Annotated in this window: 59 protein-coding genes and 1 pseudogene (1 of these 60 cut by a window edge); 26 read left to right on the top strand and 34 right to left on the bottom strand. The window is 58.8% G+C overall.

The annotated features are described in order from the left end of the window. On the top strand, positions 1–419 hold the 3' portion of the coding sequence (locus BLS87_RS17960; RefSeq protein ID WP_074754072.1) for an AraC family transcriptional regulator. 427 nt of this gene lie to the left of the window's left edge; only the last 419 of its 846 coding nucleotides appear in the window; its start codon lies off the left edge, out of view; it ends in the stop codon at positions 417–419. Positions 420–463: 44 nt separating this feature from the next. Here BLS87_RS17960 and BLS87_RS17955 read toward each other — a convergent pair whose 3' ends face one another. Together BLS87_RS17955 and BLS87_RS17950 are read right to left on the bottom strand one after the other, a co-directional pair. Then, entirely contained in the window at positions 464–973 is a 510-nt protein-coding gene (locus BLS87_RS17955) for a YkgB family protein (protein ID WP_074754070.1), read from the bottom strand. Positions 974–1,285: 312 nt separating this feature from the next. After that, the gene (locus tag BLS87_RS17950; RefSeq protein WP_074754068.1) at positions 1,286–2,158 is read right to left on the bottom strand and encodes a LysR family transcriptional regulator; all 873 of its coding nucleotides are present in this window, start codon (positions 2,156–2,158) and stop codon (positions 1,286–1,288) included. A 127-nt stretch (positions 2,159–2,285) separates the two neighbouring features. Between BLS87_RS17950 and BLS87_RS17945 the strand changes: the two genes are divergently transcribed. Beyond that, on the top strand, positions 2,286–3,383 hold the full coding sequence (locus BLS87_RS17945) for an oxidoreductase (protein ID WP_074754066.1): 1,098 nt from the start codon (positions 2,286–2,288) through the stop codon (positions 3,381–3,383). Positions 3,384–3,517: 134 nt separating this feature from the next. On the opposite strand, the gene BLS87_RS17940 is transcribed toward BLS87_RS17945, so the two are convergent. Continuing rightward, the gene (locus BLS87_RS17940) at positions 3,518–4,237 is read right to left on the bottom strand and encodes an MFS transporter (protein ID WP_279616220.1); all 720 of its coding nucleotides are present in this window, start codon (positions 4,235–4,237) and stop codon (positions 3,518–3,520) included. Positions 4,238–4,490: 253 nt separating this feature from the next. Continuing rightward, positions 4,491–5,105: a TetR/AcrR family transcriptional regulator gene (locus BLS87_RS17935; protein ID WP_208605180.1), complete on the bottom strand. Its 615-nt coding sequence runs from the start codon at positions 5,103–5,105 to the stop codon at positions 4,491–4,493. Between the two features lie 111 nt (positions 5,106–5,216). On the opposite strand from BLS87_RS17935, the gene BLS87_RS17930 reads away from it, so the two are divergent. Next, a complete protein-coding gene (locus tag BLS87_RS17930) occupies positions 5,217–6,257 on the top strand; it encodes an NAD(P)-dependent oxidoreductase (RefSeq protein WP_074754064.1) in 1,041 nt (346 codons plus the stop codon). Here the strand turns inward: BLS87_RS17930 and BLS87_RS17925 are convergent. From BLS87_RS17925 to BLS87_RS17900, 6 genes are all read right to left on the bottom strand, one after another. After that, complete coding sequence (locus BLS87_RS17925; RefSeq protein WP_083370705.1) at positions 6,220–7,152, bottom strand: LysR substrate-binding domain-containing protein; 933 nt, start codon at positions 7,150–7,152, stop codon at positions 6,220–6,222. The two genes, BLS87_RS17930 and BLS87_RS17925, sit on opposite strands and share 38 nt — an antisense overlap. 97 nt (positions 7,153–7,249) lie before the next feature. Beyond that, positions 7,250–8,197: an HlyD family secretion protein gene (locus BLS87_RS17920; protein ID WP_074754060.1), complete on the bottom strand. Its 948-nt coding sequence runs from the start codon at positions 8,195–8,197 to the stop codon at positions 7,250–7,252. Then, on the bottom strand, positions 8,194–8,397 hold the full coding sequence (locus BLS87_RS17915; protein WP_074754058.1) for a DUF1656 domain-containing protein: 204 nt from the start codon (positions 8,395–8,397) through the stop codon (positions 8,194–8,196). The genes BLS87_RS17920 and BLS87_RS17915 overlap by 4 nt, the downstream gene beginning before the upstream one ends. Continuing rightward, positions 8,387–10,549 carry an FUSC family protein gene (locus tag BLS87_RS17910; protein WP_244165858.1) on the bottom strand — a complete coding sequence of 721 codons (2,163 nt, stop codon included), beginning with the start codon at positions 10,547–10,549 and terminating at the stop codon, positions 8,387–8,389. Before BLS87_RS17910 ends, BLS87_RS17915 begins: the two co-directional genes overlap by 11 nt. A gap of 4 nt (positions 10,550–10,553) precedes the next feature. Continuing rightward, entirely contained in the window at positions 10,554–11,453 is a 900-nt protein-coding gene (locus BLS87_RS17905) for a pirin family protein (protein WP_074754056.1), read from the bottom strand. 475 nt (positions 11,454–11,928) lie between these two features. Next, a complete protein-coding gene (locus BLS87_RS17900) occupies positions 11,929–12,558 on the bottom strand; it encodes a hydrolase (protein WP_074754054.1) in 630 nt (209 codons plus the stop codon). A gap of 228 nt (positions 12,559–12,786) precedes the next feature. On the opposite strand from BLS87_RS17900, the gene BLS87_RS17895 reads away from it, so the two are divergent. Further along, positions 12,787–13,683, top strand: coding sequence for a LysR family transcriptional regulator (locus BLS87_RS17895; protein ID WP_074754052.1), 897 nt, complete (start codon positions 12,787–12,789; stop codon positions 13,681–13,683). A gap of 37 nt (positions 13,684–13,720) precedes the next feature. Here the strand turns inward: BLS87_RS17895 and BLS87_RS35250 are convergent, their stop codons facing one another. The 7 genes and pseudogenes from BLS87_RS35250 to BLS87_RS17865 all read right to left on the bottom strand — a co-directional run bounded on the left by BLS87_RS35250 (position 13,721) and on the right by BLS87_RS17865 (position 19,716). Beyond that, a complete protein-coding gene (locus BLS87_RS35250; RefSeq protein WP_425262234.1) occupies positions 13,721–14,476 on the bottom strand; it encodes a methyl-accepting chemotaxis protein in 756 nt (251 codons plus the stop codon). A 102-nt stretch (positions 14,477–14,578) separates the two neighbouring features. Continuing rightward, positions 14,579–15,313: pseudogene (locus BLS87_RS35245) on the bottom strand (cache domain-containing protein); the annotation flags it as partial. 264 nt (positions 15,314–15,577) lie between these two features. Further along, on the bottom strand, positions 15,578–16,471 hold the full coding sequence (locus BLS87_RS17885) for a LysR family transcriptional regulator (protein WP_074754048.1): 894 nt from the start codon (positions 16,469–16,471) through the stop codon (positions 15,578–15,580). A 316-nt stretch (positions 16,472–16,787) separates the two neighbouring features. Beyond that, positions 16,788–17,528, bottom strand: coding sequence for an SDR family NAD(P)-dependent oxidoreductase (locus BLS87_RS17880; RefSeq protein ID WP_074754046.1), 741 nt, complete (start codon positions 17,526–17,528; stop codon positions 16,788–16,790). A 422-nt stretch (positions 17,529–17,950) separates the two neighbouring features. Then, the gene (locus BLS87_RS17875; RefSeq protein WP_074754044.1) at positions 17,951–18,265 is read right to left on the bottom strand and encodes an antibiotic biosynthesis monooxygenase family protein; all 315 of its coding nucleotides are present in this window, start codon (positions 18,263–18,265) and stop codon (positions 17,951–17,953) included. A 40-nt stretch (positions 18,266–18,305) separates the two neighbouring features. After that, the gene (locus tag BLS87_RS17870) at positions 18,306–19,268 is read right to left on the bottom strand and encodes a zinc-dependent alcohol dehydrogenase family protein (RefSeq protein ID WP_074754042.1); all 963 of its coding nucleotides are present in this window, start codon (positions 19,266–19,268) and stop codon (positions 18,306–18,308) included. Positions 19,269–19,413: 145 nt separating this feature from the next. Continuing rightward, complete coding sequence (locus BLS87_RS17865) at positions 19,414–19,716, bottom strand: ArsR/SmtB family transcription factor (protein WP_074754040.1); 303 nt, start codon at positions 19,714–19,716, stop codon at positions 19,414–19,416. A 1,125-nt stretch (positions 19,717–20,841) separates the two neighbouring features. On the opposite strand from BLS87_RS17865, the gene BLS87_RS17855 reads away from it, so the two are divergent. From BLS87_RS17855 to BLS87_RS17825, 6 genes are all read left to right on the top strand, one after another. Continuing rightward, on the top strand, positions 20,842–21,534 hold the full coding sequence (locus tag BLS87_RS17855; protein WP_074754036.1) for a hydrolase: 693 nt from the start codon (positions 20,842–20,844) through the stop codon (positions 21,532–21,534). A gap of 83 nt (positions 21,535–21,617) precedes the next feature. Then, on the top strand, positions 21,618–21,890 hold the full coding sequence (locus BLS87_RS17850) for a XapX domain-containing protein (RefSeq protein WP_074754034.1): 273 nt from the start codon (positions 21,618–21,620) through the stop codon (positions 21,888–21,890). A gap of 177 nt (positions 21,891–22,067) precedes the next feature. Then, positions 22,068–22,502 (top strand): hypothetical protein, encoded by a 435-nt coding sequence (locus BLS87_RS17845; protein ID WP_208605179.1) that lies wholly within the window; start codon positions 22,068–22,070, stop codon positions 22,500–22,502. Between the two features lie 11 nt (positions 22,503–22,513). After that, positions 22,514–22,957, top strand: coding sequence for a DoxX family protein (locus BLS87_RS17840; RefSeq protein ID WP_074754032.1), 444 nt, complete (start codon positions 22,514–22,516; stop codon positions 22,955–22,957). 246 nt (positions 22,958–23,203) lie between these two features. Further along, positions 23,204–24,922 carry a sigma-54-dependent Fis family transcriptional regulator gene (locus BLS87_RS17830; protein WP_074754028.1) on the top strand — a complete coding sequence of 573 codons (1,719 nt, stop codon included), beginning with the start codon at positions 23,204–23,206 and terminating at the stop codon, positions 24,920–24,922. 316 nt (positions 24,923–25,238) lie between these two features. Next, a complete protein-coding gene (locus BLS87_RS17825) occupies positions 25,239–25,817 on the top strand; it encodes a nuclear transport factor 2 family protein (protein WP_074754026.1) in 579 nt (192 codons plus the stop codon). Positions 25,818–25,840: 23 nt separating this feature from the next. Here BLS87_RS17825 and BLS87_RS17820 read toward each other — a convergent pair whose 3' ends face one another. Beyond that, on the bottom strand, positions 25,841–26,077 hold the full coding sequence (locus BLS87_RS17820; protein ID WP_074754024.1) for a hypothetical protein: 237 nt from the start codon (positions 26,075–26,077) through the stop codon (positions 25,841–25,843). Between BLS87_RS17820 and BLS87_RS17815 the strand changes: the two genes are divergently transcribed. The 3 genes from BLS87_RS17815 to BLS87_RS17805 all read left to right on the top strand — a co-directional run bounded on the left by BLS87_RS17815 (position 26,076) and on the right by BLS87_RS17805 (position 28,963). Further along, the gene (locus tag BLS87_RS17815; protein ID WP_074754022.1) at positions 26,076–27,560 is read left to right on the top strand and encodes an aldehyde dehydrogenase family protein; all 1,485 of its coding nucleotides are present in this window, start codon (positions 26,076–26,078) and stop codon (positions 27,558–27,560) included. The two genes, BLS87_RS17820 and BLS87_RS17815, sit on opposite strands and share 2 nt — an antisense overlap. A 78-nt stretch (positions 27,561–27,638) precedes the next feature. Next, complete coding sequence (wrbA, locus tag BLS87_RS17810) at positions 27,639–28,238, top strand: NAD(P)H:quinone oxidoreductase (protein WP_074754020.1); 600 nt, start codon at positions 27,639–27,641, stop codon at positions 28,236–28,238. A gap of 131 nt (positions 28,239–28,369) precedes the next feature. Further along, on the top strand, positions 28,370–28,963 hold the full coding sequence (locus BLS87_RS17805; protein WP_074754018.1) for an NADPH-dependent F420 reductase: 594 nt from the start codon (positions 28,370–28,372) through the stop codon (positions 28,961–28,963). Between the two features lie 128 nt (positions 28,964–29,091). Here the strand turns inward: BLS87_RS17805 and BLS87_RS34205 are convergent, their stop codons facing one another. Further along, positions 29,092–29,307, bottom strand: a complete 216-nt coding sequence (locus BLS87_RS34205; protein ID WP_167362079.1) for a hypothetical protein — start codon at positions 29,305–29,307, stop codon at positions 29,092–29,094. A 196-nt stretch (positions 29,308–29,503) separates the two neighbouring features. On the opposite strand from BLS87_RS34205, the gene BLS87_RS17795 reads away from it, so the two are divergent. Continuing rightward, positions 29,504–29,704 carry a hypothetical protein gene (locus BLS87_RS17795; protein ID WP_143024414.1) on the top strand — a complete coding sequence of 67 codons (201 nt, stop codon included), beginning with the start codon at positions 29,504–29,506 and terminating at the stop codon, positions 29,702–29,704. A gap of 150 nt (positions 29,705–29,854) precedes the next feature. Here the strand turns inward: BLS87_RS17795 and BLS87_RS17790 are convergent, their stop codons facing one another. Further along, positions 29,855–30,730 (bottom strand): alpha/beta fold hydrolase, encoded by an 876-nt coding sequence (locus tag BLS87_RS17790; protein ID WP_244165857.1) that lies wholly within the window; start codon positions 30,728–30,730, stop codon positions 29,855–29,857. Positions 30,731–31,078: 348 nt separating this feature from the next. Further along, entirely contained in the window at positions 31,079–31,861 is a 783-nt protein-coding gene (locus BLS87_RS17785; RefSeq protein WP_074754462.1) for an aldolase, read from the bottom strand. Between the two features lie 131 nt (positions 31,862–31,992). Between BLS87_RS17785 and BLS87_RS17780 the strand changes: the two genes are divergently transcribed. Further along, positions 31,993–32,532, top strand: coding sequence for a helix-turn-helix domain-containing protein (locus BLS87_RS17780; protein ID WP_074754010.1), 540 nt, complete (start codon positions 31,993–31,995; stop codon positions 32,530–32,532). Between the two features lie 56 nt (positions 32,533–32,588). On the opposite strand, the gene BLS87_RS17775 is transcribed toward BLS87_RS17780, so the two are convergent. Next, positions 32,589–33,431 (bottom strand): DMT family transporter, encoded by an 843-nt coding sequence (locus BLS87_RS17775; protein ID WP_074754460.1) that lies wholly within the window; start codon positions 33,429–33,431, stop codon positions 32,589–32,591. Positions 33,432–33,577: 146 nt separating this feature from the next. Between BLS87_RS17775 and gcvA the strand changes: the two genes are divergently transcribed. Further along, a complete protein-coding gene (gene gcvA, locus BLS87_RS17770) occupies positions 33,578–34,483 on the top strand; it encodes a transcriptional regulator GcvA (protein ID WP_074754008.1) in 906 nt (301 codons plus the stop codon). A 3-nt stretch (positions 34,484–34,486) separates the two neighbouring features. Here gcvA and BLS87_RS17765 read toward each other — a convergent pair whose 3' ends face one another. Further along, the gene (locus tag BLS87_RS17765) at positions 34,487–35,458 is read right to left on the bottom strand and encodes a LysR family transcriptional regulator (RefSeq protein WP_074754006.1); all 972 of its coding nucleotides are present in this window, start codon (positions 35,456–35,458) and stop codon (positions 34,487–34,489) included. Positions 35,459–35,585: 127 nt separating this feature from the next. Between BLS87_RS17765 and BLS87_RS17760 the strand changes: the two genes are divergently transcribed. The 5 genes from BLS87_RS17760 to BLS87_RS17740 all read left to right on the top strand — a co-directional run bounded on the left by BLS87_RS17760 (position 35,586) and on the right by BLS87_RS17740 (position 39,008). Further along, the gene (locus BLS87_RS17760; RefSeq protein WP_074754004.1) at positions 35,586–35,849 is read left to right on the top strand and encodes a DUF2798 domain-containing protein; all 264 of its coding nucleotides are present in this window, start codon (positions 35,586–35,588) and stop codon (positions 35,847–35,849) included. An 84-nt stretch (positions 35,850–35,933) separates the two neighbouring features. Beyond that, positions 35,934–36,236: a DUF1883 domain-containing protein gene (locus BLS87_RS17755; RefSeq protein WP_074754002.1), complete on the top strand. Its 303-nt coding sequence runs from the start codon at positions 35,934–35,936 to the stop codon at positions 36,234–36,236. Positions 36,237–36,377: 141 nt separating this feature from the next. Continuing rightward, positions 36,378–36,707, top strand: coding sequence for a hypothetical protein (locus BLS87_RS17750; protein WP_074754000.1), 330 nt, complete (start codon positions 36,378–36,380; stop codon positions 36,705–36,707). A gap of 114 nt (positions 36,708–36,821) precedes the next feature. After that, on the top strand, positions 36,822–37,595 hold the full coding sequence (locus BLS87_RS17745) for a ParA family protein (protein WP_074754458.1): 774 nt from the start codon (positions 36,822–36,824) through the stop codon (positions 37,593–37,595). A gap of 90 nt (positions 37,596–37,685) precedes the next feature. Continuing rightward, positions 37,686–39,008, top strand: a complete 1,323-nt coding sequence (locus BLS87_RS17740; protein WP_074753998.1) for a chloride channel protein — start codon at positions 37,686–37,688, stop codon at positions 39,006–39,008. Positions 39,009–39,042: 34 nt separating this feature from the next. On the opposite strand, the gene BLS87_RS17735 is transcribed toward BLS87_RS17740, so the two are convergent. Next, complete coding sequence (locus tag BLS87_RS17735) at positions 39,043–39,354, bottom strand: cupin domain-containing protein (RefSeq protein ID WP_074753997.1); 312 nt, start codon at positions 39,352–39,354, stop codon at positions 39,043–39,045. A 15-nt stretch (positions 39,355–39,369) separates the two neighbouring features. Next, the gene (locus tag BLS87_RS17730) at positions 39,370–40,140 is read right to left on the bottom strand and encodes a class I SAM-dependent methyltransferase (RefSeq protein WP_074753995.1); all 771 of its coding nucleotides are present in this window, start codon (positions 40,138–40,140) and stop codon (positions 39,370–39,372) included. 244 nt (positions 40,141–40,384) lie between these two features. Here BLS87_RS17730 and BLS87_RS17725 point away from each other — a divergent pair, with 244 nt between their 5' ends. Next, positions 40,385–40,657 carry a DUF2790 domain-containing protein gene (locus BLS87_RS17725; protein ID WP_074753993.1) on the top strand — a complete coding sequence of 91 codons (273 nt, stop codon included), beginning with the start codon at positions 40,385–40,387 and terminating at the stop codon, positions 40,655–40,657. A gap of 64 nt (positions 40,658–40,721) precedes the next feature. Here BLS87_RS17725 and BLS87_RS17720 read toward each other — a convergent pair whose 3' ends face one another. From BLS87_RS17720 to BLS87_RS17705, 4 genes are all read right to left on the bottom strand, one after another. Next, entirely contained in the window at positions 40,722–41,660 is a 939-nt protein-coding gene (locus tag BLS87_RS17720) for a LysR family transcriptional regulator (RefSeq protein ID WP_074753991.1), read from the bottom strand. A gap of 150 nt (positions 41,661–41,810) precedes the next feature. Then, positions 41,811–43,298: an efflux transporter outer membrane subunit gene (locus BLS87_RS17715; protein ID WP_074753989.1), complete on the bottom strand. Its 1,488-nt coding sequence runs from the start codon at positions 43,296–43,298 to the stop codon at positions 41,811–41,813. Between the two features lie 19 nt (positions 43,299–43,317). After that, entirely contained in the window at positions 43,318–44,817 is a 1,500-nt protein-coding gene (locus BLS87_RS17710; protein ID WP_074753987.1) for an MFS transporter, read from the bottom strand. Beyond that, positions 44,814–45,953 (bottom strand): HlyD family secretion protein, encoded by a 1,140-nt coding sequence (locus BLS87_RS17705; protein WP_074753985.1) that lies wholly within the window; start codon positions 45,951–45,953, stop codon positions 44,814–44,816. The genes BLS87_RS17710 and BLS87_RS17705 overlap by 4 nt, the downstream gene beginning before the upstream one ends. Positions 45,954–46,264: 311 nt before the next feature. On the opposite strand from BLS87_RS17705, the gene BLS87_RS17700 reads away from it, so the two are divergent. Next, a complete protein-coding gene (locus tag BLS87_RS17700) occupies positions 46,265–46,888 on the top strand; it encodes a TetR/AcrR family transcriptional regulator (RefSeq protein ID WP_074753983.1) in 624 nt (207 codons plus the stop codon). Between the two features lie 37 nt (positions 46,889–46,925). Next, positions 46,926–47,450, top strand: a complete 525-nt coding sequence (gene mug, locus BLS87_RS17695; protein ID WP_074753981.1) for a G/U mismatch-specific DNA glycosylase — start codon at positions 46,926–46,928, stop codon at positions 47,448–47,450. A 12-nt stretch (positions 47,451–47,462) separates the two neighbouring features. Here mug and BLS87_RS17690 read toward each other — a convergent pair whose 3' ends face one another. Continuing rightward, positions 47,463–48,353, bottom strand: a complete 891-nt coding sequence (locus BLS87_RS17690) for a phosphate/phosphite/phosphonate ABC transporter substrate-binding protein (RefSeq protein WP_074753979.1) — start codon at positions 48,351–48,353, stop codon at positions 47,463–47,465. Then, entirely contained in the window at positions 48,341–50,695 is a 2,355-nt protein-coding gene (locus BLS87_RS17685) for a bifunctional diguanylate cyclase/phosphodiesterase (protein WP_074753977.1), read from the bottom strand. The genes BLS87_RS17690 and BLS87_RS17685 overlap by 13 nt, the downstream gene beginning before the upstream one ends. A 220-nt stretch (positions 50,696–50,915) precedes the next feature. Between BLS87_RS17685 and tcuC the strand changes: the two genes are divergently transcribed. Then, complete coding sequence (tcuC, locus tag BLS87_RS17680) at positions 50,916–52,217, top strand: MFS transporter (RefSeq protein WP_074753975.1); 1,302 nt, start codon at positions 50,916–50,918, stop codon at positions 52,215–52,217. A 28-nt stretch (positions 52,218–52,245) separates the two neighbouring features. Further along, the gene (locus BLS87_RS17675; protein ID WP_074753973.1) at positions 52,246–53,022 is read left to right on the top strand and encodes a substrate-binding domain-containing protein; all 777 of its coding nucleotides are present in this window, start codon (positions 52,246–52,248) and stop codon (positions 53,020–53,022) included. Here BLS87_RS17675 and BLS87_RS17670 read toward each other — a convergent pair. The 3 genes from BLS87_RS17670 to BLS87_RS17660 are packed head-to-tail and all read right to left on the bottom strand — an operon-like array spanning position 53,008 to position 55,423. After that, positions 53,008–53,916 (bottom strand): LysR family transcriptional regulator, encoded by a 909-nt coding sequence (locus tag BLS87_RS17670; RefSeq protein WP_074753971.1) that lies wholly within the window; start codon positions 53,914–53,916, stop codon positions 53,008–53,010. The genes BLS87_RS17675 and BLS87_RS17670 overlap by 15 nt on opposite strands. Next, positions 53,913–54,713, bottom strand: a complete 801-nt coding sequence (locus BLS87_RS17665; RefSeq protein WP_074753969.1) for an ABC transporter permease — start codon at positions 54,711–54,713, stop codon at positions 53,913–53,915. Before BLS87_RS17665 ends, BLS87_RS17670 begins: the two co-directional genes overlap by 4 nt. Next, entirely contained in the window at positions 54,710–55,423 is a 714-nt protein-coding gene (locus BLS87_RS17660) for an ABC transporter ATP-binding protein (RefSeq protein WP_244165856.1), read from the bottom strand. The genes BLS87_RS17665 and BLS87_RS17660 overlap by 4 nt, the downstream gene beginning before the upstream one ends. Positions 55,424–55,687: the final 264 nt, after the last annotated feature.

Below are 55,687 nucleotides of genomic sequence, written 5' to 3'. Positions count from 1 at the left end.
TCGAGTTGCTGGTCATCCTGTTGTTTCGACATCTGCTCGATCACCACCAGTTGCATACCGGGGTCATGGCGGGTCTGGCCGATCCGAGGTTGTCACGCTCTCTTTTGCAGATTCACAACTCACCTCATCTGGCGTGGTCAATTGCGGGACTGGCGAGCGAATCGAACATGTCGCGCGCGGCCTACGCAGTGCACTTTCGGGCGGTCATCGGGCAAACGCCCGCCGATTATCTGTTGAGTTGGCGTATCAGCCTGGCGCAGAAGCGTCTTCGTGAAGGCCGATCGATTACTCTCATTGCCTCCGAAGTGGGTTATGAAAGTCCCTCGGCACTTGCACGCGCGTTTCGACGCAAGACTGGCTACAGCCCTCGGGACTGGATGAAGGACGTGGCAGGCGGAGAAGAGGGGGCAATGACCTGAAAGCGTTGAATCGCTTCAGGCCATTGCAGTGGCAAATCATCGGCTCATCGGCGTTCCAGGGCCATCAGCGAATGGCCGGCCACAAAGATCGAGGCGGCAAGCAGCCCGATATCTTTGAGTAGAAACTGGCCTGGAGCGACGGAAATAGCGGGAAAACCGAGGCCGGGCTCAATCACGCCGGGTGTCGAGAACATGAAGCTCAAGGTGGTGAAAAACAGTCCGGCAGACAGCACGCCACCTATCAAAGAAAGCTTCGGTGACAGCAAGCGACCAGCAATGAGTGTTCCGATCGACACTTCCAGCACACCGAGCAGGCTGGAGAAGGTATCGACGCTGAAAATATTATAAACCCAGCCCAGAAATGGACTGTTGCTCACCAGCGGAACAAGCCCGGCTGCCTCGTAGTGCGTGAACTTCATTCCGCCGAACCAGAAGTAAATGACGGCGAGCGCAAAATAGGCCCCATAGATGCCAAGCGCCATGATTTTGAACCCGAGCGTAGAAGGGGTTTGTGCGGTGTTGGTTTCGTCGTTTTCGAGTCTTAAGGTTTTCATGATCAATGCTTCCAAGAGTGTGATGAGGAACGCTGATTAACGACCCTGCGCCTTGCGCAATGGGAGTAGAAACAGTGTTGCCTTTGTGTGCACGCTCGTGGCGTTTGAACGTATTGCGTTCGGTGCAGATCGTCTTGACTCATCCAGATTGAAAACAATCGCCGTGTTGTAACGCGTCATCATTAAAACGGACTTGGCACGTTGAAAGCATGGCGGCATGCATCAATCGCCACCTGAGAGGACTATGGATTCCTTGCACATCCTCCCGGCGGCCAGCCGCCCCTTGAGTCAATACGCCGCTAAATCTCTTCTCTACTTCAGGGCCCGTTCAAGGTGTTCAAGAAGTACGCGCACGCGGTTGGGTACGTACTGACGAGTGGGAAGCACTGCCGCGATGGACAGTTGCTCAGGCACGACATCCTCCAGCTCGACGAGAGCCAGACTGCCATCCGCGAGCTCGTTGCGTACGTCCCAGTAAGTCAGCATGGCCAGGCCTAGTCCCAATTTGCTGGCCGCTCTGACGGACTCGACACTGTTGGCCGAGAACGATGCCTCAGCACGGATGGATACCGCCTTTCCCTGATGGACAAATGGCCAATAAGGCATGCCATGCAAGCCAATGCATTGATGATTCTTGAGGTCTTCAAGGTGGGTAGGCGTACCCTGCCTGGCGAGATAATCAGGACTTGCGCAGACGACGCGTGGGTTCGGAGCAAGCGCGCGGGCTACCAGCCCTGAATCGCTCAGCGTCGCTATGCGGATAGCGACGTCGATACCCAGGCCCACGATGTCGACGATGCGATCAGACAGTGTCAGGTCAACCTGCAGTGCCGGGTTTTCTGCGAGCAGCCGGGGAATCACCGGCATGATCAGTTCCTGGCCAAAAACAGTGGGGGCGGTGACTCTCAGTAAACCACTGGCCGTTCCGGCATTGGCTTTCAATGTGGCGCGCGCGGCCTCGTCAGCCTCCAGCATGCTTCTGGCGAACGGTAACAGCACTTCTCCCTCGGGCGTGAGGGACGCAGAGCGGGTTGTTCTTTGGACAAGCCGCACCCCTAACTCTTTTTCCAGAGAGGCAAGCCGTCGGGACACTGTCATGGCTGACAGCCCAAGTCGTCGCGCGGCCCCTGAAAGGCTGCTGGCGGTTGCCACGGCAGCGAACACTTCAACATCCGGAATCTGCATCGATTATATCTCTTTGCGTTACGCCGCCTTATCTCCCTGGTCGGCTTCTGCCTTCACCTGATTGGGGATATCGTCTACAACCATAAGGCCTTGGAAATGAATCTCTGGCCAACGAAGGCTCAATCAAATGAACACGTCCAGCAAGAAGATTCTAGCCACTTTCGATATTGGCGATCTGAAATTAAAGAACCGGCTCGCTGTTTCCCCCATGACACGCGTCAGCGCAACTGAACAGGGCAGCGCCTCGGAGAAGATGGGTCAATACTACGAACGCTTTGCCAAGGGCGGTTTTGGGCTGGTGATTACTGAAGGGATTTACACCGATCAAAAATTCGCCCAAGGCTATCCGTTTCAACCCGGGATCACGGATGCTGAACAAGCCCTGGCCTGGCGAGCCGTTACCCGGCGGGTACACGATCATCAAGGCGTCATGTTCGCGCAACTGATGCACGCAGGCGCTTTGAATCAGGGAAACCGTTTCCTGGGTGAAACGGCCGGCCCTTCCGCTGTACGCCCTAAAGGGGAGCAGATGAAGTTCTACTATGGCGAGGGCCAATACGCCATACCCAGGGTCATGACGGATGAAGACATCGCCGATGCAATTGAAGGGTTTGCCAATGCCGCAAAATTGGCAGTCGGGAGCGCAGGGTTCGATGGCGTGGAAATTCATGGCGCCAACGGTTATTTGCTCGACCAGTTCCTCACCGACTACACAAACCAGAGAACTGACCGCTGGGGGGGAAGCGTAGGGAATCGAATCGCCCTGACCCTGGAAGTCATCAAAGCCGTAAAGGCTGTCGTTGGGGGCGCTCCCGTTGGTGTTCGAATCTCGCAGGGCAAGGTCAACGATTACGCACACAAATGGGCTGAAGGCGAAGCTGCCGCTGAGACCATTTTTGGATCTCTGAAGGACGCAGGTATCCATTACATCCACGTCACAGAACACAAAGCCTGGACGCCCGCATTCAGCGAGAGCGGGCCCAGCCTGGTCAGCTTGGCGCGTCGTCATGCTCCTGGGGTCGCTATCGTCGCAAATGGCGGTCTGGACAACCCTCAGCATGCTGAACAGGTTCTCAACGACGGCGCTGACATCGTCGCACTGGGTAAAGGCGCGCTGGCTAATCCTGATTACCCGACCCGGCTGGTGATGAATCAGCCTTTGAAGGCGTTTGACTTCTCCCTGCTAGGGCCTATCGCGAACATCAAGGACAGTGAGCTGGTTTAAAGTTATCAGGGCGTTGAAGAACGCCCCAACAAAAGCAGTGACCTGATTGGCAAACTCGGGTATCGATGGCCAGGCCAGGCCAGGCCTGGCTGGGCTTAGCCCCTGACGCTCGAACACCGCGTATGCAGGAGGGTTCAGGCGGTTTTTGCGACCAAGGTTTGCGCAGCCAATTGCTCCACCCGAATCATCGGCTTCCTGGTCATGCTCAGGATCACAACGGCGCCAGTGACGAGCAATCCACCTGCAATGGCAAACGCCCAATTATAGCTCCCTGTTGCAGTGATGACGTACCCCGTCACAATCGGCGCCAACATCCCAAATATGTTCCCGCCGACCACGACGAACGCCATGGCGCGGCCTACGTCTCCCGAGCTTGGAAGCAGGTCGTTGAGCAGAGAGAAGTTGAGCGACGTAGTCGATGCGATACCTGCCAGGGTCAGCGAGAAAATCAGCACCAGCACTGCGATATCGTCAGCGAAGGGAATCAGCAGGATGCAGCTTGCAACCAGCATGGTCAGCGCGATGACGTTGCGACGTTTACCCGAGGCAGCACCACTGCCGTTCTTCAGATAATGGTCGCTCAACTTGCCGATTACAATGCACAACACCACAGCGGCGGCGTACGGAATGGCTGTGAACAGACCGCTCTTGGCAATGCTCAGGTGCCGTACTTCCTGCAGGTAGCTTGGCAACCAGGTAAGGAATAAGTACTGGGTGTAGACGTTGCAGCCTTGAGCGATGGCCAACCCCCACAGCGTTGGAGTCTTCAGCAGTTTTTTGAGGCCATACGCCGTCGTAGCAGCGCCACCAGCCGAGCTGCTGGTGCGTTTCGCGAGGTCGGCCTCAGGCGTCAGAGTACTTCAGGACAACTTCACTGAAATCCGACAGGCTATGGCTGTTCCGAAAGGGAGGGCGGCTGCGGCTGATTACGTTCAGAGCTTTATCAATCGCTCTATACGGAGCGGGTTTGTCGCCACAGCGCTGGATGCTAGCGGTGTACAAGACGCTCGTGTTGCGCAGCCTTCTGGCGCATAGGCGGGCTCAACAAGGATCGCTAGGTGATCGCTGCTGGACATACCCGCAGGGCCGTTGCCGGTGTGTTGCTGTTTAGTCGACACCCTTCAACGCGCCCCGGATCAGCGAAGCGAAAGCGTCTGTTGCCTCACCCACACTGTGCCGTCCCCGTACCGACGCGCCTGCAAGCGCTTCGCCGGCGCCGACGAGGCCGGTACAGCGGCGCTCTAGATCGGCTGTTGACAAGTCTGCGTGAGGTTCGAGCACGGAAACGAACATCTGCACGCAGTTATCCAGCAGCTCCTGAAAAACTGCCGCCTTTTCGTGACTGCCTGCCAGCGCCGCGCCTACGGCATGGAATTCATCTGTGTTGTCTGCCGCGCACTGAATGTAAGCGCTGGCGAGTACCAGGGCAGTCTCCTCCAGGGTGCGGTGGCCGCTGGACATTGCGTCAGTGAAAGCGCTGACCCGCTCGGTGTCGATCCATTTGTAGAGCTCGATCAACAACCCCGATCGAGTGCCGAAATGGTCATAGACTACCGGCTTTGATACGCCTGCACGCACGGCCAGATGCCCCAGTGTCAGCCGGTCCGCGTCTTCCTCGCGCACGATCAATAATGCCGTTTCGAGCAACTGACGTTTCCGGTCGGCGTTCGAAAGCCGACGCGCAGCTGCGGTATGGGTGGGGGGCTTGATGTCTTCTTCCATGTTGTTATTCCCAAAATAGTAAAACCTACCAATGGTAGGTTACGTTTCGCGACGCGCATGTTAGGGTTCCTACCAATAGTAGGTTGCACCCCAAAACGCAAGGAGAACGCAATGTCGGTTAATCCTGTTTTGTTCATGGGTGGTTCGGGCGCCATTGGCCACCACACTGCCCAAGCGCTGCGCGCCGCACATCCTGACGTTCCGCTGCTGATAGGTGGCCGTGACCTCGCCAAGGCTCAACAGGCCGCAGAGCGAATGGGTGGCGCACAGGGCGTGGTGATTGATCCGGCTGCTGAAGACTTGGGCCTTGGCGATCGCATGATCAGCGGCGTCGTGGTCTTTTACATGGACCACGCGCTTGCCGGGTTGCGTTACGCCCAGAAGCGCGGTGTGCCGCACCTCAGTATTTCGTCTGGCGTTTTCGAGATTGCACCGCAGATCGCCGCCTATATGCACCGGCCTGACGCGGCGCCCATCGTTCTGGGCTACGAATGGCTGGTAGGCGCGACGACGGTGTCGACGCTGCACATTGCCAAGGCTTTTGGCCGCGTAAACGAGATCAATATCAATGCGCTGGTGGATGAGCAAGATGCCGGGGGACCGACTGTCGCCTCCGATTTCGAACACCTGAACAGAATGCTGCCCGCCGCGCTGACCCGTCGCGAGGGAGTCTATGTCTGGCGCGAAGGAGAGGGTTCCAAGGTCAGCTTCCATGCGGTGGATGGTACGAAAGTCGAAGCTTCCGGCTTCTCGTCCATTGACGTCGTCGGCCTGGCCGCTGCAACGGGGGCGCCGGATGTGCAATTCAATCTGGGCGCCGGGGTTAGCTCAACCCGACGTTTGGGTGGGCCTATGTCGACCGAGATCATCATCGAACTCGCTGGCGAGGGCCTGCACGGTGAACCTCTGTGCACGCGTCACGCCGTTATCCATCCGGCGGGTGCGGCTCCGCTTACCGGGCTAAGCGTCGCAATGATCCTGGAGCGGCTGCTTGGGCTGGACGGCCAGCCCCCAACTGCGCCAGGTCTCTATTTCCCCTATCAAATACTGAACGCTTGCGCATACCTGCAACGCCTGGAAAAAGAGGGCGGCGAGTTGCGCGAGCTTGCGCTTCTCATGCCAGTGAAGAGCGATCAGTTGGGTTACCAATAGGGTCGGCAAGACGCAGACGGCTGTTATCACCAAAAAATTCACTGAAGCGCGATCGTAACCAGCGTTCGGCTGGGTCATTATCGGCGACAGCCCGCCAGACCAGCGATAACTCATAGGAACCCATTTTCAGTGGCACCGGTTCCGCCCGGATTCCAGAGCAGGCTGACATTGCTTTAGCTACGTAATCTGGCACGACTGCCAGCAGGTCACTGTCTGCCAGCAGGACCGCCAGTGCACTGAATTGTGGTACATCAAGAACCACCAGGCGGTTGCGAGACATTTTTTTAAAGGCTCGTTCGACATCGGTGACCAGCGTCCCCATGGAGGATATTGTCGCGTGAGGTCGGCGGCAGAACTCATCGAGACTTAGGCGCTTTGCTTCTGAATCCGCTCGTAGCACCATGGGGATGATCAAACGCAGGAACTTGCGCTTGGAGTTTGCTGGAAGGTCACAGGTATGACTGATACCCACTGATATGGCGCCATTGACCAACAGACCCGAAATCCGAGTGCAGTCCGTATGATGAATGACCAGCTTCACACTCGGCGCCTCGGCCCTCAGATGCCGCAGAAGCGGTGGTAATAATCCATATTCGACATCGTCAGATATCCCTACATGGAAGGTTCTAGAGCTGTTGGCAGGGTCGAAGTCAGAGACTTGGCTCAGCGTGATTGCAATGGTGTCGAGCATGGGCGTGAAACGTTCGAACAGGTCTTGGGCACGCGCGGTAGGCTCCATGTAACGCCCGTTGCGAACGAATAATGGGTCGGCAAACATCGCACGCAGGCGCGCCAGGGCACTGCTTACGGCGGGCTGACCGAGGAACAGTTTTTCGCCAACGCGGCTGACATTGCGCTCTTGCATCATGGCTTCGAAAATGACGAGAAGATTCATGTCAGCCCGACGCAGATCATTTCGACTCAGCAATTCAACCCCTTGGCGGTGCCTCGGAAAGAGATGGACGACGGTCTGAGTACCTTCTGTTTTGAGGTCACTCCAGTACCGTAACCGTGGCTGAAGTACCGGCACGCAGGCGAGCCCTATTGGCGTACTCGGGATCAATCAGGATCCTCACGGGGACCCGCTGCGCCAGTTTGACCCAGGTGTAGCTAGGGTTGATGTTGGCCAGCAATCGATTGCCCAAAGAGTTCTCACGGTCGGTAATGGCAAAGGCAATGCTTTGCACCGTTCCACCGAAGCTCTCGCCGCTCATCAACTGAATACGCACCCGATTACCTTCCTCAATCCGCGCAAGTTTGGTCTCCTCGAAGTAGCCGCTGACGTAAAACGAACTGCTGTCCACCAACGCCATCAATGCTGTACCGGGGCTTGCATAATCACCCTGACGGGTGAGCAGATTCGTCACGTAGCCGCTGACGGGGGCAACCACTCGCGTGCGCTGTAAATTGAGTTCGGCTTCTGCCAGACCCGCTTCTGCAAGTTGAACATTGGCCTGTGCCAGACCGAGATTGGCCTGGTCGCTTGACAACTTCGCGATGGCAATCGCGACATCCGTATCGGATTTTTCCCACTCCTCGCCAGAGATGGCGAAGCCTTCCTTGAGCGCGCGCCGCCTGCGTTCTTCACTCTGGCGTTGCCTGAGTTGAGCTGCACTGGCTTTGATCGCTGCTTGTGATTGGCCCACGGTTGCTTTGGCGACTTGTACCGAACGTTGAGCGTGCTGCACCGCGAGAACATAGCGCGCGGGGTCGACTTCCAGTAACAGGTCGCCCTTGGTCACGTGCTGGTTGTCCTGCACATACAGATTGACGATCAACCCGGAGATGTCAGCCGACAACGTCACCACGTCAACACGCACCCGGGCGTCACGGGTCCAGGGTGAGCGGGTGTAGTATCCCCAGGCAAGCCAGCCGAGTACGAACGCCAGCAAGAGAACCGCCAGAGTTATGAGTTGGGGCGCGAATTTTTTCAAGGTCATACGGTTCCCATCATCAGGATGACAACAGCGCAGACGCAGACATAGAGCGCTCCCTCAAACAGCGCCTCGTGCCAGACAAGCCGCAACACGCCAACTCGCCGCAGAGCCCAATCCAGCGACATGAAAATCGGCAGCGCGAGGATTAATCCTTGGGCAACTGGCGGCAGGTAGACGCCTGCAATTTCAAAATCAATCGGCAAAAGCAGTCACTCCGTCTTCCAGCGGATCGAATAATTCGTAGTAGCGCTCTATGAATGACGCGACGATCAGCAGGGCAACTCGAATACGGAATACCCTCCAGAGCTGCTCGGGCGCTGATGTCCATTCGCTGGCCTGCAGGTGGTCCAGGAAATCACCCAGGTTGCGAAGGTCGATGGTTAAAGCAAGCCTGTCGACGCCCGGGAGACCCTCTACATAACGACCGGTCTGGTTCAGGATGGACTGCAGCTGTGCCTGAGTTTCAGCCGTCAGCAGCGCACCAGACTTGCTTTGTTGCATGAGCTGGCTCACGGCTACACCTAACGCCATGCACGCGAGGCTGGCGTCGAATAATGCGGTGGATCGCTGATCGTCAGTGGCGGGCAGCAAGCCCAGCATCATGGTCAGTCGGTCCACCATCTGGCTTTCGAACACGAACCGTTGTTGATCCGGATTCGAGTGCTGGAGGAGCGAACAGACCGCCCCTCGGTTCTCTTCAAACAGGCGCTGGATGCGTCCAGCCGCGTTGAACGGGAACACCCAGGCGTATGCAGCCAACGATAGAGCGCATGCGCCGATGTAGGCTGCGGCGAACTCGAACCATTGACTGGCGATATCCTGCAAGGCCCCGGTGTTTTGCGGGCCTATCATCAGGAATGTTGAAAGCCCCAGGCCCATACCGATTCCGGCAGTCGTCGGGCTGGCCAGCCCAACCGCGATCACGTAAAGCAGAGGCACCAGAATCAAGGTCAGCAGTTCGACATTGCTGATGGCCGGGATGAGCAGGAATTGATAAACCGCTGATGCCCCCAGAGACAGAAGGAAGCCGCGGGCATAGTTCTGGCTTGCCGCAAGCGGGCGTGGAAATGTCGCCATCAATGAGCAGAGGATGCCGACCAAAATCATCCCGGCGCGGGCGCCGTCCCAAGCGGTTTCTATCCAGATCAGACCGCAGGCGGCCAGGGCGATGAACGCCCGCGCCGCATTCGTGCCGGCAAGGCGCCAATCAAGGTACAACGGATTTTCCTGCTCCTGATGGTGCCCACGACCTGCCTGAACACCGTCTTGAATCGCGTCGCTGATCTGCAGAATGTCTTCTAACTGCTGCAGCAAACGAGCCTGCTCCCAGCGTAACGTCCAGGCGAGTGCGCGCAGCGTGCCAGTAAGCGGGGAGTCGCGGTCCTCAGCCTCTTTTGCGTGCTGGGAAAACTGCTGCTGCAGTACCTGAAATTGCCTGCGCGCCGAGCTCGGCAATGACCGTCCGGCTACCGCTAATTTGTCGAGAAGCGCTAATTCATCGGCGCGCAGTCGGCGGATGTCCTCGGGAAACTCGCCCTTCCAGCGCTCGTCGATCAGCACGCGTTGACGACGCAAAATTGCAAGCCGAGAAATCATCAATACCCGTTGATTGGCCAGCCGTTGCACGAGTCCATCGGTACTGCGCAAACGCGGCGCATCAAAGTACAAGTGCCGGCGGAGGCCTTCCAGACTGCTGATTTCGTTCAGCAGACGCATTTGCCGATTGTGAAAGTCGGCCTCGCTTTCTTCAGTGCGGATGACGGCTGCGGCGTGCATCGCCATCAGCTTCAGCACCTGATCCATCTTGGCAAAATAGCTCCGTGCGACTGCTTCCGGGCGGGCCGTCAGCAGACTGACCAGGCACACGCAGGCGACCCCCAACAGCGTCTCGGTGAGCCGAGTGATCGCCAGCATCAAAACGTTGTCCTGCTCCGGCACCGCAAGCAGTGCCACGACCACCGAGGTAAATCCACTGAGCACGCAGGCGTGGGAGCGGGTGTAGCGCAGCAGCGTGCCACCCGCGGTACAGAGCGCCAGCCACAATGAAAGGCAGGCAATGAAGAGGAGCGGGGCTTGAGCAAAAAGGCCCATGATCATCACGGCGACGGCAGCGCCAATCAGGGTTCCTATCACCTGCGAGAAGCTGCGCTGCAGCGTCATGCCGCCCAACGGTTGGCTGACGATAATGACCGCCATTACTGACCATTTCGGTTGGTCGAGGTCAAAAATAAAGGCCAGGTACAACGTCATCAGGCCCGCCGCGACGGTGCGTACGGCAAACAGTAGTGCGCTGAGATCGGGTTTCAGCACCGCTTTGAGATAGCCCATCAAAGGCTGCAACAGATGCTTAAGCATCTGGCTACAGCGGTTCAGGGGCGATTAAACGATTGCCGTCGAAGCCCTCTACGTCGCCGAATCGACGCCGATCAAGGTTGTTCCAGGCTTGCAACGCTTCGTCGATCTCGGCCTTGTCATGGGCCACGAAATTCCACCACACATGAATGTCTTCGGAAAAAGGCACACCACCCAAAAGCAGTGAGTGCGAGGCGTCGAAGGCTTGTAATGCCACTTCGCTCAAACCTTTGCCGAGAAAGGCAAGTTCGTTGCTGGCAAAGATCTCACCGTTGACGCTCAGGTAGCCCTCCAGGGGCAAAATGCCGTATTCGTACTCCGGGTTCAGATTCAAGAGCGCGACCGCGGCTTCACAACATCGCAAGTCGATCCCTACCAGCGGTGAATAAAATCGGCCGGGCGCGGTTCGGCCGGCGAAACTGCCTGCCAGCAACGTAGCCCGCAAGCCGCCTTCGAGCCAGGTCGGAAGGTCAGGGTAGTGATCAAACGCCGGAGCGCGTTTCTGCTCTGCTTTGGGCAAAGCGATCCATAGCTGTACCGAGTGCAAATGACGGGCTTGATTCGCCGACTCCTCGGTGTGAGTGATGCCTCTACCCGCCGTCATCAAATTAACTTGTCCAGGGCGAATGATTTGAACATTACCAAGGCTGTCTCGGTGCAGAGCCTCGCCCTTGATCATCCAAGTGAACGTTTGTAAGCCAATGTGCGGATGAGGTCCAACGCGCAACCCTGAGGCGCTTTCGAAAAGGGTAGGGCCTGCGTGATCGAGAAAGCACCACGCACCTATCATTCGCCGTTGTTTGGCAGGCAACACTCGATGGACCGTTACACCCCCTCCAATTTCAGCAGTCCGTGCCGCAACCCGCTGGATAGGTGCCACACCCTTATTGCTCTCAGGAAGGTGCATTAGGTTCCCTTGTTCATTAGAAATGGTCATTGGAAAAAAGCACGTTCAGACCTGGTCGCCGGCACGGGCCGAGCCGGTCGCCAGCACGCTGAAAGAGCGGTATAGAACGGCGGGCGACATGCCAGCGGCAGCGTTGATTGATGACGATACTTTGCGGTTCCTGTACGCATTCCGGTAGTAGCGGCCAGTGGTTAGCTGTGTCGCAGAAATGGGTACCGTTGCACTGCATCTAGGGCCACCTCGTCAGGCCCAACGCCTGGGCTGGGAAGATCGACATACGTCAGGACACTGGCATCGCCCGGTATGCCGTAGACGGCTGCTTTCGCGATCTTTTCCTCCCATCGAAAGGCTTGTGAAACCGCCGCGAGCACTTGCGGCACCTGTGGTACGTGAGGATGAGCCAGCCATCCTCACGGGCGGCCGCCTTTTCGGGCGCCGTTATCATCAAGTACTAATCGTCAGCTTTCGCACTGACTCATTCGGCGGCCTTTTCGGGGTTGAAGCCGTCGGAGCTGTCGAAGACGCCCATGAAACCGGGAACGGTCGCTTCCCGTGACCAGTCGCGCTGAAGCTCGCAGTACATCTGCACGCGGCTGATGAGCTTCACACCCGCTTGCTCCATGCGGCGCAGCGCTGCTTCGTGTGCGGCGACTGACGTGCCGCCGACTGCGTCGACCGGCACATAGACTTCGTAGCCTTCCTGGATCGCATCCAGCGCAGGAAACGTCAGGCAGGCTTCGGTCCACAGTGCGGTCATGATGAGCTTGCGGCGGCCAAGTGCTTTGACTGCCTGCTTGAACTCGACGTCTTCCCAGCTGTTAATCGAGGTGCGGTCGTAGGTGGGCAGGTGGCCGATCACGTCCTGCAATTCCTGGATCGGCGGCTTGTTGCGACCGGTCTGTACGTTGACGGTGGAGTGAATAATGGGGAGGTTGTAGTTGAGCGCTGCCTTCGCAACGCTGGTGATGTTGAAGATCAGCTCTTGACGGGCCATCGAGCGGATCGAGGACACCTGGATGGGCTGGTAATCGATGATGATCAACGCCGAATTTTCGGGCGTTAACAGCTGATCGGTTTGAGTATTGCGGATGATTTCGCTCGCCATTGCGGGGTCCTTGTTGTGGTTGTTGATTCATGTCTGTGCCAGGGATGGATATGGCATCTCCTTGGGCAGCGGTCGCCAGGCAGCATGCTGCGAATGGAGGTGCCGACTTTAGAAAGGCATGCGTCAACAGCAACCTGCCAGAGAAGACAGCGGCATTCTGCTGTTCCTGTATCTGCTTCGGTAGTAGCATCAGATAAAGAACTGTGTTGCGGAAAGGGGAACGCCAGTTTGAATATTGAAGAGCTTCAGACGTTCGTTGAGGTTGCTGATGCGGGCGGCGTGTCGCCTGCCGCGGTTCGGCTTGGCGTGTCCAAGTCAATCGTCAGCCGCAGGCTGGCGCGGCTGGAAGAGGAGCTTGGCGTGCAGCTGCTAGCGCGGTCCACTCGCGGGGCTGCGCTGACGGAAGCCGGCGCCACATTCCGCGACTACGCAGCCAGGGTCTGCGCCGAGATGGACATCGCCAAGGAGGCAATCATGCCCACTGGGGCGCTGCGGGGCCGACTGCGCGTCGCTGCGCCGCTTTCCTTTGGCCCAACCCATTTCGCGCCGATACTCGCGGAAATGGCCCGACGCCATCCGGAGCTTTATGTCCAGGCGTGCTACAGCGATCGCTTTGTTGATGTCATTGCCGAAGGTTTCGACTGTGCGATACGGGTTGGTTATCTTCCGGACTCGAACCTGATCGCAAGATGCATCGGCCCGATCAACGCGAGTCTGCTCGCTAGTCCGGGTTACATCGAGGCGCATGGGTCGCCTCAGGAACCAGCGGAGATCATTGCCCACCAGGCCCTCATGACGGGGACTGAGGCCTGGCAATTCATGGATGGCGACAAGGTGGTCTCGGTGCGTCCGCGCGGGCGCTTCAGGGCCGACAACGGCATCGCGCTGGTGGCTGCCGCCGTAGCAGGACTGGGGATCGCCTATCTGCCTGATTGCCTCACCTACGACAACGTGGTTTCCGGCGCGCTCGTGCCGATCATGACGCGTTTTCCGGCGCCCCGTGCGGGTGCCTACGTGGTTCGCCCGTCAGGTCAGCATCCCGCTCAGAAGATTCGCGTGCTGACCGACCTGCTGATCGAGTATTTCGGACAGTCCCCTCACTTTGCTGGAGCCCCGCATCACTGAGATTGAACCTGGATTCGCTGCCGAACTCCCGGCCTATTCAAATTCTGAACTGCCTGACAGCCAAGCCCAGATCCGCGCTGAGCGCAGAAAGCTCTCGCACGGTGCGTGCGCCATGTTGGGTATCCTGTGCCACAGTGTCGATGGACGCCGCGATCTGTTGAACGCTGCGGTTGATTTCTTCGGAGACGGCTGTCTGCTCTTCCGCTGCACTGGCGATCTGCGCATTCATTGAGTTGATGGTTGAAATAAGCGCCGCGATTGCGTCCAGAGACATCATCGCGCTCACGGACTGTTCGCGTGTTCGGGTGCCTGCGCTGCTGGATTGCTCCATCGCAGCAACCGTATTGACGGTTCCTTCCTCAAGTCTGCCGATCATGCCGTGAATCTGTTTAGTGCTGTCCTGTGTGCGACTTGCCAATGCCCGGACCTCATCGGCGACGACCGCAAAGCCACGGCCCGCTTCGCCAGCACGAGCGGCTTCAATCGCAGCGTTGAGGGCTAGAAGGTTTGTCTGGTCTGCGATACTGCGAATCACTGCGAGGACGCCAGCAATAGAATCAACTTCCGCTTTAAGCTTCGTAAGCGACGAGCCACTGACCTGCAGATCGGCAACCAGCCCATGAATGCTTTCCACGCTCGCACTTACAATTTCGCCTGCCGAAGTCCCTTCATGTTGAGCCTGGTTAGCCGCCTGCGCAGCCTCTTGGGCGTTCTGCGCAACCTGCAGTGCCGCGGCGGACATCTCATTGATTGCCGCTGCGACCTGATCGGTCTCCTGACGCTGCAGATCCATAGCCCGCTCGGAACGTTGAGCCTGAAGGGTTACGTCAGTCACGAGCCTGTCCAGGTGATCTGTCATGCCTGCAACATTACCCACCAGATTGTGAATTTTTCCAACGAAACGGTTGAATGCCGCCGCCAGTTGGCCGAGCTCATCGTTTTCAGCTACTGGAAGCCGGTGCGTTAAATCACCATCGCCGGAAGCGATGTTTTCGAGTTGCAATCGAAGTTGCAGCAGAGGCGAGAACAACCGGTTCACCTGCCACTTCGCCAGGAGGGCCAACAGGATGGAAGCAACCGTGCTGAGCACGAATATCTGCAAAACCAAATCCGAGCGACGTGATCTCAGCTCATCGGCAAATTGGGCTACCTGTGCATCAATGTCGTCCAGATTCACGGCCGTACCGATCATCAGATGCCATTTATCCAGATAGACGGCATAGCCGATCTTGGGCACCACCTTCTCGCTGTCAGGGACGGGAAAACGGTACGTCTGATAGTGAGAACCGTCCCTGGCGACTCGCACCAGTTCGTTGATGACCGGCACACCATCGGGGTCTCGAAAGCTGCTGAAACTTTCCCCTATTTTCACGTCTTTATTCGCCCAAAACACACGGACACTGTTGGCGTCGTAGCCGAAGTAGTAGCCATCCATTCCATAGTGAAGCTGTTTGAGCAGGCCAATGGCTTTGTCTCGAGCGGCGAGGTCCCCTGGGGCTGACTCATCATAAATGGGCGCGATCGCACTCTGTGCGATCTGGACCGAATGCTCCAGCGCACTTTTACGGCCAGCGATGAGCGTGTCGCGTGTGTCTCTTATCTGGTCGTCGGCGGTTTTCTGCAGCAGCATTACAGAAAGACCCGAGATAAGAAAAGCGAGCAACAGGGCAGGGACGACGCACAGCAATACGACCTTGCTACGAATGGATAGGGTCATGTTCTAGTACCGGTAATTGTCATTGGGATCGGCGGCACGACTACGTGCTTATGAACGTCAGCATTCAATGATTCTGGTGCTCGCATTACCCGACAGGAATACGCCGAGTGAACAGGTGAGCGTCGTGTTTTTTTTCGCGGCGCTCAGCCCCCTGGTCAGGAGTAAACGCTGCACGGCTCATAACGACTCGTGCCCTGCATCCGGTGTTTTATCCAGGCACTCGACCAGCATTTCAGTGAGTACTCGAATCTTTCGCGTTGGATGTCGACTTCGTGGACGAACAACATGGATTCCCGCCAGCAGTGGCGGGTATCGAACCATCACCGGCACGAGAGCGCCGTTTTTGATGTGCTCTTCGGTGACGCTGTCAGAAAGATACCCCAGGCCAAGACCCGCCACCGCAGCCGCAACGAGGGCGATTGGATTGTCGGCCTTGAAACGTCCCTGTGGATTGACGGTGATGATTTTGTCGCCGTCCATGAATCGCCAGCTTTCAGTCCCTTGCATCAGCGATTGATGGTCGAGGAGCTCCGTCGGTGTCTCGGGTGCGCCATTCGCTTTCACGTATTCGGGGCTAGCCACAAGCTTGCCGTAGATGCTACCCACACGTTTCGCAATCAAGTTGGAGTTCTGTAGGTGACCCACCCGAATAGCGCAGTCGTAACCCTCACCGATCAAATCAACGGTTCGATCGCTGTAGTTCGTATGAATATTCAGAAGAGGGTGACGGCGCGCCATTTGCGCAAGCACCGGCGCGAGATGCGTTGGACCGAACGAGATCGGCGCTGCGATGCGGAAGCGTCCTTGAAGTTCTCCAGCGGGAAGAATGGCATCTCTGGCGGCCTCGATCTCGGCGACGATCCGGGCGGCATACTCCCGAAATGCAATCCCCGCATCAGTGAGTGCGGCTCCACGGGTCGTTCTGGCAAGTAGCTGTACACCGAGCTGAGTTTCCAGCCGCAGAAGCCTGCGGCTTATCACCGATTTCGTGACACCCAAACGCCTCGCAGCGGGCGAAACTCCGCCAGCATCAGCAACCTGAACAAAGGTTTGGAGCGCTTCAATGTCCAATACTTAACTCCTCGACATGTAACATCGATAAAATCCATTCCACCGCTTAAAGGTGGGGACAACCTTACGAAGCCAGATGTGTGGCTTTAGGTGGGTTATCTCGGGAGGGGTACGCCCCGCGTCAAAGGTTGACAGGGTGAGCGGCTGCCTTGACGTGGTAGAGATCGCAGACGGCCGGGAGGCGGTCGACAGAGGCGGCCTCGACAAGCACTGCGATACCTCGAAACTGGCTTGGGAGCAGCCGCGCTAACCATTGGCTAGCCAGCTGTTCGCGCAGATGTAACCACTGCTTGAACGCCGTTTCGGTGAGGATCGCTCAAGCGATCGCTCCTCCGTCCACAGCCAGGATGGCGCCAGTGATTACGCTTGCGGCGGGGCTGGCCAGATAGACGACTGCGCTCGCCACCTCATGCGGCTCTGCGAAACGTCCCAGCGACGACATGCTTCGCTGGATGTCGGCCGCTGGACCATTTGCCGGATTTGCCTCGGTGTCGGTCGAGCCAGGCAGGACCAGATTCACAGTGATCCCTCTGGGACCGAGTTCGCGCGAGAGGCCCCGGGTGAACGAGAGCAACGCTGACTTGGACATGGCATAGGCTGTCACCCCTGGAAATGGCACCCGCTCCGCCAGTCCTGATCCAATCGAGATGATGCGCCCGCCTGCGGCCAGATGCGGAATAACCGCCTTTGCAAACAGGACTGGCCCGCGTACGTTGATATCCATCAGCGCCTGGTATTCGTCCACATGAATGTCGGCAATCATTCCGTTGAGGCCGATGGCCGCGTTATTAACCAAAATATCAAGACCGCCAAGCGCCGAGACTGCTTCGGTGACCGAACGCGCAATGGCGTTTGGGTCGGCACTGTCTGCTTTGATTGCGATTGCGCGACGCCCGGTTCCTTTGATGGATGTGGCAACTGATTCAGCTTTGCTGATCGAATTTTGATAAGTGAAAGCGACATCAGCGCCGTTTTCTGCGAGGGCCAGTGCAATTGCAGCGCCGATCCCCCGCGAACCTCCCGTCACCAACGCACGTTTCCCGTTCAAATCAATCATTGACTCACCTTTCTCTGTGGCGATTATGTGGCCGCGCGTCACCGTCAATGGTGAAGTCAGCCACGCTGAGGACAGCGATAGTAGGAGCCCGATACGTTTGGTTGTAGCCCTGAGCAGCGCCAAACTGTGTCGTCCAAAGCGGAACGCAACAGCCTGTGCATGAGTTCGAACACGAGCGGGCAGCCATTGCCGTTTGCCTCAACGAAGGGGCGTCTACCCCGAGACTCGCCTGATCTTCGAACGTGACATTGCTCGTCCACGACAATCCGGCGAGCCAGCAAGACCGGAAAGGTCTTGAATCCGTGTGCCGTTCGGCAGTGTCCAGACTCGACATGGACGCGAGCGGTCATTTTTTACAAAGGCGTATCGGGCCCGCAGCGTAAACGTCAGTTGACCCGATAAGTCCTCGCAGTGTGAAAGCCTCAGAACGCAGTATTGCCTAAAGCAAAAACGGCTCCTTCAATGTGATAGACCTGCGGTTCTTCCGAGAAATATTGCTGCAAGCCCATCATGAACACCCGATGATCATCACTGGCTTCGAAGCCTGGAGTGTGGTCTTCGAGTGATTCCCAGCGCACGATCAGGTTGAATCGCTCCGGGTTTTCGATTCCTTGAGCCAGCATGTGTCCGCGGTAACCTTTGGCGCGGCAAAGCAAAGGAGCCACCTCGGCGAACGCATTTCTGAAGTGTTCAATGTCGTCTTTGTAAACGGGCAGTAGAGCGATTTCATAGATCATGGGATTCCCCTGAAGTGAGTTTAACGCTGGCGAGATCAGGCTAAGGCGTGACTGCAATCGCGATTTTTCCTTGAAGACCGTTGTTGGGGGTCTCCAGCAGCGCATGGGCGAGCGCAAGATCGGCGAGTGAATAGACCGCGCCGACATGCGGGCGCAGCTGACCGCGGTCTACCAGCGTGCTCAACTCATCCAGCTTGCCGCGGTTTTGTCGGGTGAAAACGAAGTGATAGCTCGCGTTCTTGCCCCAGGCCTGAACGAGGTTCTGCGGCTGGGCAATGTCGACGATGGTGACGACTCGGCCGAGCTGGGCGAGGGCGTCGGGGCTGCGGGATAATGCGTTGCCCCCGATGGTGTCGAACACGACATCTACGCCACGTCCATCCGTTTCCCGGATGATGGCGTCGACGTAATCCTCCTTTTCGTAGTCGATGATCACATCGGCGCCCATGCTTCGGGCGAAGTCGACGTTTGCTTCCCGCACGGTCGTGAAGACCCGCGCCCCGATGGCTTTTGCCAACTGGATCGCGACATGACCCACGCCTCCCGCACCGCCGTGTATCAGGATGCTTTCGCCCACTTTGAGCGCCGCTCGCACGGTGAGTGCTTCCCACGCAGTTCCGCCGACCAGGCTCAGACTTGCCGCCTCAAGATGGCTCAGCGAAACGGGCTTCTTACCGATGATGCTTTGAGCCGCGACGTGATACTCGGCATAACTTCCCGCACCGTCAAATATTTGCGGGGTGTACCAGACTTCGTCGCCGGGAGCGAAAGCGGTCACTCCCGGCCCGACTGCTTCGACGACACCCGATACGTCGTGACCGGTAATCGCCGGGAGTGGAACCAGGTCGGCGTAATCGCCGCGCCGTACCTGATAATCCAAAGGGTTGATGGAGGTGGCATGCACCCGGACGAGGACTTGTTCCGTACCCGGCATGGGTTTGGGTACGTCGAGAAATTGGAACGACTCCGGGCCCCCGAAGGACTTGAGTACCATTGCTTTCATCGTGAACCTCATTTCTGTAAAAAGGGATATCGGGAAATGCCGATTTAATGATGCGGAAAAAATCGCTGCCAATCTGCTAGGTCATCACGAGCCTCGTTTCGGCTAAAAGGGATATCGGGAATTGTCGATGTATAGAGTTAAATTTTTACAGCTTTGTTCCGATGATCTCGGCAAGGGCACTGATGGCAGCTTCGTTGCGCTTGTAGTACGTCCACTGGCCAATGCGCCTGACTTCAACCAGCCCGGCCCGCTGCAGCGTTGCCAGGTAATCGGACACCGTCGACTGCGACAGCCCGACGCCTTCTTGAATACTGCTGACGCAAACGCCAACCGTGTGCACGTCACCCTCATCCTGCGGAGGGAAGCTGTTCACCGGATCTTTCAACCCTTTCAGGATTTCAAGACGGGTTCGGTTTGACAGTGCTTTGAAGACTTCAAGTAATTCCATGGCGCCAAGATATCGGAATTTACCGATATGTCAATGCGCGATTTGCAGCTCTTTCTCGCGGCGCGTCGCGCTGCTGTAATTTCACCTCTGCCCAACGACCTGACAAACCGATTGACCTCGACGCTGTCGCCCGATCAGTCAAATCTAATTCGGGAGATCAAAGAACAAGAGAGGCTGACAGTGGTAAACCTTCGTCACGGGAACGCAGCAGCATCGCCGTCGCCACCTTTTGGGTATTGGCTGAGAACAACAAAACACTCAACGCGTCGGGAGCTGGGACGTTTTCTCTCGCATGGATCAATGGCTCTGTGTTCCATATTTGGCGACACAGTTAATCACTCTTCGCCACTAGCGGGTAAACGTAGTCGAACTGCATAGTGTGCTCGCCTAAGTTATCGACATAGCACATGTCCGGACTATGATCACGCCCAGTCCCGACGCAATAATAAGGAGGGCTGATGATTTTTCGTGACGGTCTTGCTTTGCATCTTCGCTCAGGAGACTCGGTACTCGCCCCTGTCGATCCTCAACTTTTCCAGCTTAGAAATCCGAGCATCCATGAACGGCGTAGCGCGGTGACAACGCGACGGTACTGCCGAGGCTGCCAAGGTATTCAACATCCCTACCATCCCCATAATCGCACTGTGCAAGCGCGGCGGCTGGGTCTTTCCGCCGATCAGAAACGTACTCACCGGCCCGCTCATCGGTCGCAACGCTGACTAAAAGTTAACAACACCCGAAAGTTCGGACGCGGTAATGCAACGTGCCGTAAGCAACTTTCAGATGAGCACCGCGTCGCTTGCAATGGCAGCGATGAGCCGTTCAATTGGACTTCTGCGCACCGAAGTTGCGCCAGTCATTCGACCACGTAGTGATGACGTAAAAGCCGGGCGATGTGACCGCTCTGATCGTTAGAGCGGCCAAAAAAATTACCGACTGAGCCAGAAACAGTTTGGGCTAGACGCCACTGATTGAATTTCACATTTGAAAACTCAGGGGGCTTCGCGGCGTCCCCTGACTTGGCCCCGACCATTGCCCTTGCGCGACCACAGGGACGGGCAATTGCTGCTCAGACGGCACCATAACGCCGCTTTCGAAGCCGTTTACTTAAAAGGGAAACTCGCCATGTCCAATAAGCTTTTAGAGGTCCTGACCCCGCAAAACAGCCAGGTCATTTTCATCGACCAACAGCCACAAATGGCGTTTGGTGTGCAGTCGATTGATCGCCAGGTGTTGAAGAACAACGTCGTGGGACTGGCCAAGGCCGCTAAGGCCTTTGGCATCCCAGCGACCATCACCACCGTAGAAACCGAAGGTTTCTCTGGCAATACCTACCCTGAGCTGCTGGCGGTGTATCCGGAAACCAAAATCCTTGAGCGCAGTTCGATGAACTCTTGGGATGACCAGAACGTTCGTGACGCATTGGCAAAGTCGGCAGGCACTGGCCGCAAGAAAATTGTCGTATCCGGCCTGTGGACCGAGGTCTGCAACACCACGTTCGCGCTGTCCTGCCTGCGTGACACGGACTACGAAATCTACATGGTTGCAGACGCCTCGGGCGGCACCTCGGTTGACGCGCACAACTACGCGATGGACCGCATGGTCCAGGCCGGTATCGTTCCGGTCACTTGGCAACAGGTGCTACTCGAATGGCAGCGCGATTGGGCGCGTAAAGAGACCTACGAAGCGGTGATGGCCATCGTGCAGGAGCATTCCGGTGCCTACGGGATGGGCGTGGATTATGCCTACACCATGGTGCACAAGGCTCCGGAGCGCGTGCAACACGGCGAACGCATCGGTCCTAATCCGGCTAAGTAAGCCTGCTGTGTGGGAGCTATCGCACACGTTCCAGGCGATAGCTCCACAGCGACGCCGTTACCGTCCGCAACAAGAGGTGAAGCATGAAGATGTATGCACTGTCCCTGGCCGCAGGCCTGCTTGTTGGTGTCGTCTACAGCCTACTGAGCGTGCGCTCGCCCGCGCCCCCGCTGGTGGCCTTGATCGGGCTGCTTGGAATCTTGGTTGGCGAGCAAGTTATCCCGATCGGCAAACACTTGCTGTGTGGAACGACCTTCAATGCCGCCTGCGACAAAACCCACGCAGTGGACCATGTTCTCGGACAACTGCCTGGTCGACCTGCGCAGCAACGTGACGAGGAATCCAGCCACACGTGAGCAATCAGGTCTGGCGCTGGCCCACCACTTAAAAGGCCCAAGGGGCGGGTTTGTACAGGTGAGCACCGCAAGCGCTGACATCCGTCGAACATTTCTTGGAGCCTCCGCGCTGGCGCTGGCTGGCACACCAAGGCGCAACCCTTTCTTCAAGTCGCTAAAAAACAGAAGGGTCCAAAATTGACTGATCCCATTCCCGACATCATTTACCGAAATGGCGAGTTCACTGCGCTTGATCGCACGAGCACGGTCGCCGGTGCCCTCGCAATCAAAGACGAGATTTCATTTCTGACCTGCGACCTTACCGTGGTGGGCGGGCGCGTTGTGTACGCTGCCGGCCTCTTTGCTCCGCTGGACGATAACCCGCTACCTCCGGCGATGCCGGACTGGTCGCCGACCCGCACATTCAAGGGGTACGGCGCCTGGGGAGACCCGGAAGGCACCGGCCGGTATTCGCTGGCGCCGTTGCGTGCTCAAGCGGCGGCTGCGTGCGGCTGCGCAAGCAACGGCGGTCTGCACGGTCATGACCATGCCGGTGCATGGGGCGCTAACGCTCACGTGTCGGATCCGCGAAGTTTCTTTGGCGCCCTGGGTTGTTCCTGCTGGGCAGTGTAGGAGAGTAAACGATGCAAACATTCAGCTCGTTTGAGCGAACGCTGACCGCTACCGTAAAACCGGTGCTGGGTTCAACCGCCGTCAGGCTGGTTGCCTATCTCGGTTTGTGTGGGGCCTATCTGCAAGGGGGGTTGTTCAAACTCCTGGATTTCCCGGGAGCGCTCGGCGAGATGGACCACTTTGGCTTATCACCCGCACCGGTATTTGCGGTGCTGGTGATTCTGATGGAACTGGGTGCCTCCCTGATGATTCTCACCGGTCGCCTGCGTTGGCTGGGAGCGCTGGGATTGGCAGGGTTCACCCTGATGGCCACGGGCATCACTCTGCGTTTTTGGGAGCTTCCAGCCGGACCCGAACGCTTCATGATCACTAACTCGTTTTACGAACATCTCGGGCTCGTGGGTGGATTTCTGCTCGTCGCTTTCGTTGACATGGAAGAGCAAAAACCGTCATGACCCACGCGTTCTCGAATTTTTTCGTCTGGCGTGAATTTCTCATCGCCATTCAGCGTCTGCTCGTAGGCGTAAGCATCTGCCTGATGTTGTTGTCACACGCTGGTCTGCAGCCGGTCCGCTCGCCGGTCACTCTGGCCGTTATGGGGTGCGTTGGCGCGGCGCTCACGGGACTGAGATGGCACGGGCCCTGTGTGATCGCAAGACAGGCATGGCACCTTCCAAAAACAACACAGTCGGACCTCTTGCATGCTTAACAGCTACTTGCCGGAGATAGAGTCCGAGTATTCCTGTAACCAGGACCTGAGCGAACAGATCCGCTTTCAAAGCACTGAAGGCAAAATCTGGTTTGGCGAGCAGCGCATGCTGCTGATGCAGGTGTCAGCGATGGCCAGTTTCCGCCGTGAACTCATCAATAGTCTCGGCATCGAGCGCGCCAAGGGGTTCTTCCTGCGCCTTGGCTACCAATCCGGCCTCAAGGACGCCGAAATGGCTCGCAAGCTAAGGCCAAACAGTTCCGAACTGGAGATGTTCCTGGTCGGACCTCAATTGCACGCCTTGAAGGGCATGGTCAATCCGAAGCCCATCCAGTTAGAACTGGATCAGGAGTCCGGGCACTTCTACTGCGAGCTTGAATGGATTGACTCCTTTGAAGTGGAGACCTGCCTGACCGAGGTGGGTCTTACAGCGGAGCCGGTTTGCTGGTCCTTGTTGGGCTACGCCTGTGCGTATAGCTCGTCGTTCATGAAGCGCGAAATCATCATTCAGGAAACGACGTGCCGCGGATGCGGCGATCAGCGGTGCATCATCATTGGCAAGCCTGCTGAGGAATGGGAAAACGCCGCGGATTTCAGACGGTACTTCCAGGCAGACCCGATCATCGAGGAGCTATATGAGCTGCAATCACAGATCAGCTCCCTGCGTACGACCCTGGATAAGCGGGAAGGTGAGTACTACGGTATAGGGCGCTCCGCCGCTTACCTGAAGGTATGCAAGACCATCGACAAGGCAGCCAAAGGCAAGATTTCGCTCCTGCTTCTCGGAGAAACTGGCGTCGGCAAGGAGGTCATCGCACGTAGCGTGCATCATCGCAGCGATCGCGCGGAGCAAGCGTTTGTCGCGGTCAACTGCGCAGCCATTCCGCCGGACCTCATTGAAGCGGAATTGTTCGGTGTTGAAAAAGGCGCTTATACCGGCGCCAGTCAGACCCGGTCAGGGCGCTTCGAGCGCGCCAGCGGGGGGACCATTTTCCTGGACGAGGTGGTAGAACTGACGCCCAGAGCGCAGGCGGCATTGCTGCGGGTGTTGCAAGAAGGTGAACTTGAGCGAGTGGGGGATTCACGGACCCGCAAAGTCGATGTGCGAATCATTGCTGCCACCAATGAAAGCCTCGCCGACGCCGTCGAGGCGGGCCGGTTTCGTTCTGATCTTTATTACCGCTTAAATGTGTTTCCGGTGCATATCCCGCCCCTTCGCGATCGGTTGGAAGACCTGCCGCTGCTGGTTGAGCATTTTCTATGCAAGTTTCACCTGCAATACCACAAGCGTACGCTTGGCTTATCAGACAAGGCGCTGGAACTGTGTCTGCAATATGCCTGGCCCGGAAATATCCGCGAGTTGGGGAATATGCTTGAACGCGGCGTCATCCTGACCGACAGCAATGAAACCATAGGACAGGAGGCGCTCTTTGCGGTCTTTCCAAAGACAGGCAATCTGCACGGTGATCGTCTCAACGCCGACGGCGCGCTGGTTCAGGCCGCAGACACGGAAAACGCAGCCGATTGGGTCACGCAGATCTTTGAAATGAGCGTCAGCCTGGACGCAGTGGAAGAGGAGCTGATGAGACGTGCGATGGAACTTGCTCAACAAAACGTTTCGCAAGCCGCTCGCCTGCTTGGCCTCAGCCGGCCTGCACTGGCCTATCGCCTTAAGAAAAGCGGCATCTTCAACAATGATGGCGCCGACTGACCCCATTAGCGGCCCTCTCAGGCGGCGCCCTTTAGTCTGCCTTTAACACGAATCTCTGTGGCATTGATCAAATGCGTGACGCGTCGCCACAGCTTGACCAAATGATCAATTCACTCCCTGCCGTTAATGCTGGATTCAATGTCAATAACAGTCGTTACGAATCTATGTGGTTGATACCTATGGTTTTTATAGGGATGTCGATGCATTGGCACGGCCTTTGCTCAGGTACTCACTGTGGACTTTGAACACATCAGTACTTAGCAGAATGCGTTGAGTTCGACGTACTTAAAACGGTAGTTACAAACGGAGAAAGTTGATGATCACCCCTAGATTCAAGTCGCTCGCTGGAGCAATTACGCTCATCGCTTGCATCTTGGCTGCAAACCCCGCTGCTGCGCAGGCCACTAGCGAAGCGCAGTCTGCTGCGTCACTCGCGGTTGTCATGGAGTTTCTGGCCAATACGGCGCCCGATAAAGTTGAAGCAGCAGCACAGAAACTGGCGGCGCCGGATGCAACCTACGTCTCGCTTAACTTCGACAACCCGGAACTCAAAAAAATAATGCCTTGGACGGGCACCAATAAGGGCCCCAAAGCTTTCAGCTCATTATTTTTGAAAGTGTCGGATTATTGGAAAATTGAAGACTTCACCATCATGACAAAAATTGCCTCAGGAGAGGATGTAGCGATTTTCGGTAAGTTCACCTACCGCTCCGTGGCGGCCAACCATGTAGTGACATCACCTTTTTCCATCCATGCCAAGGTTCGTAACGGAAAGATGACGTATTTCCAGTTCATGGAAGATACCTATGCTACTGCCGCTTCGTTCCGGCAGTCGGGTTCGTGGACACTGAGAACATCCACGAACGCTGCCCCTTTCAAGGTGGAGGCGGATTAACGACCTCGGTTGTAAGCACTGAGTCATTCACCGACATGCTCGATAGCGAAATCATTCTTCGCTTGCCGGCGGTTGGCGCCCGGATGGGAGAGCACTGATTGCAAACTTCTCTTCAGATGGGCGTCGTCGATGTGCTGATTTTCCTTACGTTCCTCAGTGCCAACCAACTCGATAACCGTCATGTTCGCCGAATGAATCGCTGCCCGGCAGGGAAAGCCCTGCCGACCATTCATACCAGACAGAACGCAGGTAGTACCCATGAATATTGATACCCCGCAAACGTCCAGACATGCCTTGAATTGGATCGGCGGGGAGTGGATGGGCTCGGATACGATTCGTGAGTCCATCAACCCTGCCACCTACGAGGTCATCGGTACCTATGCCGAAGGGGGCATAGAAACCGCTCAAGCGGCCATCGTCGCGGCGGAGCGCGCAATGAGCGATACCGCTTGGGTACACGACCGCACGCTACGCGCGCGCGTGCTCGACAAACTTGCAGACGCGTTCGAACGCAACCGGGACGAGCTCATCAAGATCCTCTACACCGAAAACGGCAAGGTCCAACGCGACGCCACTTTTGAAGTCGACCTCTGCGTGCCGTCGCTGCGTTACTTTGCCGGCATCGTGCGCACGGAAGCTGGGAGGGTCGTGGACTCAAAGCCGGGCAGAATCGCGATGATGGTGCGCCAGCCGATGGGCGTCGCCGGAATCATCGTGCCTTGGAATTCCCCGATTATCCTGACGATACGATCACTTGCGCCTGCCTTGGCAGCCGGCTGTGCGGTGGTCATCAAGCTGCCTGGAAAGAGCGCCCAGGTCGCCGCGACCCTTTCCAAGATCTTCGCAGAAATTACGGAACTGCCACGCGGCGTAATCAACGTGTTCACTGATGAGACCGGCGACGGAGCCAAACATATCGTCGCCTCTGCCAAGGTTCCGGTCATCAGCTTCACGGGTAGCACCGCGACCGGCAAGGCGATTGCGCTGAGCGCCGCACCACACTTCAAGCGCGTCGGTCTGGAGCTCGGCGGCAAAACGCCAATGATCGTGTTTGACGATACCGATCTTGATCTTGCGCTGCCCATCATCGAAATGTCAGTGACGATGTTTGCGGGACAGTTCTGCGTGACCGGCCAGCGGATGATCGTGCAGGAGGGGATCGCGGACGAGTTTTGCAAACGGTTTGCCGAACGCCTGGCTGCGGTAAAGGTTGGGCCTGCTGCGGACCTGTCAAGCGACATGGGCCCGTTGATCGACCGCGAAAGCGTCGACCGCGTCAATAAGGTGGTTGAGCGCGCCATTGCCCAAGGCGCCGAGGTCATTGTGCGAGGCGGGCCTGTCACCGATAGCCTGCTGTCGGAAGGCGCGTTCTTTCGTCCTGCGTTTCTGGAGGTAACTGATCCAGCGATGCCGATCGTTCAGGAGGAGACCTTCGGACCGGTTGTCACCCTGCAGAGGTTTGCCAAGGAGCAAGAGGCCGTCGCGTTGGCTAACGACAGCATCTATGGATTGGGCGCCAGCATCTGGACGCGTGATGTCTCCAAGGCGCTGCGGATCGCGCCCAGAATCCAGGCCGGTATGGTCTGGATCAATGAATGGGGTGCACTTGGCGAGGACACCGAGGAGGGCGGCTCAAAGCAGTCAGGTCTCGGTCGCCTGAATGGTATCGCCGCGGTCGACGACTTCACGGAGATCAGAACCATCACGCTCAACTCGGGACTGATGGACGCGCTTAAAGTTTAGAGGGACACAATCAAACAGATCTACGCCCGAATCTCGGGAACTCCAACCCGCCTACATTCATAGAATGAGGAACTCACGATGGCTAAAGTTTTAGTGCTCTATCACTCCATGTATGGACACGTCGAAACAATGGCGATGAAAATCGCTGAAGGTGCACGCGGCATTCCAGGTACAGAGGTTGTGGTGAAGCGGGTGCCCGAAACGATGAGTCCGCAAGCGTTCGCAGCCGCTGGCGGAAAATCCCATCAAAGTGCGCCAGAGGCACAAGTAGAGGAACTCGCCAATTTCGATGCCGTTATTTTCGGCACGCCGACTCGCTTCGGCAACATGTCCGGACAGATGCGCAACTTCCTCGACCGAACAGGCGGTCTATGGGCCAAGGGCGCTCTGGCTGGAAAGCTCGCCAGTGTATTTACCTCAACTGGAACGGGCGGTGGCCAGGAAATGACCATTGCCTCAACTTGGACAACACTCGCTCATCACGGAATGATCATCGTGCCCATCGGCTATACCAACGCAGCATTGTTTGATGTCTCAAAGGTCGGCGGAGGCACGCCTTATGGTGCGTCTACCATTGCAGGTGGCGATGGGGCTCGGCAGCCAGATGTCCGTGAACTTGAAATTGCACGCCACCAGGGCGAGCACGTAGCCCGGATCGCATCGAAGTTATTCCCCTAAAACCAAGTTCATTCTTTTTCTTTAGCGCTAAGCCACCTATCAAGGTTGAGACAGTCAATGCAGCGCTCTAAGAACGCGCGACAATTGGCGCTGGATTAAATCGACTTTCACTCTTCTTCAGGGTTTAAAAAATGAAATACGCCATTATTGGTTCCGGTAACGTGGGAACCGCCATTGCTCGCCAATTTGCACGCGTCGCGATTCCAGTGTCCATCGCGAACTCGCGAGGGCCGGAAACCATTCTTCCCCTCGCCGCAGAGTTGGGAGAGATGGTCACTGCCGCCTCTTTGGAAGAGGCGCTCTCTGCTGAGGTTCTGTTCTTGGCAATTCCATTTAACGCTGTGGAAGCGCTGGCCCGCAGTCGATCTGACTGGGCTGGCAAGATCATCATCGATCAGACCAACGCTTTCGGCGTATCACCACAAACGCTGGCGGGGCGGCTCTCTTCTGACATGGTCGCCCAGGCGCTATCAGGCGCCTTGATCGTCAAAGCGTTCAACCAGATTCCGGCTGCCGTACTCGCACGGGATCCCTCGCAAGATGGCGGAAGGCGTGTCGTCTTCGTATCCAGCAACGACGAAAACGCTGCCTCGACCGTAAAAGCCATAGCAGAGCAACTCGGGTTCTCGCCGATTGTTGTCGGACGGATCGACGAGGGAGGCCGCCTGCTTAACCTTCCTGGCCCACTGTTGTTCCACAACTTGACCGAGCATCCATCAGAATAAGGCGATGAGCGTTTAGCGCAACGAACCGATGTATGTTCGTGAGATGGCGCCTGTGTCGCCCCGGGTGGCTTGCTGGGCCCATCCAGTCCGGCAGGACCCGCCCGCGCGGCGAGTCCTGCCTTACCCCATCAAAGCTTCGGCAACTGCCCGATCCGACCCATCATCTCCGTCACGATCTGCAAGTCCATCAAGAACTGCCCCATTGTCTTGAGCTCCCCATCCGTGCCTTCTGCATTGCGCCGGGCAAACTTAGCTATGACAGCGCCGTACCCTGGTTCGGCAATCACCACCAGGTAGCTGCCGTCGAGTCGGATTGCGTTAGAAGTAGTAGGGAGCTGACGCACGGCCGGGTTCAGGACCACTGGCCAGAGTCAGGCAGGCACCTGATCTGGCCAGACATTACACCGCTGCGCGGTGCTTGGCCGCCGCTTGAATCGCTATTTGGAGCTCGAGCCCGCGCCAGCTGATGAGGAGTTGCCGGGGCTTGAATTGCCCCCGCTTCCTGCCTCACCACCGGAGCCAGGCAAGGCGGTGCCTTTGGTGTTGGCGCCATTTTCGCCGCTGGGTCTGGACGACTCACCCGAGCTTGAGGAATTGCTGCCGGAAGACGAGGACGGGCCGCTCATGCTGCTACCGCTCGAGCTGCTTGGCGAGGAAGAACCGGCCATCGAAGGCGCCGAGAGCACGCAGGTAAGACCGGCCACTGCCAGCGCGATGCTTAATTTCTTGTTCATTGGGTAATGCCTCTTCATCAAAAAAGTCAGAAGGTCACACAAGGTCCAAGGACGGGCGGTGTTGCCCGTCCTTGTAAGCGTGTGACTCTCCGAGGCATTGGAAAAGTTTGAATAAATCGCTAATCGGCGATGAACGGTGCTTGTTAGACGACGGTGTTCATTGGGCGCTTAGCGTTTTGTGCAGAAAACCGTCGATCAGGCTCGCGATTTCATCGGGCTTCTCATCAAGTGCGAAGTGGCCTGCCTCCAGCACGTGAATCTCAGCCTTGGGCAGATCGCGGCGATAGGCCTCGGCTTCAGCGACATCGAAAGAAGGGTCGTATTTGCCCCATACCACCAGTGTCGGCGGCTGGTGCTCGCGCATCCATGCCTGCCACTTCGGATAGCTGGCGACGTTGTTTCGGTAGTCGTAGAACAGGTCGCTCTGCAAGTCCGCCTGGCCTGGCTGGTTCAGGAAATTGAATTCGTCGACCCAAAGGTCAGGGTTGAAATGCTCGATGTTCGGGCTTGAGCCGATGTGCCGCTGGCGGGTGGTGGAAAACGAAAAGAAGCTGGCCCGCAACCCGGCCTCATTGGCCGCACGATTGGCCCAGAACTCGCGCCGTTTCTGCCACAACGGTCCCAGTCCATCCTCGTGTGACACCGCGTTCTGAACGATCAACGCCTGCAGCCTTTCCGGGTGAGCCACTGCCATGCGAAACCCGACAGGGCCGCCATAGTCCTGCACCAACAGCGAATAGTGTTGCAAGCCCAACGTCTGCGTGAAGTCCTGCATGACAGCGGCCAGATGGTCGAAGGTGTAGGCGAAAGTTTTCGGGTCTGGCGAATCACTGTGGCCAAAGCCCGGATAGTCCGGCGCCACCAGATGATAACGCTCAGCCAGCCGAGCAAAGAGCGGGTCGTACATGCGCGACGAACTCGGAAAACCGTGCAGCATCAGCAGCGTTGGAGCATCTGGACGACCGGCTTCGCGATAAAAAATATTCAAGCCGTCGACGGTGACGGTGCGATAGGCAACAGATGAGCGTTCCATTGAATGGCCTTCGGTTTCGGCTGCCTGAGCGGCCCCTACCATAAGGGCACTCAGCGCGCACATTAGTGTAACGGTGGAAAATAACTTGAGCATCGATAGCCTTCCAGTTCAGAGCGGTAATGGGCTGGGTCGATGGCGACGGCAGGCAATTTGGTCACCCGCCGACAGTCAGCTGATCGCGTTTTGCAACACGCAACGAACAGCTGGGCCATGTCGAGATGGCCGATTTAATCATGAGGCCGCCCTCGAAAAAGCGTGGGTTTGTATGCGTTTGTAGGGCGCGGTATCCGGGATACAGTCCTATACAAAAAGTGCTGTAAGCGTGGGGGACATTCACTGAAGTGGCCGTTAACCCAAGCAGTCGCCGTGTCCGCGCAGCGCCCGTCGCGCGTAGTAATTGAAGGCAGCGCCGTGGCGCTTGGGCGTTGAAATCCAGTCGTGGGCTTCTCTGCCCAACGTCTCCGGAATCGGTCGGATTTCACCCGCGCTCATGGCCAGCAACTGCATCTTGGCCGCTCGCTCGAAAAGCAGCGCCAGCACACAGGCCTCCTCGATGGAGCCCCCCGCGATTAGCAGTCCGTGATGAGCAAGTAGAATGGCGCGCTTGTCGCCGATCGCATTGGCGATGATTTCGCCTTCCTCGTTGCCCACGGGGATGCCGGGCCAGTCCTTCAGAAACGCGCAGTCCTCGAACAGTGGGCAGATGTCCATGTGCGACACCGCCAGCGGCACTTCGAGCATCGACAAGGTCGCGCTGTGCAGCGCGTGGGTGTGGATGATGCAGTTCACGTCGGGGCGGGCGCGGTAGAGCCAACTGTGAAAACGATTGGCAGGATTGGCCATACCCTGACCCTGAAGGACATTCAGGTCTTCGTCGACAACCAAAAGACTGGACGCCGTAATCTCGTCGAAACCCATGCCCAGGCGCTGCGTATAATACGTGCCCGGTGCTTGCGCACGGGCAGTGATCTGGCCCGCGAGGCCAGAGTCGTGGCCGCCGTCAAACAGGATGCGGCAGGTGAGCGCGAGCTTTTGCCTGGCGCTGTAATCGTTGTCGATCAGGGCGGTCATCATCTGTTGCTCGGCGAGCTTTACGAGCTGGTCTTTCGGGGCGTTCAGGGTCGTGGTCACGGTCAGCACCTGTTTGAGAGCCGTTCAAAATATTGGCGGGCGCTGCAACGCCCTCAAGACACAATGTGATCCTAATGACACATTGTGTCATTATCAAGCTGTGTGTCATGACCTTTGAGGAACAACGCGGGATGGCGGTACACCTGAGAATCTTGCGCAAGAAGATGGGCATCACGCTGGAGCAACTGGCCGGCCTGACCGGGTTGACCAAAAGTTACCTGTCCAAAGTGGAGCGGGGCGTGAGTTCCCCCTCGATTGCTGTCGCCCTGAAACTGGCCAAAGCCCTCAATGCCCAGGCCGAGGAGCTGTTCAGCACTGAGCCGTTGCCGCTGGAGGGCTATAGCCTTGTTCGGCGTCAGCCGCGCGGTGTATCCGATGGCGCATCTGCGCCTGCTCACGTGCCGTTGGCGCGTCATATCGGGCAAAGGGCGCTGTTGCCTTTTCTGGTGTATCCGCCGCGTTCATTCGGCCATTCGGCGTTCAAGGAGCACCTGGGCGAGGAGTTCATCTTCGTCGTGCGCGGACGCGTGGAGGTCGATTTCGGTGACGAGCGCCAGACGTTGGACGAAGGGGACGCGCTGCATTTCAACGCGCAGAAATCCCATCGGCTGCGCACCGTGTCCGACGAGCAGGCGGAGTTGCTGGTGGTTGTACACAGCACCGACGCGTGATTCGTGACAGCCGGAAACGCCGGAACGCAGTGACGTTCGAGGGCATCGTGTGCCGCTCAAAGCCCCAGGCACACGGCGCCAGCAGCGACGACAGCGCACACGGTCCAGCGTTTGGCGCTCATGTCTTCGCCCAGGAACACGCGCCCGATCAGCGCGGCGAACACCACGCTGGTTTCGCGCAGTGCCGACACGCCGCCCATGGCGCCCGATTGCATCGCCCAGATCACAATCCCATAGGCACCGATGGACACCAGTCCCCCGCCCAGCGATGAGCTTACCGAAAGCGGGTGGGTGCGGATCGGGTTCAACAGCGCGGCCCACCCGCGCTTGGCGATGAAGAGCAGTGGCATCGACCAATAGAACATGAACATCCAGGCGGTGTAAGCAAACGCCTGGCCGTTGGACTGACGCACACCAATGCCATCGATCACCGTGTACAGCGCGATGATCACACCTGTGCTGAGTGCCGCGAGCACATCGGCGCGGGACACGCGGCGGTCAAGCAACGCCAGCGCAAGAATACCGCCCGATATCATGACGATCCCGAGCACGTGCAGAGGGCTGACCGCCTCCTGAGCGAACAGCGCCGCGCCGAGGGTCACGAGCAAGGGCGATGACCCTCGCGCAATGGCATAGGCCACTGAGAGGTCGCTGCGGCCGTATGAACGAATGAGGCTGATGTTGTAGACGATGTGGACCAAGCCAGAGGCAACGATATACGGCCACGCCCCGGCGGCCGGCAGCGGCAGGTTCAGGGCGACCAGCGTGGAGACAATGGCGATGACGATGCTCATCCAGGCCATGGACAGGTGTCGGTCGCGGTTGCCATGCAGCAGGGCGTTCCAGCTGGCATGAAGGACGGCGGCAAGCAGGACAAAACCGCCAGTGACGCTGAGCATGGTGTTGTTTTCCAAAATTAGGGCAGAGGGGAGTGCTTCAAAATAGACATCGTCGGCCGACGCTGGCGTGATCAGCAAAATATCTATCTTGGTGGCCCCTGACAAACCAGATAAATTGGCGTTTCACATCAGACAGGCTATTGCGAATGAATCGGGTGTTGCCTCCCCTCAATGCGTTGCGTGCCTTCGAGGCGGCTGGCCGGTTGGGCAGCTTCAAGGACGCAGCGGCGGAACTGCATGTCACGCAAGGGGCGGTCAGCCAAAGCGTTCGTCTGCTTGAAGACTGGCTCGGCGCCGCGTTATTCGAACGGCACAACCGGCGAGTGGTGCTGACGCCTGCGGCCAGCGCGTATCTGGCGGATGTCGGGCCGCTGTTCGAGCAGTTGTCGCAGGCGACTGCGAGGTTCGGCTTCCCGGTCTCTGCGACGCGTACGCTGTCCGTGAATGCGTCCGCGACGTTCACACTGCGCTGGCTGGTGCCACGACTGGAAGGACTGCGTGCCCGGTATCCCGGCATTGAAGTTCAGGTAGAGACCTCCAACAGACCGGTGGAAAGTTTGCGGACGGCTTATGACGTCGTCATTCGCGGCGGACCGGACACGCTTTACGGTTATTCCACCCACGTGTTCCTGCGCGAGGAACGGGTGCCGGTGTGCAGCCCTGCGCTGTTGCAGCGTCTGCCGCTGCAAACACCCGAAGACCTGCGCCAACACACGTTGCTGCACACCTCAAGCCTTCCACGGCTCTGGTCGGACTGGCTGGCGAGCGCCCGGATTCCCACCTTGAAACCCGCTGCGGCCGTGGTCTTCGATCATTTCTACCTGACCTTGCAGGCGGCCATTGACGGCGTGGGTATCGCAATAGGGCCGGTTGCGCTGGTGTCCAGCGATCTGGAGGCCGGCCGGCTGGTCATTCCGTTTGCCCAGCCGCGGCTCAAATCCCGCAGTTATTGCGCTTACGTTCCGGCCGACAAAGCCGCAGACGAAACCATCTCGCTGTTTTGTGCATGGCTGCGGGAGGAGGGCAGCCTCAGCGGTCCGACACTGCGCTAGCGCTCACACTATGTGGATTGGGCGGGTGATGCCCGGTGAAGCGGCGTTCTGCTGCCGCGCACGCCTATCGGCCTGCATCGCCGCCTCAATGAACTCGATGAACGCGCGCACCTTGGCGTTCAATGCCGAGCGCTCGCTGACACAGGCGTAGATCTCCATGGGTTCAGGCTCCGCGCCAGCAGTACCGGCAGGGTCTGACTCGAACAGTGGCAACAGCCTGCCGCTGTCAATCAGCGGCTGAGCGATGAAGCTTGCCAGGCGCGCGATTCCGCCGCCGTTCAAGGCGATCTGCGCGAGGGTGTCGATGTCGTCGCAGATGAAGCCCGGCTGGAGTTTCGCTTCGAAGCGTTTGCCGTTGAGCCGAAAGCTCCACGGCAGGAAGCGTCCATCGGTGGGGTAGCGAAACACCAGGCACGCGTGGTGTTGAAGGTCTTCGGGCGTGAGGGGGATCCCTGCGCGCTCAAGGTACGACGGTGAGGCACAGAACACGAACGGGATCGAGGCAATGCGCCGGGCAATCAGTTGATCGTTCAGTTGTGCCTCGATGCGCAGGCTGACGTCGACACCTTCAAGCCTGTGGTCGACGCGCCGGTCAGTGCTGATCAACTCGATATCGATGCGTGGGTACAGTGCTTTGAACGCGGGCATCAGCGGCGCCAGCACGTAACGTCCGAAGGCGGAGGTGGTAGCGATGCACAGCGAACCTTGCGGGGCGGTCGCAACGGCCGCTGCCTGCGAGGCAAGGTCGATGTCGTGGGGGATGTGGCGCACCTTGTCGAAGTAACGCGCGCCGCTTTCAGTGAGCGCCATGCGGCGGGTCGTGCGCGACAGCAGACGTGCGCCCAGATGGGTTTCGAGCCGGGTGATGCTCTGGCTGACCGCGGCAGGGCTCATGCCCTTGGCACGTGCCGCTGAGGCAATACTGCCGTTCTCCACCACGCTGATGAACGTCTTGATCAATCCCAGTATGTCCATCGGCTCCTCCTGATCGATTCGTCGATTTTACTTAAGAGTCAATCAAGCGCAACCCGCCTACCAAGCGGGCGGGCAGCTTGTTAGGTTAGCCGCTCACGTTCTTTCACCCACCAGCAAGGACTTCACGATGGACGCCAGAACCCTGCGCGGTACCGCAAAATTTCGCTTCCCAAAAGCAATGGCCGCGTACGTCTTCGCGCTCTATATGGCCACGATCATGGCCTTTCTGATGTGCCTCGTCATCACGCTGACGGAGTTCGGCTTTGATGACCATTACATGAGAAACGTGATGAGTGCCTACCGCGTGGCGATGCCGTCAGCGTTCGTGTGCGTGCTTCTCGTGCGCCCGATCGTTGCCCGGCTTGTGGCGTGGACCGTGCGTTGTGAATGAAAGCGTAGGGCGAGGTGCGGTCAGCGAGGGACGCCTGCGCCGTGATATTCTTCGCGCCTTGCCAATCTTTCCAGTGGAACCACCGTGAAATTCATTCACCAGCGCGAACACCTCAACGAAGACGACATTGTGGTGATCGAAGCCTCCGGCATCTGCAACATTCGTCTGATGAGCGACGCCAATTTTCGCAGTTTCAAGAACGGTGGACGTCACACCTATCACGGCGGCGCGTTTGATACGTTTCCGGCGAAAATCGTGGTGCCGAGCAGCGGCTTCTGGAACATCACAATCGATACCGTGACCAAGCGGGCCATCAGCGTGACCCGAAAGCCTGACGTCAAACACTCGATCAAGATCGTCCGCCGGTCCAGCTCGTCCTTGCGCTGAGCGCCCGGACGCATCGCTATCCATCGTCGGCGTCGATAGTCAGCATCATGTCTTTCAAGTTCAGTTCTGGTGCCGGAACTGGACAATGGCCTGTATTGAAGCGCCTGCCAGCAGGGCAGCATTTTTTACAGGAGACCGCCGATGCGTCGTTTATTTTTTTCCGCTGTATTGATGATGTCCGGCTCGCTCTTGGCGGGCTGTGCGTCCGCGCCCAACGAGCCGACGCTGACCCTGGTCACCCAAAAGTCCCCCGAGCAGTTCACCGCCTGCGTGATGCCAAAACTGCAAGACAATGCACTGAGCCCCAGCCTGTCTCAGACCCAGCGGCATTATCGGATTGTGGTCTCAAGTTCCGTCGCCGCCGATAACGTCATCGAAGCCTACAAGGCCTCGAACGGCGGCAAGGTGTTTGTGTATGAACGCAGTCTGCTGAGTTCCGGGTTTGGGCGGGCGGCGAAAGACTGCGTTTGAGATCTGAGTGGGCTTTTGTCACACAGCTGTCACGTAACTGTCTGTGACCTGCCACATAAAACGAAAACATTCACTGGTATGATCGATGACTTTTTTTCACGGGTCATCTGTCTCATGCGTCGCGCAGTATTCAATCAAAAGGGAGGGGTGGGCAAATCCAGCATCGCCTGTAATCTGGCCGCTGTGAGCGCCGCCGAAGGGTATCGGACGCTGTTGATCGACCTCGATGCACAAGCCAACTCAACCCATTACCTGACCGGTCTCACGGGCGATGACATGCCCGTCGGCATCGCCGATTTTTTCAAGCAGACCCTGTCGTCGTCCTCTTCGGGCAAGAAGAACCGGGCCGAGATCAGCGAGACCCGCTACGACAACCTGTTTCTGATCGCCGCCAGCGCGGAGCTTTCCGATCTGCAGCCCAAGCTTGAATCCAAGTTCAAGATCAACAAGCTGCGTCGTTTGCTGGTTGAGCTGTCGGGGGATTACGAGCGGATCTATATCGACACGCCGCCCGCGCTGAATTTCTATTCCTACAGCGCCCTGATTGCCGCCGACCGGGTGCTGATCCCGTTCGATTGCGACAGCTTTTCCCGCCAGGCGCTGTACAACGTCATTGCGCAGGTCGCCGAGCTGCAGGCCGATCACAACGAATCCCTGACCGTCGAAGGCATTGTGGTCAATCAGTTCGTCAGCCGCGCCAGCCTGCATCAGAGCCTCATCGACGAATTGATCGCAGAAGGCCTGCCCGTGCTGTCGACCTACCTGAACAGTTCAGTGAAGATGCGCGAGTCCCATGAGGCGTCGGTGCCGCTGATTCACCTCGATGCACGGCACAAATTGACGTTGCAGTTCGTGGCGTTGCTGACCGAGCTGGAGCGGGCCGCCTGATCCTCGGCACTCGAAGTCATTTGGCGATCACCGGTTCTTTGGTTAGTCTGCCTGCATCTTCGTGTCGTCTTTCAACGGGAATTGCTTCGGGTGATCAAACCGGTAACGCTGCTTCGCCGTCGTTTTGCCTCCATGCGCTGGCGCACCCGCGTCACGCTTTGGGTAGCCGCCACGCTGGCCGGGCTGCTTGTCGTGATGTTTGCGCGGCTTGCCGACCTGGCGCTGGCGCAATTCGCCCAACAGACCAGCGAGCGGCCTTGGCTGCCGTTCATCTACACCCCGTTGGTCGGGATGCTGGTGGTGTGGCTGACCACCCGTTTCTTTGCCGGTGCGCAGGGCAGCGGGATCCCGCAGGTGATCGCGGCGACGCGGCTGGTCCATCAAGGGAAGCCGGTTAACACCTTGGTGTCACTGCGTATCGCCTTCGCCAAGATCAGCCTGGGAACGCTGGCACTCACTGGCGGTTTCTCCGCGGGACGCGAAGGGCCGTCGGTTCAGGTCGCGGCGTCGATCATGCATTTCTTTCATCGGTTTTTGCCGAATGCGCGAATCGTTCGTGTCGAGGACCTTATCCTCGCCGGTGGCGCTGCGGGCATTGCTGCGGCTTTCAATACGCCGCTGGCGGGCATCGCCTTCGCGGTAGAGGAACTGGGGCGCAAGCTGGAAACCCGCACCAGCGGCGTGCTGCTCAGCACCATCATTCTGTCCGGCATGGTGGCGATTGCCCTGCAGGGCAATTACAACTATTTCGGCCATTTCGGCGTTCAGGACATCAGCGTCGACATCGTCGTCCCCGCGTTGGCGATCGGCATCGGCTGCGGGTTATTGGGCGGGCTGTTCAGCCGGATGCTGTTGTGGCCGCAACGGCACCGACACTTTGTTTTATGGGAGTGGCGCCGCATGCATCCAGTCTGGTTCGCCGGCGCATGCGGGCTGATCGTTGCGATACTGGGTTGGGTCAGCGGCGGAATGTCGTTCGGCAGTGGCTACGGCATCACCTCGCAGGTCATCGCGTCTGAAGTCGGGCTGCCATGGCATGCGCCCGTGACCCGATTCCTCGCCACGGTCGTGACGTATTTCTCAGGCATTCCCGGCGGTATCTTCGCCCCGTCCCTGGCGGTGGGTGCCGCCGTCGGCAGCAATGCCGCCGAGCTGTTCCATCTTGCGCTTCAACCGACCATTGCCTTATGCATGGTCGGCTTTCTGGCGGCGGTCACTCAGTCGCCGATCACGTCAGCCATCATTGTGATGGAGATGATCGACAGCCACGGCATGGTGATCAGCCTCATGGCCGTTGCTTTGATTGCCAAGGCGGTGAGCTCGCGCATGGGGCCGGAGTTGTACCAGCAATTGGCGCGCGGGTTTCTGCAGGCGGCGCACACCGACACTGCACCACGCAAGACCGAGGGATGACCCGGTCGGGCGATGCAGTGCGCAGCGGGCCCGCTTAGACGCTGCCTTCGCTTTCCACCACCAGAATGCGCGCGACGCCCAGCGGGTGAGCGACGTGCGCGGTGCCGACCGATGCATAAAAGACATCACCGGTTTCAAGGATCGTCGACTGCTCGACACCGTTGTCCTTGAAGTGCATTTCCACACGGCCGTCCAGCACCGCAAAGACTTCCTGACCGTCGTTCACGTGCCACTTGTACGGTTGGTCGGTCCAGTGCAGCCGGGTAGTGATGCCGTTCATGTTGGCGATGTCGAGCGCAGCCCAGGCACGTTCGCCGGTGAAGGATTTACTGCGGATGATCTTCACGTTTCTACCTTCTCTTCAGTCGAGTCGACGGCACAGATAGGCCTGTGTCTGGTACGGAAAGGCGATGGTCTCTTGCCCGCGCAGCGCCGGATGCGTGCTGATCAGCTCGCGCAATTGGTCGGTGACGATGGCTTTGTCGGCGGGGGGCAGGGCAGCGATGAAGCTCACCGACAGAAACCGGTTCATGATCACGGTCTCGGCGCTGCCGGTGTGGGTGTACGGAAAGCAGGTCATCTCGGGCTGAGAAAACGAGGCCCCGTTGAAGGGTCGCCGCCAGTCACCGGTGTGAAAGCGCGGCGTGTCGCCTTCGTAGGGGGTGATGATGCGGGTGATTTCCGCGACCCAGTCGACTGATTCGTCCCGCACGTTCCAGATCAGCCCCAGACGACCACCGGGTTTGAGTACCCGGTGTATTTCCGAGAGCGCCGCCTCGTGGGCGAACCAGTGAAAGGCCTGAGCGCACACCAGAACATCGGCTTCGCCGTCGGCCAACGGCATGGACTGCGCGGTGCCTGGCAAAATCGTCGTGTCGGGCAGATGGGTGGAAAACTCCTGCCGCATGGCGTCGACCGGCTCGATGGCGATCAGGCGTTCGGAAAGAGGTTTGAGTAAACGGGTGAACTTGCCGGTTCCAGCGCCCAGATCAACGACCGTGGACGTGGACGTGATGCCGAGAGTGTCGCGTAACCACGAGCTGATTTCATTCGGGTAATCCGGCCGGCCTTGGGTGTACGTGCCCGCCTGCGTTGAAAACCCCACCTGAGCCGCTTTGTGAACAACTGTCATCGTCAGCCTTCCTCTGATTGGAAAATGGCCGGCGCATTATGCGCCAGATTCCAGCAGCCAGGCGCTCAATTTCAAACCTTCATTTGTGCCGGATTTGTCCACAGTCTTTGTCCCGTCGATGGCTATTTGGGACATGGCTTAACACTTAGCATTTGTTCTAACCGCAGAGCAAAAGAAACAAGCCAGTGGCTCACACGGGAACTGGAACGCGCTGTGTTACTTCCTCGACGACAAGGTGAATGAAATGAGTTTTTCAAAAATTGCGATGTATATAGTCATGGGCAGTGTGTGGGCGCCTGCGTTTGCAGACGACCATCAACCCGCTGAAACGGCCGGTAATATGGCGGTTGAAACCTACACTTACTCGACGCCTCTCGACATCCAGAAAGTGATTTCGGTAACCGATGTTTCCGACAAGTGCGGTGCAACGCCGGTGCGCATGACCTATCAGGATTCTCACGGTCAGCAGCACGTCATTGAGTACCAGGGCGTCGGTATTGCCTGCACCAACGGTTGATGGTCATGCGGGCGATGGAGGGTCGACACTCCATACTGTCGCTGACTGACCGACGCCCTGATCATCACCTTTTTCTTGCAGAACCCGCGACTTTCTCATCCGACGCCAGCAAAGCCGGAATGGCACTTTTAAGAAATTCCACCCAGGTCTTTATCTTTGCGTCCACGAACTTTCTCGACGGATAGATCGCAAACAGATTCAACTCCTCCAGATGATAATCCGGCAACACGCGCACCAACGTCCCCGCTCTAAGTCCCTCGACCGCCGACGCAATTGGCTGTATCCCGATACCCATTCCGTTCTTGATCGCGACCGTCATGCCATCGGCTGTATTGAGGTGGAGCGGAGAGGTGGGCACGTTGACCGTTTCCACCCCTTCAGGTCCATCGAATGTCCAGCTTTGCGCCGGCATGACCGTGTTTACGATCCGCAGGCAATCATGGTCGTGCAAGTCGTTGGGCGATTGCGGAATGCCGCGTTTACTCACGTAGGCCGGTGACGCGCACACGATGCTGTAGGTGATGCCCAGCCGTTGCGCCACGAATCCTGAGTCGGGCAGGTCCCGCGCCAGTACGATGGACATGTCGTAGCCTTCCTCGATCAGGTCGGGCACGCGGTTAGTCAGGTTCAAATCGAACCTGACCGACGGATGAATCTCTCTGTATCGGGCAATCGCACCGATGACGTAATGGTTGCCGATGGCCGACATGGCGTGAATTTTCAAACGCCCCGACGGCTTGACGTGTGCGGTTGCGGCTTCTTCGTCAGCGTCGCGCACTTCATCGAGGATCTTTTCGCAACGCTGCAGATAACGTGCGCCAGCTTCGGTCAACGCCAGACGACGCGTGGTGCGATTGATCAAGCGGGTCTGCAGTCTGGCCTCCAGACCCGAGACGGCCTTGGACACATTGGTGGTGGTCGTGTTGTGCAGGGCGGCGGCTGCGGTGAAGCTGCCACTTTGAGCGACGGCGATGAAAAAACGCATGGTCTGAAAGGTGTCCATCGTTTTTACCTTAAGGGAATGACAGGAAAGTCAGGAGCGCAGGAAGCGTTCGATGGCAAATCAAAGGTGCAAGGTTAGCTGCTGACGGGGCGCATCGATCGCGCTGAAGGGCACGTTTCCGGTCTGGGAAACGTGCCCGGTCACACGCGTTCAGTTCGCAGCGGTTGCCGTTTCGCGACGGTCAGCGCGTGGGTCGAAGACTCCCACTGAATTTCCACCCAGGGCGACGAACAGCCGCACGGTGTCGAGGTATTGCGCTGTCTTCACGCGGATCTGACCCAGTAACGCCTGTTCGTAGGCACGCTCGGCTTCGAGCACCTGCAGGAGGCTGTTTTCGCCTTGCGCATAAGCCTGCTGGTTGAGTTGCAAGCTGGTTTGTGCGGAACGCAACGCGTCGTTCTGAGCCTGGAATTGTTCGGCGTCATGGTTGATCGCCTGCAAGGTGTCGGCGACCTGGCCAAACGAGGTGATGACGGTCTGCTGATAACCGGCCAGCGTGGCTTTGTAGCCATCAACGGCCGCCTGACGCTCGGCTTGCAGTGTGCCGCCATTGAAGATCGGTGCCGTCAAGCCCGCCGCCAGACCCCAAAGGGCAGCACCGCCATTGCCCGAAGCCGACTGTGTCAGTGCGGCGGACAGTTCGACATGGGGGTACAGATTGGCGGTGGCGATACCGACTTCGGCGCTTGCCATGTGCAACTCGGATTCTGCCTGCCGTACATCAGGGCGATTGCGCGCGGTTTCCGAAGGCAGACTGACAGGGACGCTGGCGGGCAAGACGAACTCGGCAAACTCGAACGCTGGAGGCGTCCAGTCACCCGGGCCTTTGCCGGTCAGGATCGCCAATGCATGACGGGCGGCGTCACGTTGCTGGGCCAGTGGCGGCAGCAAGGTCTTGTCTTGAGCCAGCCGCGTTTCAGCGAGCGACACGTCGATCTGCGTGGTACTGCCGCTGGCGTGCGCCAAGCGCACGAGCTTCAGGTTCTTCTCGTCGTTGGCGAGCAGGTTCTGAACGGCGGTCATCTGGGCATTGGCAGAGGCGATCAGGATCGCCTGACTGGTCACGTCGCCGGTCAGTGTCAGGTACGCCGCTTCGTAACGATGCTTCTGCAGTTCGGCGAAAGCGGCCTGTTGTTCGACGCGACGCTTGTTACCGCCAAAGGCGTCCAGGTCGAAGCTGACCCGAGGGCCGATGGCATACGCGTTATCGACCGACGTTTGCGGGGCGTTGTGGGTCTTTTGACGGCCGCCTGACGCGGCGAAGTCCACTTGCGGATACAGCGCGCCTTCAGCCGCCGCGACAGACGAGGCCGCCTGGCGAATCGTGGCGTCGGCGGCGACCAGCTCAAGGTTGCCGTCGATGGCGCGGCGCACGACCTGATCGAGCGTCGGCGACTTGAAGGCCGTCCACCAGTTGCCGTTGACGGCCTGGCCCAGCTCGATGCGTTGTTCACCGACGGTGTCGCCGTTCTTGCCCAGGCGTTGTTCGGCTTGTTGATCGTAGTGTTGCGAGGTGGCAGGCGCGGGTGACTGGAAGTCAGGGCCGACGGTGCAGGCGCAGAGCAACATGAAGACGGACAGGGCACCGATCTTGAGGGTGAAAGGTGGTCTGTTGGCAGCAAAGGCAGTGAGGATCATTGGGCAGACTCCACGAACATTAGTTGGCCGGACCGGGCTTGCGAAGAAACACAACCAGCGGAATCACCACGACCATCGCCAGCATCAAAATCTTGAACTGGTCGACCACCGCGATGAAGGCCGCCTGGCCCGTGATCATTTCGTTGAGCGCCCCAACAGCTTGCAGGGGTGTCGACGCCGTCACGGAATGTACGGCGCTGCGATAGGGCGTCAGGTGACTGGCGAGCGCCAGGTGCATCGCTTGGGTGTTGTTGTAGAAACAGGCTTGCACGATCGCAATGCCGAGCGTGCTCCCGTACACCCGGGCCAGGTTGAACAACCCCGTGCCTTCCGGGCGAAATGTCGGGCTGAGCGTGCTGAACGCCATTTTGGTAATCGACGGCATCAACATGCCCATGCCGACGCCCTGCACGAACCCGGCGACGGCGACCGGCGTCCAGTCCATCAGCGGCGAGTAGCCCAACATCAGCCAGTTGGCATAGATCACCACGGCCACGCCGCTGGCGATGACCAGGCGGTTGTCGATGAGCGGGGGCATCCGCGTCATCAACAGGAACGTGCCGACCAGTCCGACACCGCGTGGAATGGTCATGCCGCCGGTGGTGATCGGTGGGTAGCCGAGGATCTCATCGAGCATGGGCGATGTCAGTGCCAGCGTCGGCAACAGCACGAAGCCGAAGGCGAAAAACAGGATCGTCGAGAGTACGTAGTTGCGGTCCTTGAACAGGTGCTTGCCCAGGAAATGCGTTTTGGCGGTCAGCACATGCGTGAAGAACAGATAAAAGGCCAGCGTCGAGGTCATGGCTTCGATCCAGATCTCGCGGGACTCGAACCACTCCATGCGCTCGCCGCGGTCAAGCAGCACCTGAAGCATGATCATCCCGACGGTGAAGGTGCCGTAGCCGAAAAAATCGAACGGAGGGGTCGTCGGCGCCTTCTTTCTTTCCAGCGAACACTGCGCCACCCCAACGATCACGGCGGCCACCGGGATGCTGCTATAGAACACCGTGTGCCAGCCGTGGTACTCCGCGATAAGCCCGCCGATGGCCGGCCCGCTGACGATGCCCAGTAACACCGCCGCGCCATATGGCACGCCGAACGTGGGTCGCTGCGCGGGCGGCAAGGTGTCCAGCGCGATGCTTAACGACAGTGGCGCGATGATCCCGGCTGCAACGCCCTGAATGATGCGCGCACCCATGAATTCCAGTGGCGTGGTGGTGCAGGTGGCGATCCACAGCCCGACGATGAACAGGATCAGCGCGGCCTGATACATCGTTTTCACCCCGAAACGCGCGGCCAGCCACGACGCCACCGGCATGGAGATCGCCGAGGCGGCCAGATACGACGTGAAGATCCAGCCAGCCTGATCGTCCGCCATCGAGGTGCTCGCCTGAATGAAGCGCAACACCGCATTGGGGATCGAAACGTTGACCGATTGAACGTAGGTCGCGAGCAGCGCTGCGTACCTCAAGGTGCGCAAGGCGCCTGCCGCAGGTGTTCCTGCAGCACCCGCGTTCATGAGTGGTTACCCGCGGTCAACAAGGTTTTGAATGGCATCCACCATGGGCTGCTGACACCGGTGTCGACGTTGACCGTGGCGCTGATGCCTGAATACAACGGGTGCTGATGGTCGATCTCGTCGAGCTCGAGGCGAACCGGAACCCGCTGAACCACCTTGACCCAGTTGCCGGTTGCGTTTTCCGGCGGCAGAAGGGCGAAGTCCGACCCCGCACCCGGACTCATGCTGATCACGTGGGCCTTGAAGACTTTGCCCGGGTAGGTGTCGATACGGACGTCGGCTGCCTGACCGGGCCGCATGTGGGTCACTTCGGTTTCGCGGAAGTTGGCTTCGATCCAGACGTGTTTGTCGGACAGCAAAGCGAACGCCGGCGTGCCGTTGCTGACGAAGTTGCCGACCTGCAGGTCGTCCACCTTGGCCACGATGCCGTCTTCCGGCGCATAGACCGTGGCGTAAGAGAGGTAGAGTTTCGCCTCGTCGAGTTGCGTCCTGGCTTCACGAACGCTCGGATGGCTGTCGATATCCACGTTTGGATTGCCGTTCAACGCAACGACGGTGTTGGCGATCTGTTGCTCGATGGACGCGATGCGTTGGCGGGATACCTTCAGATCGGTGTCCGCACGCTCAAAGATGGCGCGCGAGACAAACTCGGTCGCGACCAGGGCCTTTTTGCGGGCAAATTCCTTCTGGTCGAAATCCGCCTGCTCTTTGGCCGATTGCAGCTCGGCCTGTTGCTGACGGTAGCTGGCCTTGAGGCTGTCGATGCGCAAGCGCGCAACGCTCAGTTGGGCGTCTGCACGATCCACGGCGATCTGGAACGGCTCTGGGTTGATGCGATAGAGCATCTGGCCCTTGCGAACCCACTGGTTGTCTTCAACCGAGATTTCCACGACCTGTCCGGAAACCCGGGCGTTGATCGCGGTCTTGGCGATGCGGGCGTAGGCGTTGTCGGTCGAAACGAACGGCGCGCGGGCGGTGTAGTGAGCGATGCCGGCAACGGCCACGATCAGCGGGACGCCGATCATGAGCCACGGTCGCGCTTTTTCTCTGAAGGGCTTGCGCGCAGGTTTTGCGATTGCGCCGGGGCCTGGGTGTTCGGAAGATTGCATCGCTGAGTTATCGAACGGTTGAGTCATGATCGAATTCACCTGTTAACCGGGAAGTCGGACGGCAGCGCTGTTGCTGGCGGCCCTGTTGTCATTGATTGCTGTGAGGACTCACACCCGGTGGCACTGGCAAAGACGCGATTCCAGCCAACCTCTCTCACAACAAAGCCATAAGCGCGTGCGGTAGGGAGGGTTGCTCCACCGCACCTGTTTCGTCGCCGCAACGCTGGGTTCGGGTTGGGCCAAACAAACTCTGGACTCAGAAATTTATGGTTTCTGAATTTTGTGCGATGATGTAAGAATATAGCCACATCCGATGAGACTCAAGGATTTTATACGACATGGCACAAAATAAAGATGGAGGAGGAAAAGGCCGCGGCCGTCCTCGTGCGTATGACCCCGACGTGGCCCTGCAACAGGCGCTTGGGGTGTTCTGGAACACGGGCTATTCGGGATCCTCGCTGGACAGCATCGCCTCGGCGGCGGGCATGAACCGCCCGAGCCTGTACGCGGCGTTCGGCGACAAGCATGCGCTGTACATCAAGGCGCTGGAGCAATACTGGGACTTCGCTGCGGCCGACATGCACGAGGCGCTGACCCACCCGGACTTGACGTTGCCCGAAGCGTTGATGCGTTTTTACGAAGGGCAGTTGTCAATCTATTACTCAGGCGATGGCTTGCCCCGTGGGTGCTTCGCGATTGGCACGGCCACCGCTGAGGCGGTCGAAGATGCCGCGATTCGCGAGGTGCTGGCCGACCGCCTTGGCAGGCTCGATGCTGAGCTCGAAGTGCGACTGCGCACCGCTGTCGACGCGGGCGAATTGAGCCCGGATGTTGATCCCGCCGCACTGGCGGTACTGGCCTCGGCGATGCTGCACAGCATTTCAATTCGCGCCAGGGCCGGGAAGTCCCGGGATGACCTCACCGCACTGGCGCGTAATGCGGTCAACGTGATCTGTGGATGAGCGATTGCGGTGCGTCGGCCAGGTTAGGGAGGTTCGCGTGGCTGAATCACTGGAAGACATTGTCGCGAAAGACCTCGCCGTGATTTTCTGCGGCATCAATCCAGGCCTGCTCGCAGCGGCTCAAGGGCATCACTTTGCGGGCAGAGGCAACCGGTTCTGGCGCACGCTTCACCTGGCCGGTTTCACGCCGGGGGAAGTGCGTCCGGAAGACGATCGAACGATTCTGGATTACCGGTGCGGCTTGACCGCCGTGGTGGATCGGCCCACCGCGCGTGCCGATCAGTTATCACTGCTTGAGTTCGAGGCAGCCGCCGCTACGTTCGAAGAAAAAATTGCGCGCTCTGCGCCACGGTTTGTCGCCTTCCTCGGAAAAACCGCTTACGCGGCGCTGTCTGGCCAAAAGCACGTGAATTGGGGCCGGCAGGCGAGGCGCTTTGGTGATGCAGCGGTGTGGGTGCTGCCCAACCCGAGTGGCAGGAACCTTGCGTTTTCCCTCGAGCAATTGGTGCACGCTTACCGTGAGTTGCGGCTGGCCGCCGAACTGGGCGACCACGATTGCTGATGTCTGCCGTGATCAGTTCAACGCGGGCGTCGCCTGCATCGAGCGCAGCAAAGGTGCGTACTCGGCGTGGCTGACGGGGACGATGCCTGTCGCCTCCTGCGATTCGAGGAAGGTCGCCAGTCCAGCCTGATCGCTCAGCATCGCCGTGCGAATACGTTCTTTCAGCGCGCCGCAGAGTGTGCCGCTGAAGACGAAGGGGTCGTAGTAGATCGGCGAGGAGCGCCAGAGGACATTGAAGGTGTTGCGGTCGATCAAGCCCCGTTTCAGGTACTCATCGGCGCGCACGCTGGACACAAACGCGGCATCCGCTTTGCCCGCCAGCAACGCATCCAGCGATTTGTCGTGGGAGCCGGAATAGGCAATCGAGCCAAAAAAGCGCGCCAATGGCATGCCGACCGTTTCCGAGAACTCGGCGTTGGGAATGATGTTGCCCGATGTGCTGGCCGGGTCGGTCAGCACAACCCGTTTGCCACGAAGCGCCTGAACGTCGCTGGCGACCTCGCGGCGCACCAGCAGCAGTGCCTGGTAGTCATGCCCGGCGGGCGTGAAATAGCCGCGGCTGATGGTCAGGCTGGCGAACGGCTCGATGCGTGGATCGCGTTGATACGCAAGCAGGTACGAGGCGGGGCCGAGCCATGCGATGTCGACACCACCCGACACAATGGCATCGACCACGCTCTCGTAGGAGGACGACGGGACGATTTCCACTGCAATACCGGTCGCGCGGCTGAGCCGATCGATCAGCGGTTTCTGCTCCTTGAGCAGCTCGTCCATGCTCTTCTTGGGAATGACCGCGATACGCAGGCTCTGCTGCGTGCATTGTGCCTGGGCGTTGTCCGCCAGCAGTAAAGCGTTGAGCAGCATGACGCTTAGCATCAGGGTGAGGCGTTTCACTGCACGCATGTGGGTTCCGCATCCATGGAAGGCGCATCGATCAGGGTTGTCTGGGCAAACGGGGGATAGTCGCGCAGTTGTTCGGCCGATAACGGGCGGCTGAAGTGATAGCCCTGCGCGACATCGCAGCCTGCAAGCTTCAGGCACACCACTTGTTCACGGGTCTCGACACCCTCGGCGACCACCTGCAGGCCCAGGCGTTTGGCCAGAATGATGGTCGAGGAGACGATCGGGCTGTCGTCAGGGCTGTTGGACAAAGGCGCGATCAGCGTGCGGTCGATTTTCAGCTTGGTCAGCGGCAGGGATTGCAGGTGCGCGAAACCTGCGTAGCCCTTGCCGAAGTCGTCGAGGCTGATGTTCATCCCGGCCTCGCGCAGGCGGTGCAAGTGCTCGATGGCCTGACCTTCCTGATCGAGCAATGTGGTTTCGGTGATCTCCAGCTCCATCCAGTGCGGGGCAATGCCATGGCGCGCCAGTTTGCCCAGCACCCGGTCACTGAAATCGGCCTGGTGAAGCTGCATCGCCGAGACGTTGACCGCCAGGCGCAATTCCCGGCCTTGTGACAGCCAGAGTTCCAGGGTTTCGCAGGCGCGGCGCAGCACTTCCCAGCCCAGCTCGATGATGAAACCACTGCGCTCGGCCAAGGAAATGAACCGGTCCGGGTACAGCAGGCCGAACTCAGGGTGTTGCCAGCGCACGAGCGCTTCGTAGCCGTCCACCTGCATTGAATCGAGGCGGATTTGTGGCTGGTAATGCAGCACGAACTGACGCTCGTTCAAGGCGTTGCCGAAGGCCTGTTCGAGGATGAATTCCTCGACATCGGCCACGTTCAGAGACGGGTCGAAAAAACGGAACTGCCCGCGGCCGGCGCGCTTGGCCGAATACATGGCGGCGTCGGCGCTGCGAATCAGGTCCTCGACGTCCTGGCCGTCACGAGGACAGATGCTTACACCGACGCTCGGGCTGGTGGTGACTTCGTGATCGCCCAGGGAATAGATCGCTGACAATTTCTGTACCAGAGACCTGACCCAGGCGTCGATCTGTTCTTCGGTGCGTTCTCCGGCCAGCAGGACGACAAACTCGTCGCCGCCAAAACGCGCTGCTTCGTCATCCTGTTCGAGCATCCGGCTGATACGGCCGGCAACCGCTTGCAGCAACATGTCGCCGACCTTATGGCCCAGCGAGTCGTTGATTGATTTGAAGCGGTCCATGTCAATGAACAGGATCGCCATCAGGCGTCGTTTGCCACGTTGCCTGGAGAGGGTGCGTGCCGCCACCTCGAGGAACTGACGGCGGTTGTGCAGCCCGCTGAGGTGATCGGTGGCGGCGGCATGGCTGCTGCGACGATGTTCGTCTTCCAGGCGATCGATCAACTGCTGATTGACCTGCTGCGCCAGCTCCAGCGCATTGAACGCTTCCTGGCGTTTGCGCAGTACGCGCAGTGTCCAGAACAGGGTGCCGAGGATCAGCAGCGTCATGCACAGGTTCAGCCACAGTTGGCGCTGGTAGGTGAGTCGGGAGGAGGCCAGGATTTCGTCGGTGCTCTGGCTGACCACCACGCTGAAGCCCCGCTGTGGCACCCGCAGGTACATGCTCTGATAACCGCCGTTCACTGTGTGCTGGATGAGCATGCCGGTGACGTCGCCGCTGGCGGGCAGTTCGGGCGACATCAAGGCGCCGGACACCATCACGCCGCTGTTACTGATGCGCAGGCGTTCCTGGCCGCCGTTGTCGAGCAAGCGCATCATGCCGCTCTGGCCCAGGTCGATGTGCTCGAACAGCCCCGCGAGATATCCGACGTCCAGTTGCACCACCAGCACGCTGTCCATCTTGCCGGTTGACGAATTGACCAGCGGCAGCAGGAACGGCAGCCGCCAGTTAGGTGACAACACGTTGCCTGTCGACGGCAACGATCCCGGCAGCAGGGCCTTGAAGCCGTAATACTCGATGTGCTGCTGCAATTGTTTGAGCCATGCAGCCGGCAACTGATGAGGCTCATCAAGGTGGCTGGCGGACACCAGTTCGCCATCGCTGCCGTACAGGCTCATGCGTTTGAAGACCGGGTCTTCGGCGAGCATGCGCACCAGCCCGCGATGACGCTGGCCGAGGTCTTCTATGTCGCCTCGGGTGACGCGGCCGATGGCTTGGGCTCGGTCAACCAGTTGGCGCAGGTTCTCTGCAGCGATGGTGGCCAGGTTCAGGTGTTCGGCGGATTTGGCGGCCAGGGCTTCGCGGTGCGAGGTGGCTTTCTGCTGGAAATACAACGCCCACAGAAACACCAGCGTCGCGGCGCACAACGTCATGAGCAGCCACTGCAGAAAGCTGAGGGAAGAGAAAGATCGGCGGATCACTGCTTATATTCCTGCCGCGAGATGATGGCAGAATACTACTAGTTTGTTGCGGGTTCGTGACGATCCTGTGCCCGTCCTTTTCTCGCGCAGGCGGTTTCCACTGATAAGTTCTGTGCATCAATCGATGAAAACATAGCACTTATCGTTTCAAAGTGTGTCGATCAAACTCCCGGTCATAAAGCGCCGAAAGGCTCATTAACAAGATCGCTGGAGAACAATCATGCATGGCTCCCCCCATCCGCGGGCGACGTCCGCCACGTCCAAAGCCGGTGCCGTCTTTCGCGTCACCTCGGGCAACTTCCTCGAACAGTTCGACTTCTTTCTCTTCGGCTTCTACGCCACTCAGATCGCCTCAGCGTTCTTTCCCGCGTCCAGTGAATTCGCATCGTTGATGATGACGTTTGCCGTGTTCGGTGCCGGGTTCCTGATGCGTCCTTTGGGCGCGGTGATCCTTGGGGCTTACATTGATGACGTCGGGCGCCGCAAGGGGTTGATCGTCACCCTGTCCATCATGGCCAGCGGGACGTTGCTCATCGTGCTGGTGCCGGGTTATTCGAGTATCGGCTTATGGGCACCGGCGCTGGTGTTGGTGGGTCGCCTGCTGCAAGGCTTTTCCGCCGGTGCGGAGTTGGGTGGTGTGTCGGTGTACCTGGCCGAAATGGCCACGCCCGGACGCAAGGGCTTCTACACCAGTTGGCAGTCCGGCAGCCAGCAAGTGGCAATCGTGGTAGCGGCCGGGCTGGGGTTTGCGTTGAATCAATGGATGGCGCCTGCCGTCGTCGCGGATTGGGGATGGAGGATTCCCTTCGCCATCGGATGCCTGATCATCCCGTTCATTTTTGTGCTGCGCCGCAGCCTTCAGGAAACCGAAGAATTTGCTACCCGCACCCACCGGCCCACGATGAAGGAAGTCATCGCCACGCTGTTGCAGAACTGGCGCGTGGTCGTGGCCGGCATGCTGATGGTCGCGATGACCACCACTGCGTTCTACCTGATCACGGTGTATGCGCCGACCTTTGGCAAAACCGTACTGAATCTGAGCACGGCTGATGCGTTGCTGGTGACCTTGTTGGTGGGCGTGTCGAACTTCATCTGGCTGCCCATCGGCGGGGCCTTGAGTGATCGTTTCGGCCGCAAGCCGCTGCTGATTGCCATGACCGTGTTGACCATCGTCACGGCCTATCCTGCCTTGTCGTTCCTGGCCCAGGCACCCAGCTTTGGTCACATGCTCGAAGTGTTGCTGTGGTTTTCCTGCCTGTATGGGCTGTACAACGGCGCAATGATTCCTGCGCTCACCGAAATCATGCCGGTGGAGGTGCGTGTCGCGGGCTTCTCGCTGGCGTACAGCCTGGCAACCGCCGTTTTCGGAGGCTTCACGCCCGCCATTTCGACCTGGCTGATTCACCTCACCGGCGATAAGGCCGCGCCCGCTTACTGGATGACGTTCGCCGCCGCCTGCGCCCTGGGTGCAACGTTGATGCTGTACCGGAACCTCTCCGCTCGCCCTCAGTTGGCTGTCTGACCCACTGTCTGAAGTAAAAGGATTTGATATGAAAGCTTTGTTCAATGTTGTGGCTGCGCTGAGCCTTGGTTCGCTGCTGGCGAGCTCCTTTGCCCAGGCCGAAGAGCTCACCGTCATGACGTCCGGGGGCTTCACTGCCGCTTATAAATTGCTGGGCCCGCAATACGCGGCCGCCAGCGGCGACACGCTGGAGACTGTCCTCGGTCCATCGATGGGCAAGGCGCCGGAGGCCATTCCCAACCGGTTGGCGCGTGGCGAGCATGCCGACGTGGTGATCATGGTGGGTTATGCGCTGGATGAGCTCATCAAGCAGGGCAAGGTCGATCCCGCCTCGCGCGTTGAGCTTGCTGATTCGCGCATCGGAATGGTGGTCAAACAGGGTGCCGCCAAACCGGCCATCACCACCGATGCCGAGCTCAAGGACGTGCTGCTCAAAGCCAGGTCCGTGGCGTACTCCGACAGCGCCAGTGGCGTGTACATCGAGAATGAGCTGTTCAAAAAACTGGGTGTTCAGGATCAGGTCGGGCCGAAGGGCAAGATGATCGAGCGTATTCCGGTGGCGTCGGTGGTGGCCAAGGGGGATTACGAACTGGGCTTTCAACAGGTCGCCGAACTGTTGCCCGTACCGGGTGTGACCTTCGTCGGCAAAATTCCGGAGAATGTCCAGTCCGTGACACGTTTCGCCGCCGGCATCCCGCGAAATGCAGAACATCCGCAGCAGGCAAAAGCGTTGCTCGAATATCTGTCGTCAGCCAAGGCGCAGGCTCAAGTGCAGTCCACGGGCCTGGACTCAGTGCCCCGCTGAGCGAGCGGGCATCTGCCTGACCAGTTGTTCCAGCTCGATGGCCGCGGGTGTCAAGGTACGCCCGCGGCGTTTGATCAGCCCGACGTTGCGCAGCACTTCGGGCTCGATCAGCGGGACGCTCACCAGAATCGGGTGACCCGCTGCCGGCATCGCGATGGAGGGCACCGCCGCGACCCCCAGCCCGGCTTCGACCAGACCGATCATGGTGGTCACATGCCGCGTTTCACAGATGCTGGGCTTTTTGGCAGGCGAGCGCAGCAGCGCCTGATCCAGCACCATTCGGTTGCCTGAGGTCTTGTCCAGGCTGATGTAGTCATATTCGTACATCTCTTCCCAACTGACCTGTTCACGCTCGGCCAGGGGATGGTCGCGTCGGCAGGCGACCACGTAGCGTTCCTGCAGCAGCAATTCGAAATCGACTTCCGACGCCAGCGTGCCGCTGAAACTCACGCCGAAATCCGCTTCGCCCAAGGCCACGGCACTGTTGACCTCGTTGGCGCTGGCATCGAGCACCCTGACCTTGATCCTGGGGTACAACCGGTGAAACGCGCTGATCACTTGCGGCATGAAGTAGTAGGCAGCGGAGGGTACGCAGGCGATGGTCACATGCCCCATGCGCGTGGACGCAACCTCACTGATGCTCATCAGCGCGATGTCCAGGTCATCGAGCATGCGCTCGACCTGCGGCAGAAAAGCCAGCCCGACCGTGGTGAGGCTGACCTTGCGAGTCGTGCGCTCGAACAGTTTGACGTTGAGCGCTGATTCGAGCTTTTCGATACGTCGACTCAGCGCCGGCTGGGTGATCCTGATCGCGTCGGCGGCTTTGCGGAAGCTGCCGTTTTCAACCACCGCCCGAAAAGCCTGCAGGTCATTGAGGTCAAAATTGATACTCATGCATGACGCCTCGCAACCAGTCGGTGAACCATGAAACGGTGATCCGCCGAGAACAACCGCCTGAAGGTTAGCAGGACCGCGCAGACCGTGCCCAGCGCCGAGCCCGCGGCAATCAGGAACATGATCATGATCTGATAGCGGACGGCGCTTTCGGGGTTTTCGCCCGCCAGCACCTGACCGGTCATCATGCCGGGCAGGCTGACGATGCCGACCACGGTCATCTGGTTCAGCGTGGGCATCATGCCCGCGCGAACCGCTTGCCGGGCGGCCGATTGTGCCGCTTCCCAGCGGGTGCCGCCGAGAGCCAGGATCATTTCGATGGTGTTGCGGCCCGACATCAATTCCTGGGTCATGCGCTCCATGCCCAGCGACACCGCCGTCAGCGTGTTGCCCAGGATCATGCCGAGAATCGGGATCGCGTATTGAGGCTCGTACCAGGGTCGGATGCGGATGATCACGAACAACCCGATGGCCGCGACCAGCCATGAGCTGCTCCAGACCGACACCACGCTGTCGATCAACTGCCCGGCGTATGTGCGCTTGCCCCGACTGGCTGCAGAGAAGCCGGCGACCAGCGTCATCAGGCAAATCAGAGGCAGCACCACGTACCAGTCGGCATGGGCGAACACCCAGCCGAGCAGGTAACCGACTGCCAGCAATTGCACGATGGTACGCACCGAAGCCCACAACAATTGGCGCTCCAGCCCGAGCTTCAACATCAGCGACAACGCACCGTTTATGAGGATCAGCGCGGCGGCGATGGACAGGTCGGTGGCCGACAGATTCTCGTAATTCATGCTGCGTCTCCTGCGCCCAGCACGCCATTGTTCATCGTCAAGCGCCGGGTGCCCATGCGTCGGGCTTGCTCGGGGTCGTGGGAAATCCAGACATAAGCGCGCGAGCCGGCGCCTGCGTTGAACCAGTGCAGCACCAGTGATTCCACCGCTGCCGCCGATTGCGGGTCGAGCGCCGAGGTGGGTTCATCGAACAGCATCACCTGCGGCGCCAGTTGCAGCGTGCGCACCAATGCGACGATCTGCGCTTCGCCGCCCGAAAGGTCCGCGCCTGACTTGCTCAGAAACGAGGCGTCCTTACCGGCCTGCGCGAGCAGATCGGTTGCTCGTTCCAGGTTGAACCTGCGGCCCCGCAAGCTTTTCAGGGTAAAGGGAAACTGCAGGTTGTCGAGCACCGTGCCTTCGATCAACGCGGGGCGTTGCGACAGGTAAGACACGCACGTGCGGTACGCGGGAATGCTGTCATTGGAGAGCGGCGAGCGCTGCCACAGCAGTTCACCGCTGGAGGGTGCATCGAGCAAGGCCAGCGTGCGCAGGAACACACTTTTGCCCGATCCCGACGCGCCGGTGAGCGCGACTTGTGCGCCGGGCATCAAGGTGAAGTCGGTGGGTTTGAGAAGCTGATTGGCACCGCTCTGGTCCAGACGAGTCAACCGCCTGACTTCAAGCAAGGGCTCGGGCGATGGAGGGGGCGATGGCACATTCGGCGGCACGGTCGTTCCTTTGGGCGGGATGAAACGCCGTGCATTATTGCCCACTTTGCAATACCAGGCATCCAAGATGCATGAACCTCCGCATTCGTCGGAATGCCGCCTAGACCAAGCTCGCTCCCAAAGGTCATGCGTCCGCCGTAGATTCTGATAAAACCGCGATACCTGTAGTAGCAGTCCGAGGTTACGAGGGCCGCGAAGAGGCCGGTACAGTCAACACACTTCTGGCGGGTGATAGACCGCATTCGCCACCGTCGTAACCTCCTG

The sequence above is a fragment of the Pseudomonas abietaniphila genome (assembly GCF_900100795.1).
In the GTDB taxonomy this organism is placed as follows: Bacteria; Pseudomonadota; Gammaproteobacteria; order Pseudomonadales; family Pseudomonadaceae; genus Aquipseudomonas; species Aquipseudomonas abietaniphila.
This window is presented reverse-complemented; position numbering and strand designations above follow the sequence as displayed.

What these genes read in the sequence shown, in the direction of transcription:
- BLS87_RS17670 (WP_074753971.1), bottom strand. Translation starts at nt 53,916, where the DNA reads ATGAGTATCAATTTTGACCTCAATGACCTGCAGGCTTTTCGGGCGGTG.
- BLS87_RS17870 (WP_074754042.1), bottom strand. Translation starts at nt 19,268, where the DNA reads ATGAAAGCAATGGTACTCAAGTCCTTCGGGGGCCCGGAGTCGTTCCAA.
- gcvA (WP_074754008.1), top strand. Translation starts at nt 33,578, where the DNA reads ATGAATCGGGTGTTGCCTCCCCTCAATGCGTTGCGTGCCTTCGAGGCG.
- BLS87_RS17775 (WP_074754460.1), bottom strand. Translation starts at nt 33,431, where the DNA reads ATGCTCAGCGTCACTGGCGGTTTTGTCCTGCTTGCCGCCGTCCTTCAT.
- BLS87_RS17905 (WP_074754056.1), bottom strand. Translation starts at nt 11,453, where the DNA reads ATGCACCTTCCTGAGAGCAATAAGGGTGTGGCACCTATCCAGCGGGTT.
- BLS87_RS35250 (WP_425262234.1), bottom strand. Translation starts at nt 14,476, where the DNA reads ATGGATCTGCAGCGTCAGGAGACCGATCAGGTCGCAGCGGCAATCAAT.
- BLS87_RS17910 (WP_244165858.1), bottom strand. Translation starts at nt 10,549, where the DNA reads ATGCTTAAGCATCTGTTGCAGCCTTTGATGGGCTATCTCAAAGCGGTG.
- BLS87_RS17745 (WP_074754458.1), top strand. Translation starts at nt 36,822, where the DNA reads ATGCGTCGCGCAGTATTCAATCAAAAGGGAGGGGTGGGCAAATCCAGC.
- BLS87_RS17720 (WP_074753991.1), bottom strand. Translation starts at nt 41,660, where the DNA reads ATGGACACCTTTCAGACCATGCGTTTTTTCATCGCCGTCGCTCAAAGT.
- BLS87_RS17815 (WP_074754022.1), top strand. Translation starts at nt 26,076, where the DNA reads ATGAATATTGATACCCCGCAAACGTCCAGACATGCCTTGAATTGGATC.
- BLS87_RS17715 (WP_074753989.1), bottom strand. Translation starts at nt 43,298, where the DNA reads ATGATCCTCACTGCCTTTGCTGCCAACAGACCACCTTTCACCCTCAAG.
- BLS87_RS17880 (WP_074754046.1), bottom strand. Translation starts at nt 17,528, where the DNA reads ATGATTGATTTGAACGGGAAACGTGCGTTGGTGACGGGAGGTTCGCGG.
- wrbA (WP_074754020.1), top strand. Translation starts at nt 27,639, where the DNA reads ATGGCTAAAGTTTTAGTGCTCTATCACTCCATGTATGGACACGTCGAA.
- BLS87_RS17855 (WP_074754036.1), top strand. Translation starts at nt 20,842, where the DNA reads ATGTCCAATAAGCTTTTAGAGGTCCTGACCCCGCAAAACAGCCAGGTC.
- BLS87_RS17825 (WP_074754026.1), top strand. Translation starts at nt 25,239, where the DNA reads ATGATCACCCCTAGATTCAAGTCGCTCGCTGGAGCAATTACGCTCATC.
- BLS87_RS17710 (WP_074753987.1), bottom strand. Translation starts at nt 44,817, where the DNA reads ATGAACGCGGGTGCTGCAGGAACACCTGCGGCAGGCGCCTTGCGCACC.
- BLS87_RS17830 (WP_074754028.1), top strand. Translation starts at nt 23,204, where the DNA reads ATGCTTAACAGCTACTTGCCGGAGATAGAGTCCGAGTATTCCTGTAAC.
- BLS87_RS17725 (WP_074753993.1), top strand. Translation starts at nt 40,385, where the DNA reads ATGAGTTTTTCAAAAATTGCGATGTATATAGTCATGGGCAGTGTGTGG.
- BLS87_RS17730 (WP_074753995.1), bottom strand. Translation starts at nt 40,140, where the DNA reads ATGACAGTTGTTCACAAAGCGGCTCAGGTGGGGTTTTCAACGCAGGCG.
- BLS87_RS17700 (WP_074753983.1), top strand. Translation starts at nt 46,265, where the DNA reads ATGGCACAAAATAAAGATGGAGGAGGAAAAGGCCGCGGCCGTCCTCGT.
- BLS87_RS17955 (WP_074754070.1), bottom strand. Translation starts at nt 973, where the DNA reads ATGAAAACCTTAAGACTCGAAAACGACGAAACCAACACCGCACAAACC.
- BLS87_RS17765 (WP_074754006.1), bottom strand. Translation starts at nt 35,458, where the DNA reads ATGGACATACTGGGATTGATCAAGACGTTCATCAGCGTGGTGGAGAAC.
- BLS87_RS17925 (WP_083370705.1), bottom strand. Translation starts at nt 7,152, where the DNA reads ATGAATCTTCTCGTCATTTTCGAAGCCATGATGCAAGAGCGCAATGTC.
- BLS87_RS17805 (WP_074754018.1), top strand. Translation starts at nt 28,370, where the DNA reads ATGAAATACGCCATTATTGGTTCCGGTAACGTGGGAACCGCCATTGCT.
- BLS87_RS17850 (WP_074754034.1), top strand. Translation starts at nt 21,618, where the DNA reads ATGAAGATGTATGCACTGTCCCTGGCCGCAGGCCTGCTTGTTGGTGTC.
- BLS87_RS17790 (WP_244165857.1), bottom strand. Translation starts at nt 30,730, where the DNA reads ATGGAACGCTCATCTGTTGCCTATCGCACCGTCACCGTCGACGGCTTG.
- BLS87_RS17875 (WP_074754044.1), bottom strand. Translation starts at nt 18,265, where the DNA reads ATGATCTATGAAATCGCTCTACTGCCCGTTTACAAAGACGACATTGAA.
- BLS87_RS17705 (WP_074753985.1), bottom strand. Translation starts at nt 45,953, where the DNA reads ATGACTCAACCGTTCGATAACTCAGCGATGCAATCTTCCGAACACCCA.
- BLS87_RS17780 (WP_074754010.1), top strand. Translation starts at nt 31,993, where the DNA reads ATGGCGGTACACCTGAGAATCTTGCGCAAGAAGATGGGCATCACGCTG.
- BLS87_RS17750 (WP_074754000.1), top strand. Translation starts at nt 36,378, where the DNA reads ATGCGTCGTTTATTTTTTTCCGCTGTATTGATGATGTCCGGCTCGCTC.
- BLS87_RS17760 (WP_074754004.1), top strand. Translation starts at nt 35,586, where the DNA reads ATGGACGCCAGAACCCTGCGCGGTACCGCAAAATTTCGCTTCCCAAAA.
- BLS87_RS17665 (WP_074753969.1), bottom strand. Translation starts at nt 54,713, where the DNA reads ATGAATTACGAGAATCTGTCGGCCACCGACCTGTCCATCGCCGCCGCG.
- BLS87_RS17920 (WP_074754060.1), bottom strand. Translation starts at nt 8,197, where the DNA reads ATGACCTTGAAAAAATTCGCGCCCCAACTCATAACTCTGGCGGTTCTC.
- tcuC (WP_074753975.1), top strand. Translation starts at nt 50,916, where the DNA reads ATGCATGGCTCCCCCCATCCGCGGGCGACGTCCGCCACGTCCAAAGCC.
- BLS87_RS17950 (WP_074754068.1), bottom strand. Translation starts at nt 2,158, where the DNA reads ATGCAGATTCCGGATGTTGAAGTGTTCGCTGCCGTGGCAACCGCCAGC.
- BLS87_RS17945 (WP_074754066.1), top strand. Translation starts at nt 2,286, where the DNA reads ATGAACACGTCCAGCAAGAAGATTCTAGCCACTTTCGATATTGGCGAT.
- BLS87_RS17900 (WP_074754054.1), bottom strand. Translation starts at nt 12,558, where the DNA reads ATGGCGAGCGAAATCATCCGCAATACTCAAACCGATCAGCTGTTAACG.
- BLS87_RS17930 (WP_074754064.1), top strand. Translation starts at nt 5,217, where the DNA reads ATGTCGGTTAATCCTGTTTTGTTCATGGGTGGTTCGGGCGCCATTGGC.
- BLS87_RS17690 (WP_074753979.1), bottom strand. Translation starts at nt 48,353, where the DNA reads ATGCGTGCAGTGAAACGCCTCACCCTGATGCTAAGCGTCATGCTGCTC.
- BLS87_RS17840 (WP_074754032.1), top strand. Translation starts at nt 22,514, where the DNA reads ATGCAAACATTCAGCTCGTTTGAGCGAACGCTGACCGCTACCGTAAAA.
- BLS87_RS17865 (WP_074754040.1), bottom strand. Translation starts at nt 19,716, where the DNA reads ATGGAATTACTTGAAGTCTTCAAAGCACTGTCAAACCGAACCCGTCTT.
- BLS87_RS17820 (WP_074754024.1), bottom strand. Translation starts at nt 26,077, where the DNA reads ATGGGTACTACCTGCGTTCTGTCTGGTATGAATGGTCGGCAGGGCTTT.
- BLS87_RS17675 (WP_074753973.1), top strand. Translation starts at nt 52,246, where the DNA reads ATGAAAGCTTTGTTCAATGTTGTGGCTGCGCTGAGCCTTGGTTCGCTG.
- BLS87_RS17935 (WP_208605180.1), bottom strand. Translation starts at nt 5,105, where the DNA reads ATGGAAGAAGACATCAAGCCCCCCACCCATACCGCAGCTGCGCGTCGG.